Genomic DNA, 51,072 nt, shown 5'->3' on the forward strand with positions numbered 1-51,072 from the left:
CTCACAGCATTGTATTATCAAAAAGACATATTGACTTTTATCTTAAAATCTTTGACGTTGTCTTTGTTTTTATTGCCAAATAGCGCGAATATCAGCTGATAAAGCGTAGTTATGTTTATCTCTCCACTAAAAGATTCCATCAAAAATTTGATCTTAGAATACCTATCCTCCTCGGTTAGATTTTCTTCGTCTATCGTCGTTTTGTGGTGAGCTTTGCCAACCGAAATATCGCTATTTTTATAAATTTTCGCGATAACATCGTAGGTTTGATCGATTATCGAAGTGAAAGGAAGCGCATAAATTATGCGAGATTTATTAAATTTCAAGGCAAAATTTAGAGCAGTCAAGGTCTTGCCGTAGCCAGTAGGCGCAGTCAAAGTAAAAAGTTTGTGATTTTCGTCAAAGTTGTTTAAAACAAATTTTCTAAACTCATCTCGCTTTTTATTTGGCGGTAATGTTTTGATATCGCACTCTAAAACATCTATCGGTATATCTTTGGTTTCCCGTTCTGGCATGCTAAAGATAGCCTCAAATTTATCGCTATAAACCAAATTTGAGTATAGGCTTTTGAAATTTATGAAATCCTCATAAGTAAATTTGTGTTTATACTGCAATAAAATTAAGTATTGGCGAAGTTTTTCGGCTCTACCCAAAAACTCATCTTTTTTTGTAGACAATCCCGAATAAACCTGGGTATTTTTTGCGGCATTAGCTACTTCTTCCCAATATTCTAGCTCTTTTGAATTTTTAAAAAATTTATTAGCCTCTCGAGCTAGCGTCATTAAATTTATCGCGTCACCGTGGTGCGAAACGATGGCAAGAAAGCCAAATAGAGTCGGTATTTCATCAAATTTTGAGTTTAGCAAGAAAAAATATGCCGACAGAAATGAGTGGTTTTTATCCAGCTTATCGTTTGAGGTATCTCTGATGTAAATTTGAAAATTATTTTTTAGTTTTGCGATATCGTGATAGAGTTTGACCTGTTTATCCAACTCTTCATCGCCAGCAGAGATCATATTTTTTATATGATTTTCCAAAAGTTTATTTGGATGAGACCAAAACTCGTCAAATAAAATAGACTCTTTCATCGTTTATCTGGTATATATTTCCGTGATTTTTAGATTTTATAGCTTCTTTGCCGTTTATTTCCATTACAAAGTCTTTAAAATCTTTAAAAATTCGTCCATTTTCGCAGTCGCAAGGCATTTTAGCCGTAGTTAATTTCGCATTTTCATTAATACCATCAAAAACAAAATCTTCCATAAGCGTAAATGTATCTATAAAGCTTTCATCTTGCGATATTTTTTCGCATATTTTTATATCTATCCAGCTAAAATCGGCTATACAAAAGTTTATCCCAAGATACGGCGTAAAGGCGGTTTTGTGTTCTTTTAAATTTGAAATTATTTTATCCCGGTAGCTTTGCTCTAAATTTTCTAAATTTAAAAATACGACATAAGACGGCGAGCAGATGAGCTCTCTGTAAAATTGCTTTCTCTCCTTTGCGTTTTGATAGCCTTCCTCTATGTGCATATTGCTTGAGAGGGCAAATTTTATGCCGTTAAAAACAAAACTCTTTTTTAAAATTTGCCTATCTATTTTTACGCTGTATTTGATACTGGATAGCTTAAAATACTCCTCCTCGCCTATAACGGCGCCTAAAAAGCCCATTATAGCGGTCTTTGGCGGCACCGGATAGGTTAGGCTAGAATAAATCGTCGCCGGATGCGAAAAATGAGCGTAATCGCCGAACAATCTAAAGGCAATAATGCTCATTTTACGCCTCTATCTTTTTCCAGCTACTATCAAAATTTTCTTTGTTTTTTGCTTCAAAATCATAATCGCTCATATACTCTATTTTTTCTATATTTGTAGCATATCTTGCGAGTTTATTCTTTAAATTTGTAAAGTCGATAGCGTATTCGTTGATACTTCTTATCGCCCTATCTTCTTTTTCGCTTTTTAGGCTTATGCTATTGTTTAGATCGCCCGCAAACGTATCGTCTTTATACGTTATGATTAGCATAAACCTTGGAGTCTGGCCGATTTTAGAGCGAGTCGTTAAGTTTTTAGTACCGTGCCACAAAGCTTTTAAAATTTTAGCCTCATCGGCTTCGTTAAAGCCCGTTTTTGCCGCATTATAATTATCGATAATGCCGTAAGTAGCAAAAATAGCGTATCTTAAAAATTTTTCCTCTCTAAAAGTCGCTTGATCTTTTTGTTTTTTAGGATCGTTTGGATCGTAATCGCTAGCAAAAGCGCCGGTTCCTCTTACGTACTCTATCTCAACCTTGTTTAGGGATTTGCTTAATCTAAACTGCACCGGACCGGTAAACTGAACGCCCGCGGTTTTTATCTCTTTATCCTGCTTCATCTCGTCTTTATCCGAAATCGGCAAGACGCCGCCAAATGCGCGAATATCGATAAATTTAGACAAAATTTCTTTTTGCAGTTCGCTTTTACTTTGCTTTATGTTTATGCTTTGTCTAATCGCTGTTTTAGCGTCTAGTACGGCATCTTCTATCCTATACTCCTTTATAAAAATCGACGCCTCGTCTTTTTTCATAATCTCGTCTCTGATAGTTCTTTTTATGCGCACGTCCGTTACTTCGGCTATGCCGGTTTCATCATCATACCTAGGAGCGTTATCCTTTAGCATATCGCCGTTTGGGTTCCAATTCTCTCCATCCCACAAAAAAAGTATCTCTTTTTTCTGCATTTTATTCTCCTTTTATTTCGTTTTATCTTTTAGAAATTTGCGATAATCACTCCCGCCCATAGCAAAAGCAAGCGTAGTATGAGAGCTTTTTACTATCTTGCCTTCTCTAAAAAAAACTTGCGGTAAAATTTCAATCAAACACTCTTTTATATTTTCAACGTTAGAATTTGATTTGCCAGAAGCTGCCTTAAGCTTTCTAATCATCTCATCGCACTTAGTCCAAATTCGCTCCAAATTTTCCCTACTTATCGAGCCGCAGTCATTGAGCCAGTTGCTAAACGATACGCCGCCGTTAACGCCGAGCTGCCAGTTTATCAGAGCTGCGCTTAGCATACCGAGTAAATAAGCGCTTGCAAGCGCGTCATCTTGATTTAAAAATTCGCTATTTTTGATTAGCTCTTTAATCAGTTCTTTTTTATCGGTTAAATTTTCCAAATCGCACTCCTTTTGAAACACTAGTTTTTTATTTAACACATTGATCTCGTTAAAAAAATTCTGATATTTTTTAATAACATCAATCGTTCTTTGCCTGTAAAAATCGTTAAAATATTTACTCCACCCTAATTTATCCGCATAGTCCTTATTGACGCTACCATAACAAATCAGATCGCTATATCTTTCTATCATAATTTCTAAATCAAATTTATTTCGCGACAGCAAAAAATTCATCACGCTTAGCCTATCTTCAAACAAATTTTGAAGATATATCGTCTCATCGGTTCCGCTGTTTTTTTCATAGAAAGCTTTTATATTAAAATCACTCATCAAATTTGAAATTTTAGAGATAAAAGAGGGCAAAACGTCATCTATCGCAAGCTTTAAATCGATAGCTGCGTTGCTTTGCGTATAAAATAAAATCGTATTTAAAACCGGTAAATTTTCCTGTTTTTTAGCAGCGATCTCAAGATAATCATTTATGCTAAATTTTATAACTTCTTCGGCGATTTCAATACTTTTCATATCGCTCTTTGAAGTTTCTTCAAGTATTTTTACGATCTCTTCTAAATTTACCGAACTATCTAAAATCGTCGGCAAAATCGCCATCTTCATACCGTAGAAATTATGCGATAGCTTATCTTTTATCGCTTTAAAGCCGTTTTCTACTTTTTTTGCACTAATGGTGCTTAGCGGCAGTAGTTTTGACTTGATAAATTGCATATTAGCAGGCATCTCATTTACCGAGCAAAATGCCAAATTTGCATCACCACCGATACCTTTTTCATTTGTCAAAATATCGTATCCATAGGACGATTTTTGCTCTTTTACGCTGATACGATTTTCAAAAATTTGTTTAAAATAGGCAGAAACGGGCTTGCCCTTGTATGAGAGCGAGAAAAAAGTAGCGACTTTTTTGCCTTTTTCCTTTTTTAGCTCATCAAGACCTTTGATCTCATCTATAATATCGGCAAAATATTCTTCATTTATGCTTGATAATATAGACAAAATAGCGTCATTTTCTATATTGCTCGGCTCAAAAAATGAGAGCAAATTTGAAACCGATCTCGAAACGCCTTTTATAAATTTAGCTTCGTCTTTATTTACTTCTTTGGATAAAAATTGAGAATTTGGAAAAAGATTACCGGAATTTGCGCCTACGCCAAACCTACATATTATCAGATCGTCTTTATTTATGTTTAAATTCGGTTCTATTTGCTTGGTTTCTATGTCGCAGAGATACGCTTTGATCGTGTCGTATTTGTAGGCTTCGTTTTTGAGACGCTTTTCGTCTTTTTGATATATTTCGCCTATGTCGGCGAAAATTTTAACTATATCGCCCAAGAGATTCCCCTAAATTAAGTTGGCATAATTATACTGCAAGCAATCTTTGATATCAAGTTATTATAATTTACATAGATTTTACTTGATTTTTTGAGTATGTTTTTATAAAATACTCTTTGAAAAGCAAGTATTACTTGTTCTCCTTATAGGCTTTTAAATTTATATTTTACTTAACTTGCTTTTCCTTTGCTATCTCCACAAACCCTGCTCCACAGTTCATGCATCCGCTTCCAATGCCCACATCAAGGATCAAATTTATAAGCTCAGGCTGCGCGCAAATTTTCCATTTCGCTTGCCAAGCCTGAACCGGCGAGCGGTTGTTGCCGTAGTAAAAATTAAACGGATTTTGCAAATTTTGCCAGAGCAAATTTAGCTCAAATTCGCCCTCGTATCTGCGCCCGGTAAGCGTTTCAAATCTTTGCAAGGCGTTTATTTTCATCATCTCAAGATGCCTGGAGTCTTGCGGCTGCAGGTAAATTTTATGCCCCAAAAGTCCGCCTACCGCGCATGCCACACAGCCTTGCAGCACCGCTTCGCTTTGTGCAGTTCTATGCTCACTCACCGCCACCGTCGTATCGCACAGACAAAGCTCGCCCAAGTTTAACCCGTCTTTTAGCACGGCAAGCGCGATTGTTTTTTCAAATTCCGGCTCATACGAGGTAAATCTGATCCGCAATTTTGAGCCATTTAAACGAAAGTCAAAGTTCGTTCGTTTAAAAATTTTGCCGCTCGGCTCGTGCCTATATCCTTCGTGCTCGGCGCTTGGCAGATAGCGGTAGATGTAGCCCTGGATGAGCTGGGGCAGCGCCTTTGAAATTTTTAAATTTGCGCTTGGCAAACGTGAGGTTATCGTGAGCATTTTTATCCTTAAATTTGCTAATTTTTTAATGCAATTATAAAAAGTATTGCATTAAAAATCGGTTTTGCACAAAAATGCTGCGAAATTTCAAATTTTATCCGTCAAATTCGCTAAAATATCCGAAAAAATCACACAAGGAGAGCAAATGAAATACGATTTTGACGCGCCTGTAGAGCGAGGCGGGACGTATTCGTCGAAATGGAAAACAAGCGGCGACGAACTGCCGATGTGGGTGGCGGATATGGATTTTAAGGTCGCGCCCGAAATTTTAGAAGCGCTGCAAAAGCGCCTAGACAACGGGGTTTTTGGCTACTCGTACGTGCCGCAGGAGTGGAGCGAGGCCATCTGTTCGTGGTGGAGCAGGCGCCACGACGTCAAATTTGACCCGAGCTGGCTGATTTTTTGCACGGGCGTGATCCCGATCATTAGCTCCGCCGTGCGCAAATTTACGAGCGTGGGCGATAAAATCGTGATCCAAAGCCCCGTCTATCACGTCTTTTACCGCAGCATCGAAAACAACGGCAGAGTCGCGCTCGCAAACGAGCTAGCCTACGACGGGCGCGGCTACGATATAGATTTTACCGACCTAGAAGAAAAGCTCGCCGATCCGCTAACGACGATGTTTATCCTTTGCAACCCGCACAATCCCGTCGGTAAAATTTGGAGCGAGGAAAAGCTAGCCAAAATCGGCGAACTATGCGCTAAACACGGCGTTTTGGTGATCTCTGACGAGATACATTGCGACATCACGAGCCCTAGCAAAAACTACGTGCCGTTTATCCGCGCGAGCGAGACTTGCAAAAACATCTCGATCACCTGCGTTTCGCCGACTAAAGCCTTTAACATCGCGGGCCTGCAAAGCTCCACCGCTGTAGTGCCGAACCCAAAACTGCGCGCCAAAATGGCAAAGGCCATCAACGACGACGAGGTCGGCGAGGGCAATGCGTTTTCTTGTATCGCGGCGATCGCGGCGTTTGAGCAAGGCGAAGCATGGCTGGACGAGATGCGCGAATACGTAGAGCAAAACCGTAAAATCGTGAGCGATTTTTTGCAAAACGAACTACCGCAGATCAGGCTTGTAGAGCAGGACGCCACATATCTGCTCTGGCTTGATTGCCGCGAAATTTGCGACGACGCGAGCGATTTTCATAAATTTTTACGCCAAAAAGCGGGGCTTTGGCTAAACGACGGCAACGCGTATAGGGGTGCCGAGAAGTGCTTCCTGCGCCTTAATATCGCCACGCAAAGATCGCGCGTACTGGAGGGGCTAAAACGCCTAAAATCAGGCGCTCTAGCCTACGCGAAAAGCAGGGAATAATATATTTACGAAAAATTGGGATAAAATTTAGACCTTTTTGGTATGATTTGCGCGTCCGACAAGAAAACCTCCTTTTTGTAACGGCGCCTCGGCTCCCCCTGCCGGGGCGTTTTTGTCTCATTCATTAAGCTTTTTTAGTTATAATCCTTCTCATAAATTTACCACGCCTAGCTCAAATTTAAGCAAATTTAGCGTTTCAGGCGAAAGGACGAAAATGCTAACTCACATAGACGAAAACAACCGCCCAAAAATGGTCGACGTAAGCGACAAGGGCGTAACTACGCGTATAGCCGTAGCAAGCGGCATCATAAAAATGTCGCGCGAAGCCTTTGACGCGATCAAAAACAACACGGGCAAAAAAGGCCCAGTTTTGCAAACCGCTGTCGTAGGTGCGATAATGGGCGCGAAAAAGACGAGCGAACTCATCCCGATGTGCCATCCGCTGCTAATCAGCGGCATAAACTGCGACATCGAGGAGCTAACCCAAATCTGCGCCTACAAGCTAACCGTTAGCGTCAAGATAGACGGCAAAACAGGCGTCGAGATGGAGGCTCTAACAGGCGTTAGCGTCGGGCTACTAACGATCTACGATATGATAAAAGCGATAGATAAAACCATGCAGATAACAGATATTGCGCTAGAAAGCAAGAGCGGAGGCAAAAGTGGCGACTACGTGCGATCTAAATAAAGAACCAGAAATCATCTATCCAAATTTTTGGGAATACAAAATCATCGTGCTTGATAGTGATAACGCCGAAGCTATCGTGCAGGGCGTCGTAGGCGAGAGGCAACACAGGGTAACGCCGTCAAAATCGAGCAAAGAGAGCAAATACAAAAGCTACAATCTAAGCGTTTTGGTTAATTCTAACCAGGAGCGATTAGAAATTTTTTCCGCGCTAAGACGCGTTTGCAAATACGTACTATAAGGACTTCCATGCAAAATTTAGTCTTCATCCAAACCATAAAAGAGAACAAAAACGACCCGCAAATTTCCGTTTTGATCAGGGAATTTGCGCTAAGCGAGTTTAGAAAAAGCGTCAAAGGCGCAAAAAACGGCGACGAAAACGTGGCTCTAGCTGAAGAGTTTGAGCAAATTTGCGAGGCGCTAAAGGGCGAGGATCTGCTAAACCGCCAAAACGTCGCCAACCTCATCCAAAGCGCGGGCGACGCGCTCAGCGAGGCAAAAGAGCAGTATATCCACCGCCTGATCTACGAAAAAGAGCAGATCGAGCGGCAAATTTACGCGCAAAAAGACGAGATCAAAAATGACGTTCGCGCGCTGCTTGAAAATATGGAAAATTTCATAAAAAGCAGCGACCTGGCGGATAAAGATGAAATTTTAACCGCGATAGACGAAAAAATGCTCTGTGAGCTACAAATGCTGGGAATCCTAAAAGAAACCACCGAGGCGGCGTTTCTAACCGCGATCGAAAAGGGCGACGACGTGAAAGACACGGTGGAGCAAATTGCCAAAAACGTCGTGCTTAGCGCGATAAACGAGGGTGAAGCCAGCAAAGAGCGCATCCTGGAGATCGCAAGAACGGTCTGCGAGGCGGCGACCGAGCTAGCAGAGGTCGATCAGGCCTTTGCCAAAGAGCTAATAAGCGGCGCGATCGGAGGCGTAAAAGAGGCGCTTAGCAAGAGGACGGAGAAGTTTATCGAGGAGATCAAATTTGCCCCGGACGGCCAGACGCTGCTTGGCGAGGCTAGAGAATTTGTAAGGCTCGAGGAGAGATTTGTAGCGATGCTGCGCGATATGGCGCGCTCAGATGAGCCGTCTGCTGCCGTGATAAACGAAATCCTAGACGAGTCCATAGATAGCTACTTCGCCAAATTTAAGCGCCTGCAAAACGACGTTTCGCGCCAGATCGAGCTTCAGCTAGAGGAGCTAAAATTTAACGAAAATATCGATAAATTCGCTAGCCTTGCCGGAGCTAAATTTGAGGAGCTAAAGCGCGAAGTCGGTCAAGCCGGCGATAAGCTTAAAGAAAATTTTAACGCCAAAGAACGCATCGAAGCGCTAAAGAAAGAGATCAGCGACTTTGAAAAACGAACCGAGGAGAAGCTAACCGAGATAAGTGCTAGCGAGATCGGCGAAAACCTCAAAGCAAAATCAAAAGAACTAGGCGAGAAGCTCTACAAAGCCGCCGAAAATCTCATAAAAACCGCTAAAGAAAAGATCGGCAAAAAAGAGGATGAGAAAAAAGACGAGTGAGCCAAATTTGGGCGCGTATGCTTAAATTTGCGCCCGGATTTACTTGCCTGCTACAAACGGCGGCAAATTTGACGCGGTAATTTTGCGCTCGAATTTGACTCCGCCAAAACGCCGCGAAAGTCAAATTTAACCCCAAAGGATCAAAAATGAGTATCACCTTTTTTGTTAAAAATAAAAAGAAGTTTCTAGTCGGCCTTGCGCCCGTGATGAGCGTGGAGGAGGCGCTGCGGTTGGTGCCAAATTTATCACAGTTTAACGCCGATGAAGACGACGAGGAGTTTGACGCAGATAGCTTTTATGGCGCGAAGCTTGACGAGTTTGACTGCCTCGTTGCCGGCACGGACGGGCTTAGCGGGCGCGGCTTTGAGATCGGATACGAAGACGGCGCCTACAACGTCCGCATCGGCACGCCAAGCACCCGCACGGACTGGAAAATCGCGCTAGAGTATCTAAAAAACCTGGCCCTAAAAATGGATGGCGAAATCGTGAGCGAGGACGGCGAGAAATTTAGCGCGCAAAATATTGAAAGCTTTAACTATGAGCACGACATACGCGCGGGACTAGAGGCGATAGAGCAAAATTTGCAAAAAGAGGCGCAAATCAGCACTATTTACGGCATAAGAAACGAAGTGTCGTTTGATAAAAAGATCATGGCTCGCATCATGGGCGCGAAGGATCCAGCGGACGAATTTGGCAAATTTGTAACCGATATCCAAAATTTGGATGCGTATTTTGCAAATCAGATGTTTTATCGCAGGAACGATAGCGGCGAGATCAGCGGAGATTACGTCCTGTCGCAAGGCGTCGTTACTGTGCTGCCGTATGAACCTAGCGTGGAGTATAAAAATTTACAAATGCTGGGCGATGAGAAAGTCGCGCGCTGGTCGGTCGCGATATTTGGCGGAGAGGGCGACGATGAGGAAAAATACGAAATCCTAGCGACGCTGAAATATGAAAGTTTCATCCAAAATTTGCCGAGAGATAAATACAAATTTATCGACGCTAAAAATATCGTCGTAAGCGCGTTTGACAAGGCAGAATTTGACGAGCTAATCGCAAAATGCGGCAAAGAGGAGCTGGCGGACTAAGCTGTTTAGCTAACGGCGGCGATTTGCCTGCCGTGCGGTAAATTTGGCGGCAGAGTTAAATTTTAGCCGAATTTGCCCGCCTTTTTGCTCCGAAATGAAGCCAAATTTGACGCAAGATAGATCAAATTTGGCGTCAAATTTAAAACTCCGCAAGGCTGTAAATTTAACCGCAAACCCAAAATATTGACTTGCGCCGTACCTTTAGATAAAATCAAGCGCAAAAATCAAAAGAGATCAAAAATGCGAAAAATTTTCCTGCCGCTTTTATGCGCTTTCCTGCTAGGCGGATGCACTACGTACGGCGTCGGCCCCTCTAATATATTTCTAGAAAACAAAGAGTTAACTCAGCTAAAAGGCCGCCATATCCTAGATATGGAAAGGTACTCCGGCGGCTGGTCGCATATCGAGATAGGTATGCTTTCGAACAAATTTTATATGCAGTACGAACCGCGCGAAGTACTATCGGTAGAAAGATCGTGCAACTTCTGGGGTTGCAGCGTAACGGGTGTGAACTACAGCACCTGCGGCTTTGTTTACTTTACTACCGGCAAAGACGGCTATATCACTAACCACACCGAGGACGGAGACGCGATAAGGAGCGTCAAGCATAAATTTAAAGACCTGCTAGTACTGGGGAACTAAGATGAAAAAGACGGTAATAACATTATGCGCGTTTGCGATCACTGCGGCGTTTGGGCTCTCTAACGAGGATTACGATAAATTTATAGCGCTAGACGATAGCGGAAAATACAAAGAAGCGTTGGCATTTATCAAGCCAAAGGCCGATGGCGGCGACGCTAGAGCCGTCACGCTCGTAGGCTACCTATACGAGGTGAGGATGTCCAATATCGGCGAAGGCGTAAAGTGGTACAAAAAAGCCATGGGGCTAAACGATTCGCTCGCTCACTCGAATATGGCGCGGATATACTACCGCATGACGGACTATAAGCTAGCTGCGCAGACCCTTGAAAAGGCAAGCAAACTAGGCGACACGGGCGCGGACGCAATGCTAGGAAATATGTATCTAAACGGAATACACTTTAAAAAAGACTATAAAAAAGCGCTCGTCTACATCCAAAAAGGCGTTGCCGATGACGATCCTCAGGCTCTAACCGATCTAGCTATATGTTACGAGAACAGCTACGGCGTCGCAAGGAATATGGATAAGGCCATAGAGTTTTACAAGCGCGGAGCGGCGCAAGGTAACAAATACGCCAAAAGGGCACTAGAGAGATTGCAGTAGCTAGTGCGCGGCTACCTGAGTTTTGACGATACCGACTTTATCCGTCTGGTAGCGGCGACTCGGGCTATCCGGGAGAATAAATTTAGGCTCGCTTGAGCTCAAAATTAGTTTTTAGTAAACCGGTCGATACTGGCGATTGGTTTACCGACTTCGCCTCTACCAAATCACTCAAATTTGGGTAAATTTAAAACCCAATCCGAGTCAAATTTAATAGATAAAAAGCCCCGCGTCTTTTGCTTCGCCGACCTTGTCCGTTTTCACCCAAGCCGCGATGTAGATGAAAAACGAAGCCACGAGCAAAAAGAAGCCAAATACCGCCAAAACACCGCTCGCCCACAGCAGCTCGCCCGCAAAAAACGTGCAAACGTAGACGCGAAAAAGCTCGTTTCTAGTTAGTCTCGCAAGCTCGAAAAAGACCTTGCCCCACACGAACGCGACGTAGCTCAGCAGTAGTAGCGCTATGACGGCGACTAGCTTGGCGAGCGGATGAGCCGCGTTCGCCATATACGATGCCAGCGTCGCCGTGACGTGAGCGACGAACATCACGATCATCGCCTTTCCGTAGTTTACGTGCAGATCCTCGCTATGAGCGAGCCTGGCGACTCCGCCTAGCGCCGCGTAGGTTAGCAGCGCGGCTGCTATGACAGCGAGGTTATCCGCGATCTGTAGTGCTAGTCCCCCGTAGCTAGCGATAAAGTACGCGTAGATCTTGATCACGGCCGGCACGATGCCCGATGCGATACCTAGCATCCTAGCCCGATCAAACGCCGCACTCTCTTTTAGCGCAGCCTTCGTCTCCTCGCTTCTGGTATCCTTTACCGCGCGCTTTTCGCCCTCGTCTGCGATCACAAATACATCTCTCGCAAACGCCCCGTCAGGCCGAAACGCCGCTCGCTCGCCGCCGCTAGGTCGCCCCGAGCGCACGTCCTCGAAACTAAATTTATAGTACTTCCCGTCATCGCCGATTATCGTCGTTTCGTTTATCGCTACGCCCTTCAACAACTCTCCTTTTTGCGTTTTTGCCGCCCTGTTTTAGATTAACCCGCTCGTTTGCATTTTTGAGGTACGGGTTGTGCCACCCATCAAATTTGACGCCGCGCTCCCTAGTCCAGCCAAATTTTACGGTTTAGCCGCAGCTCCTCGGCGATACGCAAAAAGCCGCCGATCTCGTCTTTGTAAAATCTATTCGCCCCTTTGCCCACGAGCGGACGGCGCAGATCGGGCTCGAAGTTATCGCGCCCCGTGCGGATCGCCATGCAGATCTTATCGCCGACTAGCACGATGTTTATAGGGCGGTGAAATCTCGTTTTTAGCAGTTTTAAATTTTCCATCAGGCTAGGCGTGAGCGCGTATCTAGCCTCGATCTGATCGGTCGTATAGACGCGAAATAGCCGCTCAAACTCCGCGTCGTCCATCCTCGCGCGCTTGCCGCCGTAGTCCCTAAAATCATCCGTTCCGCTGCAAATTTGCGTGACGCCCTTTAGTCGTTTAGGAAAATCGGCAACGAACAAAATCCCCGCAAAAAGTATCCTGTGCGTCTCGTTTCCGTGCAGATCCTCTTTGATGCTTATCGCCTCTACGTCGCTAAATTTGACCCGCACGCCCTCTATCTGCCCGAAAATCAGGTCGTTACCCGAGTATTTATCGATGTCAAAATCGTAAATCATATAAAGATAATCGCTCTCTACGTAGTCGCCCGGATAATACGTCAGGCCGCAGTCCTCCACGATGCTCCTCACGACCTTTCGCTTAAATTTAAAGGTAAAACTATCGGTAAAAATACTCTCTAAAAAATAGTACATCGTAGCCCCGCAGACCACAAACGCACCCGCGCTAAGAGCGGCGTTTTGCGCAGCTAGATAAAGCAGCCAAGCCACCGCCGTAGCGACAAAAAAGCAGGTGAGCTTTAGCCTAAAAAGCGAACGTAAAACCTTTTGCCGCTCAAGCTCTAGCAAGACCAGATCGTCCATTTTTGCTCCTGTTTTCATTTAGCGCCATTTTTGTAAATTTGGCTATTTTACGGGCTTTCGTCTTTAAATTTGCGTTTTAAACCGCTTAAATTTAAGCTCTTTTTTGCGGGCCGCGGCGTTTTAAATTTGGATCAAATTTGGCTCAAATTTACCGCCCGCGCCGCTTTTTACATTCAAATTTGACGAGCCGACAAAGCCTGATTGCATTTTAAAGAGTGCGGTTAGGCGCTCAAATTTAACTATAAATTTGACGAAGCGAACGCAAATTTAGCGGTTAAAAAGCTCGTGCACGTCGTGCGGATCGTCTTGACCTTTCGGCACCTCGAAAAACGCCGCCTTATGAAACCTCGCCCAGCTAGCGACGAGGTTTGAGGGAAACATCTCCACAGCGTTGTTGTAATCAGTCACTGCGGCGTTGTATGCGCGGCGCGCGGCGGAGATCTGCTCCTCGATATCATTTATCGTTTTTTGTAGGTGCATTACGTTTTCGTTTGCTTTTAGTTCAGGATAACTCTCCACGACGACGTTTAACTTTGAGATTAGATTTGACAGCTCGCCGTTTAGCGCAAATCTCTGCTCGTCGCCCGCAGCCTTTTGGATGCCGCTTCTAAGCGCGGAGATGTTTTCTAGCAGCTCACGCTCGTGCGTGAGATACTGCTTGACGGTGGCGACGAGGTTTGGGATGAGGTCAAAGCGTCTTTTTAGCTGCGTATCGACGCCTGATCTGATGTTTGAGACTTGGTTGCGCTTGCCGACTAGCGAGTTGTAGACTGAGATGACGATGAGCGCGAGAACGGCGATAATGCCTAGGACGATGTACATTTTACTCCTTTGATTTAACTTTTGTTTTGATTATATCAAAAAGCTGCTGAAACCGGAAAATTATACTCGTTTTTGCCGCGCTAGATGCCAGGTAGCTCGGGATTTGCTAACAAAATGCTAAATTTCGCTTACCCTTGCAAAAGCCGCTTTGCGAGCAAATCTCGGATAAAAGGGCTAATTGCCGTAAAATAAAGACTTGCGGCCGATTTTTGCGCTTAAATTTAGGCTTAAAAACGCAAAATACGCTTTTGGATAAACCGTTTGTGCACTTTGCGTTACGGGCGAATTGAGTCTTATTTTTAAACAAAAATCAAAGCAGATATGCGCAGACAAAAACGACTCGGCGCAAGGTCATGCCGGGCAGCGGCGATAGGCGGGTAAAATCTAGCCTATAAATTTTCGCCTACACGGGCGACATAGCCCTTTGCCACGATAAATTCGTATCTTTTTGAGGGTGATTTTACGCGAGCTAACGGCTAAATCATCGCAAATTTTGCGTCGTTTAAGCCGCAAGAGCAAAAATAGCGTTTCTAAACACGCCAAAAGGAGCACGAACCCCACTTTCTCGCGGTTTTAGAGTTTTAAGCCGCAAGAGCAAAACTGGCTTTAAACAGCAAATCGCCGAGCCGCCAAATCCACCCCGCGCGTTTTGCGTTTAGGCAAGGAAATTACCGCTCGCGCCTTATGCAAAATTTAGCTATTTTGCCGGCTGCAAGTAGGCAAATTTACGCTTACTAGAAAGCCAAGAAGGCAAAAGCGCGGATTTGCGCCGCGCACAAACGGCAAATTTGCGACTTTGCGCCGTAAGGCAAAAACCAAAACTAGCCAAAAGACGCAAATTTAGGGCGCGTATAAAAACTAAACCAGAGTGCTTTAGCCTTTTAAAGCTCGCAAAGTTTGCCGCAAACCCGCTTTTACCGCGTCTTGCGCGATAAATTACGGGATAAATCCTAGCAAATCACCACTTCATACCCGCTTCCAGCCAAAAGTTGCGGCCAAGGCCGTACTCGTAGTAGCTACCTTCGTTTGAGGCGATAAATTTTTTGTTTAAAAGATTATTTATGTCAAGATTTATAAACGCTCGAAAATCGCCGGCCAGCCGCCTTTCGTAACCTATACGCATATCCCACGTCGCGTATGCGGGTAGCTTTTGGCGCTCGTAGACGTACATCCCGCGCGCCCTATTCCAGCCGCCTAGTAGCGCGTCCGTTTTGCTCGTATAGTTTATGAAATTTGAAACGCTAAAGCCGCTAAATTTAGCCGAGTGGCGAAATTTGGCGGTAAAAGGCACATGGTAATCAACGACAGGTAGTTCGCTTTTTTTGATGATTTTACCGTTATACGAGACGTCGTCATTCATCTCGTCGTCTTCGTAATCCATAAAGCTCCTGCTTTGCTTAGTAAAGCTTAGCGAGCCTTCAAAATCGTTTTTTACGCCCCAAATTTCGATCGGAGCGATGTTTGCCGCGCTTAAGGTTACGATGTCGCGCTTGCTTTGCCCCTCGTTGGTAAATATAGAATATCCGTTTCCGTAGCCTGCTAGCGGCTCTCTTACGTATTTCATCGCTACTTCGTCGCGGCCTTGGCGTCTTACGTATTTGAGATTTAGCCTCGCGTTGCCGACGTCGCCGCGATAATACGCGCTAAATTCGTCGTCGTAAGGCGTCTTTAGCCCTCTGATCGGGTAACGGTCGCTATCGTAATCGCCGCACACGTAGGGTGCGCCGTATGAACCTCTAGTGCAAGTTTTACTCATTTTATAGATGCCGTTATACATCTTGTACGCGAAAAAATTTCGTCCGTAGTAGCGGTTTAACCCGAGTCCTACAAAATTTTTATCCGCGAATTCATACTCGGCTAGCAACCTCGGGGCCAAATTTACGTCGTTATTATCGCCGTTTCGCTCGATGCGAAGTCCGGGGCGAAATTTAAACGCGCCAAACCTCATCTCGTCTTCGAGATAAAGGGCGAGATTGGTTTGCGTAGCCTTGGTTTTTACGGCGTAGTAGTAGATTTTTTTCGATAGATATTGACCGACCGCGCCCTGGGATGCGAAGCTATCGTCTATGACGCAAGTTTTATCCCCCGGCTCGCACGCGCCCGTTAGCGACTTTGGGATGCTGTTGTGAACGTAGGTTTTGGGTATCTCGTAACCGCCGATTTGCCTAGTTAGCTCAAAGCCCGATTTTATCAGATGCACCGCGCTAAAAGCGTCAAATTCTTTCATGCTCGCATCAAATTTATACGAGAGAGTATTCTGCTTTTGGGTAAAGTCGTTATACCCGCCGATGCCCGCACTCCCGCTCGTACTCCAGTTTTTGACGTTTGAGGATTTGTAGGTATAATACTCGGTATCATGCTCATAGTCTCGGCTGTTTTGCGAGGCGGAGTAGCTAAGCGTCTGCTCTAAAAATACTCCCTCAAGATCAGCCTGCGCCTCGAGCGTTGCGACGTAACCGCCGTATTTTAGCGTGAGCTGGGAGTCTAGGTACCGCTTGGCGGAGGTGTAGTTATCTAGCCTGGAGTACAAAAAACTCGGCTTTAGCGTAAATTTATCGCTCACGCCCCAAACGCCTTTTACGAAAAGATTATCATTAGTCTGCCTGTCGTCCGGAAACGAGTATAAATTTTGATTTATCTGTTTTTTGTTGTAGTGGTTTTCTATGACGGAGCGGTGCCTCGAGTAGTCTAGCAAAAGGCCGAAATTCTGCGTCAAATACCCCTCTGCGCCGACTCTATATCTGCGCTTTTTAAAGTCGCTCATATCGGCTAGATCGCCGTCGTCGTATCTTTGCTCGGCGGAGGCGTCTTTATAAATTTTGCTCCAATCCCCGCCCGTATAAGAGTAGCTAAGCACGCCGTGAAAGCCGCTTTTGGGGTCTCTGGTTTTAGCATTTACTGCGCCTCCTTGAAAGCCGCCGTATCTAGCCGAGACCGCGCTATCTAGCACCTCGACGCTACCTAACAGATCCGTATCTACGCTCATAGCTTGCGAGCCTATCGTGCTGTCGCTCCAGGGGTTGTTGTGGTTATTCCACGTGCGTTTTTTAGGGTCTAGGTCGTTATTTATGCTTGCGCCGTCTAGGGTAAAGTTGTTTTGATAGTAGCTCGCGCCGTTTATGCTGATATCTTGCGGAGCCAGCTCGCCCGCGCGCACGCTTTTGGCGTTTTTCGCGCTAAAGGCGACGTTTGGATTGCCCTTTAAAAGATCGGTTATGCCGTGATTTTTAGACGTTATCAGATCCATATCCGCGCGCGTTAGTTTTCCTGGTTCTTTCGTAGTGTTGGCGTCGGCGCTGACCTCGACTTTATCTAGCACGACCTCCGCGGCGTTTAGCGTACTTAAATTTAACGCCTTTAAAGCGGTTAAATTTAAAGAGCCTTGATGGGCGTCGCGACTCGCGGCCAAATGCGAAAGCGGCAAATTTAACGCTGCGACCGCCACGAAAAGACTAGCCGTTTTTTTCATAATTATCCTTAGTTAAATTTATTCGTCGGTTTTGGGCGTTTGCGTCAAAACCGCGTATTTTAGGCGGCGATAAATTTTACTCGCCTTACGTTTTAGTTTTGAACGGTTGCTAAATTCGGCTAAATTTACGCCGCAAAGTTTGTAAAAAGGCGGCTATTTGCGATTTGCCCTCGCAGCGATTAGGCTTTGTTTTTTAAACACGCGTTTAAACCGCAAATTTAAATAAAAAACGCCGCCTAAATTTATTCGCCGCTTAAAAAAGCTACGCCAAGCAGGTTTGCTAAGCTCTAAAGGCGCTTTTGCTAAAAATATAAAAACCGCCTAAGAGCTAAATTTGTCCCGCGCAGGCGTTATTTTTCAGATTTTAAAACCGCCTGATAGCCCTGCTTTTTGAGCGCTTCTACGACCGCATTTTCCGCAAAGTCGTCCTGGACGACGATGTCGGCCGTTTTAGCCTCCAAATTTACATCAAATTTCTTCACGCCCTTAAGCGTATTTAACGTCTGCGTGATGACTTCGTAGCAGCTCACGCAGGCCATGTTTGGGATCTCGTAAACTAAAGTCTTGTCCGCAAAGGCCGCCGTGCAAAGCACCAGCGCTAGAGCTAGCTTTTTCATTCTTTGATACCGACTTTGTATTTTTTGGCTTGGATGGCGCGCACTACGTCCATCACGTTTGCGCCGCTATCTGCGGTAATATTTACGTCCTTGCTTTTTAGATCAAAGCTCACGCTTTTTACGCCCTTGACGCCCTTTGCGGCATCTTCGATTTTCTTAGCGCAGCCGCCGCAGTTCATATTCGGCACGTTTAGTTCGTAGGTTTGCTCTGCAAAAATGCTGCCGCAAATCGCCGCCAAAAGTAAAATTTTCTTCATCATCGCTCCTTGAAAATAATATTTGATATGAAATTGTATCACTATATTTCTTATATATTTATTATTTTTATTTATATTAAAATGTAATATAACTTACTTTTTTCTTATATTTAAAATTAAAGATTGACGTCAAATTTGAGCGGATTTAAAGCGGGTGAAAAAATATTGCGAGGAAACTAAGAAGCAAAATTTAGCCCGCAAAAAGCTCAAATTTGCAGGCTAAATTTATAAAACTATTCTTTGGTTTTTGCCATTCTGCGGCGCATAGTAGGATCTAGATAGCGTTTACGTACGCGTATGTTTGTCGGCGTAACTTCGACCAGCTCATCCTCCTCGATCCACTCCAGAGCGCGCTCTAGGCTTAGTTTTCTAGGCGGTACGAGCTTGATAGCGTCGTCAGAGCCGCTAGCGCGTACGTTGGTTAGGTTTTTGCCCTTGATCGGGTTTACGTCGAGATCGTTTGGACGGCTATGCTCGCCGATGATCATACCCACGTAGGTCTTAGTCTGCGGATCGACGAAAAGTACGCCGCGATCTTGCAAGTTCCAGAGGCTATACGCTAGCGTCACGCCGTTTTCCATCGACACCAGAGCGCCGTTGCTGCGGTGCTCGACGCTACCGATGAGCGGTCGAAACTCGAGGAAGCTGTGATTCATGATGCCCTCGCCTTTCGTATCGGTCAGAAACTGACTTCTAAAGCCGATTAGGCCGCGCGCAGGGATCTCAAACTCGATCCTCGTCTGTCCGTCGCCGGTCGGGTTCATCGAGACCATCTCGGCCTTTCTACGTCCGAGTTTTTCGATCACGGTGCCGCTAAACTCGTCCGGCACGTCGCATACTAGTAGCTCAAACGGCTCGCAGCGCACGCCTTCGATCTCTTTGACGATAACTTCCGGACGTCCGAGACAAAACTCAAAGCCCTCGCGGCGCATATTTTCGGCCAAAATCGTGATTTGCAGCTCGCCGCGGCCGCTAACCTTAAATTTACCCTCGCCGATGTTTTCGTAGCGCATCGCGATATTGGTTTTCATCTCGCTAGCTAGACGTTCGTCGAGTTTGTTTGAGGTTACGTGCTTGCCCTCGGTGCCCGCTAGCGGACTATCGTTTACGCTAAATACGACGCTAAGCGTAGGTTCCTCAATCTTTAGCGGATCAAGCGGCATAGGGGAGTTTGGATCTACGACGCTATCGCCGACGTCCAGCGCCTCAAAGCCCGCTATCGCTACGATATCGCCCACCTGCGCCTCGTCAATGTCGCGGCGCTCAAGGCCCAAAAAGCCGATGAGTTTTGAAATCCTACCCGTCGTTTTCGTGCCGTCGGCTTTAGCGAGCATTACGTTTTGGTTTTTAGAAATTTTACCGTTAAAGATACGAGCAATGCCGATTTTACCGACATAGTTGTCGTAATCAAGCGTGAAAACTTGAAGCTGCAAAGGGTTGTTTATATCGCCGCTAGGAGCCGGAACGTGAGACAAGATCGTCTCGAAAAGCGGCTGCATATTTACGTTTTCGTCGGCCAAATTTAGCTTTGCGTAGCCGTTTCTAGCTGCTGCATAAACGACCGGGAATTCTAACTGCTCGTCGTTTGCCTCAAGCGCTACAAAAAGGTCAAAAATCTCGTTTATCACGCGATCAGGATCGGCTGCGGGTTTGTCGATTTTATTTACGACGACGATCGGGCGAAGGCCGAGCGAGAGCGCCTTTTTCACGACGAATTTAGTCTGCGGCATTACGCCTTCTTGCGCGTCTACGAGCAGCAAAACGCCGTCGACCATCTTTAGCACGCGCTCTACCTCGCCGCCAAAATCGGCGTGGCCCGGGGTGTCGATGATGTTGATCTTGGTGTCTTTATAGCGGATCGCGGTGTTTTTCGAGAGGATCGTAATACCGCGCTCGCGCTCGATATCGTTGCTGTCCATCACGCGTTCGCCGACGGCTTGGTGCTCGTTAAAAGTACCCGATTGTTTCAAAAGCTCGTCAACCATCGTAGTTTTGCCGTGATCGACGTGAGCGATGACGGCGATGTTTCGTATCTTTTCCAAATTTTTCTCCGTTTTAAACTTTTAAAGCGCGGATATACGCGTTTTGATAAGATAGCGATTATACCCAAAACTTGCTAAAAAAAAATTTATAACCGAAATTTAATCTAACATTTAGCTTTATACGGTTATAATATTTAATATCAATTAAACGCCCTAAGGTAAATTTATGTTGAAAACCCGAAACGTCGGCTTTAAAATCTCAAACAAAACGATACTAAATCAAATAAATTTAGAATTCAAAAGCGGTAAAATTTACGGACTCATCGGGCATAACGGCTCGGGAAAATCTTCTCTTATTAAAATTTTAGCCAATCAGCAAAAAAAATATTCCGGGCAAGTGCTTTTGCTGGATAAAAATATCAAAGAATATCGCGCTAAAGATTTTGCCAAAAAGCTCGCGTATTTACCGCAAAATTTACCCGATGCGGCCGACGTTAGCGGATTTGAGCTCGTATCGATGGGCAGATACGCTCATCAAAGCGGCTTTTTGCGCGACGAAAAAAACGACGAACGCATAGTTTTGGAGGCTTTGGAAACGACCGGAACGCTTAAATTTAAAGACCAAGAGGTGCGCACCTTATCCGGCGGCGAGCGTTCTAGGTTGTTTTTGGCGATGCTACTGGCTCAACAAAGCGATTTTTTGCTTTTAGACGAGCCTTTGGCTCCGCTTGATATCTCTTTTCAGATCGAGGTTATGCAACTTATTTCCAGGCTGGGCAAAGAGCTCAAAAAAGGTGTTATTATCGTTATTCACGATATAAATTTAGCCGCTACGTATTGCGATTATCTCATAGCCTTGAAAAAGGGCGAGGTGATCTTTAACGCCGATGCAAAAGAGATAATGAACAGCGAGCGCCTGGCGCAAATTTACGGCGTAAAGGCGAGCATCGTTCCTCATCCTACCCAAAACCGACTAGCGGCGGTTTTTTGATGCGCGCTTTTTTCGTATTTATTTTTACTTTTACCGCCTTAATCGCTCGAAATTTACCCCAAGAAACGGAAAATTTAAGCCCTAAAATCGTAGCGGTAGACTGGACGGCGGCGGAGATATTGAGGTCTATCGGATACGACGTAGCGGCTATCGGAGATAAAAGAAACTATGAAATTTGGGTCAAAGAACCAAGCGTAGAAAACGCAGTCGATCTAGGGCTTAGAATGCAGCCCAATCTAGAAGCGCTAATCAAGCTAAAGCCCGATTTTATCATCATCCCGTCCTTTTTTGAATTTAACAAAAACGCCCTAGCCCAATACGCGCGAGTAGAGGTCATAGACGCGTATAAAGAAGGGGATTTATACGAAAATATTTTGGACGCGACGCATCGTATCGCCAAAATCGCAAAAAGAGAAAAAGAAGCGCAAAATCTCATACGAGAAAACGAAGAATTTTTTAAAAATTTACGCGCCGAGCTCGCGCGTTTTTCAAACGAACCTATCGCGACGATCCAGTTTATAGACAGCAAGCATTTGAGAATTTACGGAGAAAACAGCATATACGGAGTAAGCCTGAAAAAAATGGGGCTAAAAAACGCCGCGCCTAAAGAATTTACGTTTAATTTGTGGGGTATAGCCACGGTGCCGATCACTTCGCTTTTTAAGCTTCCTAAAAACTCGCGACTCGTTATCGTCGAACCAAATCCGCTCGATATTAAGCGCGAGCTTAAATTTAACGGGCTGTTTCGAGCTCTAGGATTTTTTGAAAATAGTATTCAGACGAGTCCGATTTGGAGCGCAGGCTCGATTTTAAGCATGCGGCGCTTTGCTACGCAGCTGGCTCAAAACCTAAATCAAGATCCGCGAAAATGAAAAAACTACTTACGATTTTTTCGGTCGCTTTCGTCGTTTTGGGTATCGCCGCAGTCGCCTCGCAGGCGATTTTACTGGAAGATTTCGGCCAAAACGTCAAAAATTTAGTCGTTTTAAATTATATTTTGCCGCGAATAGGCGTCGCGTTTTTAAGCGGACTGTTTTTATCTACGGCTACGGCTTTGATGGCGCAAATAACGCATAACCCGCTAGCAAGCGATAGTACGCTCGGAGTAGGTAGCGGCGCGGGATTTTTTATGCTAGCGGGCGCTCTTTTCTTTCCGCATCTGGAACTTAGCGCCGTCGCGAGCTCTTTCGTCGGCGCGGTCGCGGCGCTAGCGATACTTTTCGCATTATCTTCGGGGCGCGGATTTTCGGTATTTACCACGACGCTATCGGGACTTATAATCGGTTTATTTTTCGGATCTTTGACCTCGCTTTTAATGCTCTTTTTTCAAGAAGAGAGCTTTTTCGTCGCGGTTTGGATGAGCGGGGATTTGGCGCAAGACGGCGCGTTTAATTTTTACTCCATGCTAGTTTATTTTTTGCCGGCTTTAGCGGCTATTTTATATTTTTCTCGCTCGTTTCACCTTTTTGTTTTGGGCGATAGCGCTTGCAAGGCTCTTGGCGTAAACGTAAATTTAATACGCGCGACGGGGCTTTTGATAGCCGCTTATCTCACCGCTTTGACGGTAGCTTTCGTCGGCATCATCGCATTCGTAGGGCTTGGGGCTTATACGCTAGCAGATAGATTTAAATTCGATAATTTCGCAAAAAAGCTAATTTGCTGCGGCTTGTGCGGCGGGTTGCTTTTGGGCGTTACGGACGAAATTTTGATCGTGATTTTAAATTTAACGGGCGTAAATTTACCGGCAGGAGGCATAAGCGCGTTTTTAGGCGCGCCTTTGCTTTTATGGCTGATAATACGCGGAGTCCATAAAAACGAAGTATCCGCAAAAGACGGCGACGCGGGCTCGGCAGTAAAAGCAAACGCCGCTTTCGTATTGCCCGTTATTTTAGCCGTTTTGGTCGCGGCCTGCTTGTTTTCGCTATTTTTCGGGGTCGGAAATTTTAGCCAAGAGATACTAAGCGTGCGTATAAACCGAGTAGCGGCCGCGCTTTTTAGTGGCGTGATACTGGGCGTCGCGGGAACGGTTTTACAGCGTCTAAGCAAAAATCAAATGGCTTCTCCCGAGCTTTTGGGGATAAATTCCGGCGTGAGCCTTGGCGTATTGGCGGCTATGTTTTTAGCGCCGTTTTTGACCGTGCCTCTAGGTATCGCCGGCGCTTGCGCCATGCTTTGCTTTACCGTAGCCGTAAACTACAAAAACGAAATGTCGCCGCACAAGGTGATTTTAACGGGCATAGCTATAATGGCGTTTGTTAGCTCAGTAGAGAAAATTTTGCTCGCGACGGGAGATAGTAGGATTTATAACTTTATGAGCTACGCGTCGGGGAGTACCTATTCGGTTACGACAGCGTGGGCTGCTGCTCTATTTATCGCGGCAGTAGCTAGCGTTTTATTCGCGCTTTATTATTCCAGGCAAATCGAGCTTTTAAATTTAGGCGACGCGACCGCTTCGAGCTTGGGAGTAAACGTCCCGGGATACCGAACGATACTGTTTTTATTTTGCGCGGGCATAAGCGCGTTAGCGGCTCTTAACATAGGCCCGGTTAGTTTCGTTGGCTTGCTAGCGCCGCATATAGCGTCGTTTTTGGGCTTTCGCAAGCCGCGCTTGCAAATCGTAACCGCGTCTGTTATCGGCGGGATATTGATGGTAACGGCCGACTTTTTAGGCAGGACGCTTATTTTTCCTTACGAGATACCTTCGGGGCTCGTCGCTACCATTATCGGAAGCGCCTATTTCGTATCGGTGGCCAGAAAATTAAAATAAACTTTAAAAGGAGACAAAATGAAAAATAGTTTTAGGCTGGGTTTAGCCTTAAGTTTGAGCGCGGTCGCCGCTTTGGGCGCCGATAGCGTAGCTCTCGAAGAAGTAAGCGTCGTGGGCTCTGTAGCCAAAGGCAGCGGAAAAATCGACTTTATGCAGCCCGGAACCACTACTGCGATAACGCAAGATAAAATTTCCGAACAAGGCGCAAGCCAACTCGATAATGCCGTTAAATACGAAGCGGGCTTCATAAATCCCTACGGAACGGATCTGGATACGACCGATTGGCTAAAGCTAAGGGGCTTTAACGCGACGGTTACGCTTGACGGTTCTACGCCTTACAAAGGCGGATATTTAGGCGCTCAGCACGATATCTACGGGCTTGAAAGTATCGAGGTCGTAAAGGGCGCGAATTCGCTTTTATACGGCGCCTCAAGCGCGGGCGGAGTTATAAATTTAGTCAGCAAGCGTCCGACGGCTAAGCCTTTTGCCGAGGTCGGATTTAAGATCGGTAACAAAAATCAACGCGGAATTTTCTTTGACGCGAGCGACGAGCTTTTTACCGATAGGGTCAAATTTCGCTTAGTCGGAAATTACGAGAAAAAACACGGCGACGTCGATTTTACGCACAACGAACACTATTATATCGCTCCGTCTTTGCTGTTTTTGCTCGGCGACGAAACGACGCTGACGCTACTTTCAAGCTATACCAAAGATAACGGCACGGGCGTGACGGCGTTTTATCCCTATCCGAACGTAACGAAAGTATCTCGCGGCGTAAATCCGAGCTCAAGCAGCGACTTTTTAAAAAGAGAGCAGTATACGGCCGGCTACGAGCTAACGCATAATTTTACGGACAATTTAAAATTCGCGTCGAGCTATAAATTTAACAAAGAAGACAAAGAGCAGCTCGCTACGCTATACGTGGGCAGTTTCGGCGTTACGTTAGTCGATGCGGACGTGAAGTCTCATACGTTCGACAACCGCTTGAGCTATGAATTTCAAGGCGAAAACATCAAAAATTTAGCCACGTTCGGCTTTGATTACCGAAAAATAAAAGCGGACGGAATTTACGGCTTTTCTAGCACGACGCCTTGGACTATCGGCGATAGAGTAAGCGTAGCTAGACCTAGTAGCGCCCCAAGATACGACGTAGATCAGTCGCAACTGGGCTTTTATTTTAGCAACCAAGCGACGCTTTTTGACAACCTCATCCTAAACGCCGCCGTTAGACGCGACAAGCTAAAAGAGGACTCCGATACGCTAGGCACGAAAAATAACTACGAAATATCCAAAACCACTTATCAAGCGGGCGTAATGTATAACTTCGACGCGATCGGATTGATGCCGTTTTTTAACTACTCTCAAAGTTTTACTCCCGTCGTAGGAAGCAACAGCGCGGTCGGATACAAACCTATCGAAGGCAGACAATACGAAACGGGCGTAAAATACTTGCCAGAATTTATAGACGGAGAATTTAGCCTTGCATACTTTGATATAGAGGAAAAAAACGCTCTGGTGGGCGGTATGGTCGGGGGCCTATATATCCAAAGCCAAGCCGGTAAAAAACGAACCAAAGGCTTAGAAATAAGCTCGAACGTAAATTTAACCGACGATATAAACTGGATCGCGGCCTATACGCATTATTTTAGCGCAAAAACTCACGACGGAGTAAACGGCGATATCGTAACTCAAACGGCTCTAATACCTAAAAACACGCTCTCTTCATTTATAACGTATAAATTTAGCCTAACCGCCGACCAAAGCCTAAAAGTGGGCGCGGGCGTTAGATACGTAAGCTCTATCCCGGACGGCTCGGCAAGCGGCTATAAAAGCCCTTCTTATACCCTGCTAGACGCTATGGCGGAATACGAGTATAAAAAATTAAGCGTAGGTCTAAACGTCAATAACTTAACCGACAAAGAGTATTTTTCCGGTTGCGACGGATATTATTGCTACTACGGCGAGGGCATCAGAGCGACGCTAACGGCTAAATATAAATTTTAATCTCCGATTTTAATCTCCCAAACTCGCCTCAAACGAGGCGAGTTTTTCTACGAAACGATTAGGAACGATTTTTGCATACCCTTTGAAAGTTAAATTTAAAGGGTTTTTATGCAGACTACTCAAAACGATATTTTATCATTTGACGCGAGCATCAAAGGCGGCGTGAAAAAGCAGAGCAAAAGCTCGCAAAAAGGCGGTAAAGAGGACGGCGAGTTTCTCTCTATGGTGCTAGACGCGGCCGCTAAAAAGGGTGAAAATTTAAGCGAAAAAGATCTAAAAGAGATGGCAAAAGCCGTAAATTTATCCGCCCAAACGGCTCAAAACGGGCAAATCAAAGCGCCTATCCAAAGCACGGACGTAAAAGAAATTTTAGGCGAGGAAGCGGCGGAAAATTTATTTGAAAACGCGACTTTTATGCAGCTTTTGCAAATTTTAGAGATGCTTAGCGGCGGCGAAAAAATCAGCAAATTTCCAAATTTCGAAAACCGCTTAGCCAAAGCGCTCTCAAGCGAAACGACGCTAAACGAGCTAAGGGGAGCCAAAAATCTAAACGAGCTCATCGAAATAGCAAATAAGCTAAATTTAGGTCTAGAAAATATCGAAGTAACACAAGCTCAGGCGGACGAGCTAGGTGAGATGTTTCCGAGTTTGGCGAAAAAAGATTTCTTTGAACCCGTAACGCCAAAGAAAAATTTCGCTTTTAGCGAGCTAAAAAACAAGGTCGAAGAGACGATAAGCGCAAGCGAGCCAGAACCCAAAGATACGCTAAATAAACTACTCGCCGCCGTACAAGAAGAGCAAAACAAAGCCCAGCCCAAAGACGTCAATGCAAAAGCGCAAGACGTGCAAAATTTGGCTCAAAACTCCAAAATCATAAAAGAAGCGGTAAAAAACGATGGCGAAAAAGAGACAAATTTAAAAGACGATAAGCCAAACCTCAAAGCCGAAAGCGATCTAAATTTAACCGCCGCAAAAAGCGAAAAATCGGGGCTCGGTCAAGACTCTAAAAAGATAAATTTGCAAAATTTGCTATTTCCGGAGCGCGAAAACGCTGAGGAGCAAATTTTAACCGAGACCCAAAGCGATAACGGCGAAAATAACGAACTAAACGCTATAGTAAAAGATGTCATCTCAAACGCCAAGGCGCAAAGCAGGAATTTCCAAGCCGTGCGCGAGACATTTGATAACTTTAGCTCAAATTTAAAAGAGCAGGTCGCGGCCTACAAATCGCCTTTCATGCGATTTAACATCACGCTAAATCCACTAAATTTGGGCGAAGTCGAGATCACGATGGTAAATCGCGGCAACAATCTGCACATAAATTTTAGCTCCAACACGCAGACGATGAACCTGTTTTTACAAAATCAGGCCGAGTTTAAAAACAGCCTCGTAAATATGGGTTTTACCGAGCTTGAGATGAACTTTAGCGATCAAAATCAGCCAAAAAAAGAGCAAGGGCAAAAGAGCTACAAAGGCTCCAAATTTAGCTCCGACGACGCTGAGCAAAGCGAACCGTCCGCGCCTCGTTTAGAGCTCGTCGTTCCGCGCTACGTGTAAATTTGGAATCAAATTTGCTTGAGATATAAAAATTTAAAGGATAAAAGATGTCAAACGGACTAGAAACCAATAACTTTACGGTAAACAACCAGGCCGCCAAAAAATCAGCGGACGCCCTACAAAAGGCCGCAGGCACCAATCCAAATGCCCAGCTAGACAAGGACGCTTTTATGAAACTTCTTTTAACCGAGCTTCAGTATCAAGATCCGACAAGCCCGATGGATACGGAAAAAATGCTAACCCAAACTAGCCAGCTAGCCTCGCTTGAAATGCAAGAAAATACGAACAAAATGATGCAAAAGCTAGCCGACCAGCTAAAAAATAGCACAAATATGTACGCCGTCGGAGTGCTAGGCAAGATGGCTAAAATCGGCGATAGCGGCATCGTAAAAGAAGAAGGCTCGGGCGTCAAATTTGCGGGATTTTTAGAAAGCGCGGCAAAAGGCGGCACGATAAATATCAAAGACGGCACCGGTAAACTCGTAAGAAAGCTAGAATTCGGCCAAGCTAGCGCCGGAGCCAATACCTTTGAGTGGGACGGCAAGGATAGCGCAGGCAACGACGCAAAAGCAGGCACCTACTCGGTAGAGATAAACTACGTCGATCACGCTGGCGGCGCCAAAACCGGCGGCGTAGGCAACTATCTCGTAGAGGGCGTCAAATTTATCGATGGCGTCGCACAGGTAAAGGTCGGCGGACAATACGTCAGCATCGACAAAGTCAAAGAATTTACCGAGCCGTCAAAAGGATAAATCCATGGTAAGAAGCCTATATAACGGCGTTAGCGGCGTGAGAACGCAGGGATTTAGCATGGATGTTTGGGCGAACAACATCGCCAACATAAACAACGTCGGCTTTACCGCTTCGATACCGGAATTTAAAAGCATCTTTTATCAGACATCCTTTGCCGCCGGCAATAATCCGACGCAGGATCAAGTCGGCCTGGGTGCTACGGGTATGACGACGGCGCTTAGCTTTTACAAGCAAGGCCCGTTTATGAAAACGGATAACGTTTTAGATATGGCGATAGGCGGCAAGGGGTTTTTTGGCGTAACGAACGGCTCTGGCACATACTATACGCGTGCCGGCAGCTTTGGCGTAGATAAAGAAAGATATCTCGTAACAAATCAAGGCAACTACGTCCTAGGCACGCAAAATACGCTAACACAAGTCACTCCAAGCCAGGGCGCGATAGAGGCTTTCGGTAGAGTTAACGGACGAGCCGCAGTCACGCAAGCCTACACTCTGGGCGCCGACACTACAGACCTTGACGTCGGCGACATCGGCTCTCAGGGCAAAATTCGCCTACCGGAGTTTTTGTATCTACCAACCAAACCGACTTCAAAGGTAACTTTTAAAGGAAATCTCGACTCATCTTTTAAAACCGAGCCAACCACTTCGCCAGTCGATAACGCTACATATAATAGCAGCATAGATAACCCCTCTAGAACTATAAATTTACGCGGGCGAGTCACGGCTGACGATACGATAACCCGCCCCAGAAAAGGCGATCTAGTAACCGTAACGGCAACCGACGCGAATGGTAAAACAGCTGAATTTAGCACTCCGATCGACGAAAACGGCAACTGGAGCATAAGTCAGAAATTTGAAAGAGATTTTGATCTAACGACCGCCCCAAATTTGACCGCAAAAATAAACACGACTAAAGAAGCGGCAAATCAGGAAAAATTCGTAACCGAGCTTTTAAATGCGGACGGCACAAAAAATAAACTTGAGCTAACGCTAACAAAACGCGTACCTCAGGGTGCTAACGGTACAGTTTGGGATGCGGCGGCAACCGTAAAAGACGCAAGCGGAGCAGTAGTTTCAAATACTAACGGCGAGCTAAATTTTGATTACGAAGGTAGGCTTGTTAGCTCTACTTTAAGCGCCCTAGATAATAACGGCTCGCAAATAGAGTTAGACTTCGGCACTCCCGTGGCTGCGGGTCAAATTTACTCAGGCGTCACTAGCGCGTCTCAAGCCAAAAGTATCTCGATCGCGCAAGACGGCGTACGCGAGGGTATTTTAAAGGATTATTACACCAACGATTCTGGAAATATCTTGGCGCAGTTTACAAACGGCCAAGTCCGCTCCGTCGGCAAAGTTGCTCTCTATCACTTCCAAAACGAGCAGGGACTTGCAAAAATGGGCGATAATATCTATTCGCAAAGCGCGAATTCCGGCGCGGCCTTTTTCTATAAAGACGCAGGTGGCAAAAGTATTTACGGCGCCAAACTGGCTAGCAGCACGCTAGAACAGTCAAACGTCGATCTAGCGCAGGCTCTGACGGAAGTCATCGTCACGCAAAAAGCCTACGACGCTAACGCCAAGAGTATCACGACTAGCAACGAAATGCTCCAGCGCGCAATCGAGCTAAAACGCTAAATTTAACCCGCAAATTTGACGCGGGTTTTTAAATTTAGCTGCAACCGTAAAGCCAAATTTGACGCGCTCAAATAGCTTGCTTTTAAGATATCTAAATAAATTTTTAGCTAAAATCAGCCCCGAAAATTTACCGAATAAAGAAAAAATTATGAACCGAAAAAGAATCTACAATCCAAGCTCAAATGAAAATTTGACCGATCGCCGCGTATTTAACGGCAATCCGCACGGCATCTTAAATTTCACCAAGGCAAAATATCAATGGGCGCTCAAGCTCTGGGACCTGATGGAAGCTAACACCTGGTTTCCAAAAGAGGTTGACACCACGGACGACGTGCGCGACTACGCCTACAACCTCACACAGGCCGAAAAGCGCATGTATGACCTAGTCTGGAGCCAGCTCATCTCGATGGATAGCTTTCAGACAAACAACCTAGCTGACAACATCAACCCTTACATCACCGCGCCAGAGATCAACGCCGTACTAAGCCGTCAAGCCTATGAAGAGGCAAACCACAGCAAGTCCTATGCCGTCATGGTCGAGGCGATCTGTGACAACACCGACCTCATCTATGAGATGGAGAAGCACGACGACGTCTTACGCGAGAAAAACGACTACATCTCAAGCGTCTATGAAGAGCTTGCGGGTGAAGTGACTGACGAGAAGCTACTTCTTGCGATGGTTGCCAACCAAATTTTAGAGGGCATCTATTTTTACAGTGGCTTTACAGCGATCTACGCTCTAGCTCGCGCTGGCAAGATGCTAGGCTCAGCTCAGATGATCCGCTTCATCCAACGCGACGAGATCACACATCTGCTGTTATTTCAAAACATGATAAACAGCGTCCGCGCCGAGCGTCCGGATCTTTTCACGCCTGAAACCGAGGCTAAAATTTACGACATGTTTGAGCGCGCGGGCGAGCTTGAGATCAAATGGGGCAAATACATCACGCAAAACCAGATCATGGGCTTTACCGACGACATCATCGAGCAATACATCCGCTACCTCATCGACCAGCGCCTAGTCGCCATCGGGCTAAAGCGCCGCTACAACGTCGCCCACCCAATAAAATGGGTCGATGATTTTGCTAAATTTAATGACCAAAAGTCAAATTTCTTTGAGGCAAAAGTGACCAACTACAGCAAGGGAAGCATCAGTTTTGACGACTTTTAGTCCAAATTTATACCCTATCGTCCTAACTGCGCCGACCCGCCAGCAAAGACAAGACGAACTGCTAGAAAAAATCGCCGTCGCGCCCGAAAATTCGGTCATCCTAGCTAGCGAGCTATGCGTTAGCGGATATGATTTCGACAGATTTTTTAGCGGCGCAAACCGCGCTATGCTGGGCGGCTCGATCGGTAGCTTTGATGCTATACTTTTTGAAGCCTTGCAAGAAGCGCTAACTCCCGATAAATTCCTCGGACTCACGCATCTAACAAGTCTAAACCGCGCCAAAGGACTCGCGCAAATTTCAATCACGCAGGCGCAAAAAAACGAAATTTATAACGAATTTATCCTGCTAAACAGCCAAAACGTCTTTTATACGCAAAACAAATCAAAGCTTTTTCGCCCGAATTTAGAACATGAAATTTTTGCTGCAGGCGACGAATCTGCGATAAAGCCTTTTGATTTTAAAGGGCTAAAAATCGGCGTTCTTATTTGCTTTGAGCTTAGATTTGCCCATCTTTGGCAGCAACTAAAGGGCTGCGATGTCATCCTAGTGCCCGCCATGTGGGGCGAGGCGCGCCAGGACGCATATCTTACGCTTTGCAAGGCTCTAGCGCTTGCTAACAGCTGCTACGTCGTAGCCGCAAGTTCGCTTGATCTGGAGTTTTCGGGCGTGTTTTTGCCGAGCGGCGAATTTGCGAAAGAGGCTAAATTCGACTCAAATTTGATCCTTGAAACCAAACGAAATTTGGGGATTTTATGACCGCTCTTGAAAAATCAAAATGCACCAACATGGCCGATGAGATCGGCGATATACTCACTCTGACGCCCTCTCTTTACAAGGCTCTTTGCGACACGCCGCGCGAGATCTTTGCGCCCGTCACTCGCCACGCATACAGCCTAGACGCTCAGCCCATCGGCGGCAATCAATGGATCAGCTCGCCTCTAACGGTAGCCAAAATGACGCTAGCGCTCGAAGCCGAAGATATCGACAACGCTCTAGAGATCGGCTGCGGTAGCGGCTATCAGGCGGCGATTTTGTCGCATTTGGCGCACAGGGTTTTTAGCGTCGAGCGCATCGAAAAGCTCGCGAGCGAAGCCAAAAAACGCTTTGAGGCGCTTAAAATCCACAACGTTCACGTGCGATTTGATGACGGAAACGTTGGTTGGAAAAGCTATGCGCCATACGATAGGATCTTGCTTTCGGCCGCAGCGCAGCAGGTGCCTCAGACGCTTTTTAACCAGTTAAAAAACGGCGGTATTTTAGTAGCTCCCATCAAAAAAGATGGCAAACAGTTTATCGTAAAATTTACAAAGGACGCTCGCGGCGAGATAACGCAAAAAGCGCTTGACGAGTGCTTATTCGTACCGCTTTTGGGCGGGATAGAGTAGCGCGAGCCGTCAAATTTGACACCGCTATTTTTACAAACTCCGCTTTTAAATTTAACTACGCAAACTCGTTTATCATGCAAATTTAGCCATACGTTAAACCTAAAACTGTATAATCGTCATACAAATTCTTAGCAAAGGAGCTAAAATGGCAACAGATCGCGAGTTGGTTAATTTCTCAGAGGAACACGAGCTAAATACGGTGCTAGCAAGGCACGGCAAGGCCCAAAGCATCGCAAACCGCGAGGTGCTTTGCGAGCTCGGTAAAGAGTGCAAGGAAAAACTAGGCAAAAGAGTGCTAACGCAAGATGAATTTGACGAGTTTTTAAAACCTGTTTTAAATCGCTTGGAAGATAAAAGAGCTTAAATTTCGGGGGCTTTCCCCGAAATTTCTATCAAATTTTCTAGTTAGATATTCCGCTATTTTTAAATTTATTTCTTTACATCACTATAAAAATCTCCAAATTTGCCAAATTTAATGCTCGCTTTGGTTAAATTTGACTTCAAATTTAAAAACCCGCCAAAACAAACAAAATATCACCGAAATCCCAACGCGGCAAATTTAATATTAGCATAAACTCGGCGCAGTACCGAGAGAAAATAATCCAAATCGAACCGCGCCGTATTTAACCGAGCTACGCCCTAAAAATGCACCTTAAATTTCGCCCAAAAGCTTCTGCCGGGCTCATAAAGCCTCGTGCCGTTCGGGATAGTCTCGTAGCCTGCGATACCGCCGCCGTAGCCGCCTTTTGAGTTATGATAGGCGTATTTGGCGTCGTTTAAATTTTCCGCCGCTAGCAAGAATTGATAATTTTTATATTTATAGCCTGCACTTAGCCCCAGCGTCCAAAAGCTATCGCTCTTACCCAGGTCCATGCCGCCCACATCGCCGTAGCCTTTTTGCGCGCGGTTTTGCGACGCGTTAGCGTAGAAGTCGGCTTTGACGAACCAGTCGGGCTTTTCTAAACCGGCGCTTAGTTTAAACGCTAGAGGCGAAACCTTAGGCAACGCGTCGCCGTCTTTTAGGCCTCCTGCATTTTTAGTCACCTTGCCGTAGACATAGGATACGCCCGCCCCCAGCCTAAACATATCGGCTAGCAGCGTAGTGCCCTCGATCTCGCCGCCGTATAGCAAGGCGTCGGTATTAAACGCATCTGAGGACATGCCCATAGGATTATATTTTAGCATGATATAATCATCCATCTTTGAGACGAAAAAATTCGCGCTTAGCTCGTAGTTTTGATCTTTTAGTACGGCGCCAAAATCCAGCTGCGTGTTTCTTTCTTTACGTAGCTCTAAGTTCGCGTCCTTGTTCGTTTCCCAGTGATCAGGTAGTCTTTGTGCGTGACCTAGTCCTGCGTAAAGCGTTAAATTTTGCAGATATTTTTCGTATCTAAAAAAGCCTGAGAATAAATTTTCTTTCCTGCTCTTATGCGTTTTTAACAGTTTTCTCTCGCCCGCGTCCAGCCTAAGTCCGCCAAAAAGCCCGTAGTCGTTTTCTAGGACGTATTCGTTTTGAGTGTAGATCGTTTTATACGTTACCTTGCGCTCTTTTACGTGCGGCTTTGATACGGCTGCGTCCATTTCGGCTTTAGATACGCCGGCTCCGCCCGTTCCAGCGCCTCTCCACTTAAATACATCCTCAGAGTACCCAGCGCCAAGATAGCTTGTTAGATTGTCGAAATTTAGCTCACCTTCTAGCTTAAAGCCATACATATCGCGTATCGGGTGGCTGATGCTATATCCCTTGCCGCGCCCCGTGCCCGGCACTACCGGACGCATTGTGAAGTTGTCCATTATGTGATCGATTTGATGATAGTACGAACTTAGCCTGATCTTGTGCTCGCCAACATCTTGTTCAAATTTGAGTCCGAAAGACTTACGGTCAAACTGCACGCCGTCCCTCATCCTGTCCGCATACGCCGCTTCGCCCTCGCCCAGATCCGCGCTTAACTGTAAGGCAGTAGTTTCCGTCGGCGTTAGCGTGCCTACGAGCGAGACGCTGTTACGTTTATAGTGTGTATGCATTTTCTGTCCGCCGCCGCTTTTATAGTCGCCGCTCTCATGGTGTCCGCCCGAGACCTCTAGGCTACCCAGCTCATTCCCCGCTGCTACGTCCGCAGTAGTTTCAAACCGCTTAAAACTACCGCCAAGTACGCTTACGTTTCCTCCAAAGCTCGGTTTTGACAGCCTTGCTATCTCCCTATCGAAAAATATACCGCCGCTAATGAGCGCGCCGTATCTGACGTCTTGCGGGCCTTTTACGATACGAACCGAGCTGTAGTTTTGCGCCGAGATGTAGGTGATGGGCGTATCCATGCGCATGCCGCAGCCGCCGTTTAGCGTGCTACCGTCGATAAGTACGGGCAGCCTAGCCGCCGTTTGCGAGCGATAATAAACCTCGCTGCCGCCTCCGCCTTTACGCTCCATCGTAAAGCCGTTCAAATTTGAAAGCGATTTGGCGATGTCGCTGTTTTCCAGTATCGCGCCTTTTCCGGCTATTTGGGCGTTTGTAGGCTCGTCGAGGGCTGATTTTTGCATTTTTGACGAGACGGTAACGGGACTCAGGCTTATCGCCTCCTCGGCGCTAAGCATCAAATTTGACGCCATGGCCAGTGCCAAAACGTAAGAAATTTTCATTTTCGCTCCTGCAAAATTAATATTTAATATTGAAATTGAAGCAAAAATCAACTTAAATAAAGTATGAATATCTATGTAATGTTAATTATTTTGTGTGAAATTTAGCTCAAATCCTGATATTTCGGTCGTTTGCGTTAAGTGTGTAGAAAAGTAACTTTAAAGGATTAGAATTATAAATTTAAGTAATCTCGGTTTCATCAAATTTGAGCTAAACGAAACCGAGATTAAATTTACAAAATCTCTTTTACCAGCAGCTGCGGCGTAACGAGTCCTCGAAACGAGTTTTTCGATACCGAAAAAACGAGGTCTATGCTCTCGCCGGCATGCGGCTCGCGAGTATCTCGCAAACCGCGCTCTTGCCGCTGCCGATACTGCCCGTGACGACGATTGCGTGTTTAAATTGCGGCATTTTGCTTTTAAATTCGATATAAAACTAGAACCGAGTCGCATCTTAAATAAGACGGCAAATATCAAAAATAAATTTTCACAAGACTCTAAAATTGACTCATAGATTTTAAAATTTCGTGTTTTATCCGCGAGAAATTGCCGTTTTGCGATGGGATTTGAAAATTTATCGTATGATTTTGTCGAATTTAAGCGCAAATTTTAAATATTAATATTAAATTTAAATTTATTTAGTGCATTCTTCTTGAGAAAAATCTTTTATGTCGAGAATGCTTGTATACTTCTACTTCTCTACAGTTTACCTTTTTCATTGCCTCTTTTATCGCGTCTGGCGTACCTTCTCTGAGTGCTGCTAGCATGACTTCGGGTGGCTGTTCTTCGCAGACTATCTTTTTCTCTTTATGAATAAACGTGCTAATGATATATAAGATAACGGCGACGATAGCGATAAACGTATAAAATAAAATCTTTTCGATTACTGACTGGCTAAAAATAGTTTTCTTTTTGCTAGATTTATTTCTTATTTGTTTAGATTTAGCCATAAAGTTACCACCGAAAAATCTCTAAATTTAATCCAAAATCCAGGCATAGCGAGCCGAATTTACGATATCTCTTTTACCAGCAGCTGCGGCGTAACGAGTCCGCGAAACGAGTTTTTCGATACCGAAAAAACGAGGTCGATGCTCTCGCCGGCATGCGGCTCGCGAGTGAAGTTAAAAAACAGCGCTTCAAGGCATTTGCCGTCTTTTTGCAGAATGAGCTTTAGGTGATTTTGTTCCCTTCCGATTAGTTTTTTGTTTTTGACGACGGCGGATTTGATCTCAAAGAGCGGGCGCGGATTTTTCTGTCCGTAGGGCTCAAAATGCTCCAAAATTTCAAGTAGCTCGAAGTCCACCTCGCCCGCCTCTATCTCGCCTAGAGGCTCGTCAAACGCGCTAAATTCGTGCAGATCCATCAGCATACACGAGCTATTTATCGCGGTTTTAAACGCTTCTAAATTTGCCGGATCTATCACGATGCCCGCAGCCCCCTTGTGCCCGCCGTAGCCTGCAAGTAAATTTTCGTGGCTAGCGATGAGCGAGAGGATGTCTAGCTTGCCCACGCTTCTAGCGCTACCTTTGGCGCGGTTTTCGTCGATGCTAAAGACGATGGCGGGCTTTTTAAACTGCTTAGCCAGACGCGAGGCAACAATGCCGATGACGCCCTCGTGCCAGCCCCTGCCCCATGTTACGATTATGTGCTCGTCCTCGCGCACGTCCTTTAGCGAGCACTCAAAAAGCGTGCGCTCCTCCTCCTTGCGCGAGTTGTTAAAGCTTACGATGGTATCGAGGCATTCGCAAGCGCGGTCTAAGCTTTTAGCGCGTAAAAACTCAAAAGATACGCTCGCATCGTCCATGCGGCCCGAGGAGTTGATGAGCGGCGCGATGAGAAAGCTGATGTCGTCGCACTCAAATTTATCCTTGCCGTAAAGCTGCTTTATCGCCGTAAATGCGGGCCTGCGCGAGCTGTTTAGGCGGTTTACGCCAAGCTTAACCAGGATGCGGTTTAGGTCGCGAAGCTCCATCATATCGGCGATTATCGCGATAGCGAGGAGGTCTAGAAATTTACCCATATCGTAGTTGATGCGGCACACGTCTTTTAGCGCGCCGACTAGATACCATGCGACCTGAGCGCCGCAAATTTCGACGTTTGGAAAGTGGCAATCCTTTTGCTTCGGGTTTATGATCGCATAGGCCTCGGGCAGAACATCAGGCGGCATGTGGTGATCGGTGATTATGAGATCGATGCCTTTTTGTTTGCAAATTTGAGCCGCGTCGTTTGCCGAGATGCCGTTATCCACAGTCACGATGAGGCCGGCATCCGCGATCTCCTCGACGATTTGCGGATTTAACCCATATCCGTCGCTAAAACGATTTGGGATACGCACGAAATACTCGCTAACGCCCAAATCATCGAAAAACTCGGCCATTATGACGCTGGCGATCACGCCGTCCACGTCGTAGTCGCCGACGACGACGATCTTTTCGTTTCGCTCGATCGCGCGTTTTATGCGCTCGGCACCCTTAAATACATCCTTTAACGCATCAGGCGTAGGAATTTCTGAAAGTTTTTTGTGAATGTCCTTTTCAAATCTTTGATTCAGTAATTCCTTTATTTTTTCCTTATTCAACATTATTTTGACGGGCTTTCGCGTAAGCCTCGCCGTCAAATTTCGCCGCCTTGCCACCGTTTTTGCCTAAATTTTCGCTCGCCTCTGGGGTCAAATTTACCCCTACCGCACCGCAAAAAAGGCTAAATTTTGGTTCAAATTTCATCTTTTTCCTTCTTTTTTATTTTCTAATGCGCAAATTATAGCTTTTTGAAATTTAATTTCTTATAATTTTCAGCGAGTCGAAATTATATTTGAAATGATATTAATTATTATATTTAAACCTAGGTTAAGATGCATTTTTGTATTATTGCGCTCTCATTTCAACAAAAAGGAACGATATGAAAATAACTTTTTTAAAAGCGCTGTTGGTGCTTTTTGCGGTGTTTTCAGCAACCCAAGCGGCGGCCGAAACTAAGGTCATAAAAGACGTCTTAGGTCGCGAGGTAAAGGTAAATTTACCCGTTAAACGCATAGCTTTGGGTTTTTACTACACCGACTTTTTAGCCGTCGGCGGCACTAAGGCTTTAGATAAAGTCGTGGGCTTTTCAAAAGAGGTTTGGACGGACTGGACGCCTGCTAGTTGGGATCTATATAGCAAAGCGCTACCGCAGCTAAATAAGCTTGCGGACTTCGGCGAGGTAGAGGTCGGTACGTTCTCGGTAGAAAAAGTTATCTCTCTAAAACCCGATTTGCTAATACTCGCATCTTGGCAGTATAACGTGCTAGAGCCTGATTTAAAGCCTTTAGCCGATCTAAATATCCCGATAGTCGTGCTTGATTATAACCGCGAGAAGGTTGAGCTTCACGTAAAAAGCACTAAAATTTTAGGCGAAATTTTAGGCGAGGAAAAAAGAGCGGACGAGATCTCTAAACTATACGAAGACACCGTAAAAGAAGTGGGCGATCGCATCGCAAAAGCAAATTTGCCTAAACCTAAAATTTACATAGAATTCGGCCGCGGCGGTCCTGACGACACAGGGATAACCTACGGTAAAGATATGTGGGGTTCGCTGATAGATTTGGCCGGCGGAGATAATATCGCAGCCGATCTAGTCGAGCAGTGGGCACCCATCAACGCCGAGCAAGTCATAGCCGCAAAACCCGACGTTATAATGATAACAGGCCGCGAAACCGAACTAAAAAAAGAACCGACCGCGATGGTGATGGGCATAAACATAGATAAAGCCGAAGCGTTAAAAAGACTGGACGGATTTAAAAAACGTGTCGGTTGGTCGGAGCTTCCGGCTATCAAAAATAACCGCCTATACGGCCTATATATGGGCGCGTCAAGAACTCTTGCGGATATGGCGATGGTGCAATATATCGCAAAAGCTTTGTATCCGCAGCTATTTAAAGACGTAGATCCGATAAAGACCTACATTGATTTTCACAAAAAGTACTTGCCTGTCGTTCCCGTCGGAACTATAGCCATCCAAGCGGACGAAAAATGAATAAAATAAGCTCCGAAGAGGTCGTAAAGGCTCATAGAAAGCGCGAATTTAAACGCTTAATCATCATCTTGAGCTTTATAGTCGTGGGTCTTGTCTCGATGGTGTTTGATATCGGTACCGGGCCTGCGATGCTCTCGCCAAAAGAAGTCGTAGATACGCTTTTACAGCCGATTTTAGGCGGCGAGCAGGATAAATTTTTATACCACATCGTTTACGATATCAGGCTTCCCGTAGCGCTTATGGCTTTAGTCGTAGGTGCGGCTTTGGGAGCGGGCGGCGCAGAGATACAGACTCTTTTAAACAACCCTATGGCAAGCCCCTATACGCTGGGGCTTGCCGCGGCGGCAGGGTTTGGCGCATCGCTGGTGATGGCGTTTGGTTCGTTTGGACTGCCTCAAATTTACGCCGTGCCTATCGGTGCGTTTATCATGACGATGTTAGCGGCGTCTATACTGTTTTTGTTTTCGATGATGAGGCGATTTGGGTCGGCTACTTTGGTTTTAGTCGGTATCGCGCTTTTGTTTTTGTTTCAGTCTATGCTCTCTTTGGTGCAGTTTTTGTCCGCGCCCGAGATTTCGCAGGCGATTTTGTTTTGGCTGTTCGGTAGCCTCCAAAAGGCTAAATGGAGTACGCTGGCTGTCGCTACGGTCGTAACGGTCGTATGCATCTCGCTACTGATGCTAAATACTTGGGCGCTAACGGCTTTGAAACTGGGTGAAGAGCGAGCCAAAAGCATGGGCGTAAATTTATCCGCCCTTAGGATTAAAATTTTGCTTATAGTTTCGGTTATGACGGCTACGGTTATTAGCTTCGTCGGCGTTATAGGCTTTATCGGCCTGGTCGCTCCGCATATAGCTAGAAATTTAGTCGGCGAGGATCAGAGATTTTTTCTGCCTACTACTATCTTCGTCGGTGCGGCGTTTTTGTCGATAGCTTCAGTGCTTTCTAAGGTTATAAATCCGGGCGGACTCTTTCCGGTCGGTATCATCACGGCGTTTGTGGGCGTGCCGTTTTTCTTCTGGATCATTCTCTCAAGGAAAAACGTATGCTAGAGCTTAAGAATTTAACGATATACCGCGGCTCGCTTTGCACGGCAGATGCCGTAAACGCTAGCTTTGAAGAAGGTAAGGTTTACTCCGTACTAGGGCCTAACGGCGCAGGCAAAACTACGCTCATAAGCGCGATTTTCGGCGAGATGGGCTATGAGGGCGAGATTAAATTCGGCGAAGAGAGGTTAAATTTCAAAAACCATTTCTCGTGGAAAAAGAAAATCGGCTACATGCCCCAAGATAGCTACGTAGACGCTAGTTTAACGGCTCTTGAGGTCGTTTTGCTAGGGCTTATGGATAGTCTTGGGCTTTATCTAAAAGACGAGCAAATAAACTCGGCCGTAGATATAATGAAAAAACTAGGGATTTTGCACCTAGCCGGTCGCGACGTGATGCAGCTCTCAGGCGGCCAGCGCCAGATGGTGATGTTTGCCTCCGTGCTTATCAAAAAGCCTAAAATTTTACTTTTGGACGAGCCTGTTTCGGCTCTTGATATGCACCATCAATGCGTGCTTTTGGACTGCGTTAGGAAATTTACGCGCGAGCACGGCATAACCACCGTGATGATACTGCACGATTTATCGCTGGCGTCGCAGTTTAGCGACGAGGTGTTGCTACTAAACGGCGGCAAGATAAAAGCCAAAGGCGAAGCTAAAAAAACCATAACTAAAGAGCTAATACAAGAGCTTTATAAAGTAAACGTGGATATTTTTTACGACGATGCCGGCGTACCGGCCGTAGTCGCAAAGTCAGCGTTCGGGGTAGAGTAGCGCGTGAGGATTTTTATCTTAAGTTGCCTTGCTTACGCAAAGGGCAACGAGGATTTGCGAAATTTAAGCCGCGCGTTTAGCGACAGCGGCGCACAGTGCGAGATAGTGCCGTGGCAAAATTTAGGCGTCGGTTCGCTAGACGAAGATTCTTTGATTTTGCCGCTTGCGGCTTGGGATTACAGCCTAGACGCGGCTAAATTTTTATCGTTTTTGAGCGAGCTTGAAAAAAGCGGAGCGAAGATAATAAACGGCGCCGAGGTCGTGCGCTGGAATTTATCGAAAAAATACCTCTTAGAACTTGAAGCCTTAGGACTTCCCGCGATCCCTAGCACGCTTTTAAACGGCGATGAAAATATAGAAGAGCTAAGGCGAATTTGCCCGGGCGGCGTGATAAAGCCGCTCGTCGGACAGAGCGGCAACGGCGTAAATAAAATCGACGAAATATCAAATTTAAGCGAATATAAAAACGGAGCTTTGCTTCAGCCTTTTATCGAAGAGATCGCCGTTAGCGGCGAAATTTGCTTGATATTTTTAGGCGGCGTTTTTTCTCACGCCGTACGCCGCTCGCCCGCTAGCGACGATTATAGGGCAAACTCGAATTTCGGCGTTAAGATTAGCTCGGTAGAGCCGACTGCAGCCTTTTTAAACGTCGCGCGAGACGTTTTAGCTAGGCTTGCCTTTAATCCCGTCTACGCAAGGATAGATCTAATCGGCGCAAAAGATAAAATTTTAATCAACGAAGTCGAGCTTATCGAGCCTAGTCTTTATTTTAGCTACGGCAAAAACTCTACCGAAAAATTCGTAAAAGTAATCCTAGATAAATTTGTCACGGAAAAGAAAATTTAGAGCCGAACGGCTCTAAATTTGATTATTTCGATTTTTCTAGGCTAGCTTTGATAAAGCCCAAAACTACGGGATTTGGATTTGTTAAGCGGCTGGTAAATTCCGGATGAAACTGCACGCCGACAAACCACGGATGCGAGTTTTTGGCACCAGATGCGGGCGAGCTAAGCTCGACAGCCTCGATCAGTCCGTCGCTCTCGCCGCTAACTATCAGGCCGTTTGCTTCAAATTCGGCTCTGTATTTCGGATTTGCCTCGTAGCGGTGGCGGTGGCGTTCTTTGACACATTTGGCGCCGCCGTAGATTTGACTTAGTAGCGAGCCAGGCTTCACGTCGCAAGTATACGCGCCAAGCCTCATCGTGCCGCCGACCGGGCTTTGGTGCGTGCGGATCTGCGTTTGGCCGTGCGCGTCGATGAAACTATCGATGAGATAGATGATAGGATTTACGCACTCGGGCTTAAATTCGACCGAATTTGCATCCTCGAGTTTTAGCACGTTGCGAGCAAACTCGATGAGCGCTAGCTGCATGCCTAGGCAGATGCCAAGATACGGCACGCCGTTTTCGCGGGCGTATTTGATCGCCTCGATCTTGCCGCTCACGCCGCGCTCGCCAAAACCTCCAGCAACTAGCACGCCGCCTACGTCTTTTAGTAGCTCCTCGACGTTTGAGGGCTCGATCTTCTCGCTATCTATCCACTTTAAATTTACCCTCGCGTCAAGGCTCGCGCCCGCGTGGATGATACTCTCGGTTAGGCTCTTGTAGCTCTCTTTTAGATCGACGTATTTGCCCACAAATGCTATCGTGGTTTCTTTCGTTGGCGCGATGATGCGCTTAACTAGGCTGTCCCAGTTGCGCATATCAAGCTTTAGCTCGCCCAAATTTAAAATTTCGGCGATCGGCGTTAAAACGTCTTGGTTATAAAACGCGAGCGGCACCTGATAGATACTGGCCGAGTCGATGCTCTCGATGACGCAGTTGCGCTCTACGCCGCAGCTGGCGGCTATTTTATCTTTTAACTCGCGATTTAGCGGCTGCTCGGCGCGGCAGATGATCATATCAGGACTAATGCCGATACGGCGCAGCTCGCCGACGCTGTGCTGGGTAGGCTTGGTTTTTAGCTCGCCGGCGACTTTTATAAACGGCACGAGCGTTAGGTGGATATTCATCGCGCGTTTGCGGCCAACCTCGATGCGAAGGGCGCGGATAGCCTCCAAAAACGGCAAGCCCTCGATGTCGCCTACCGTACCGCCGATTTCAACGATCAGTATGTCGCGACCCTCGCCCGCCTTTTTGATACGGTCGACGATCTCGCCCACGATATGCGGGATGACTTGGATCGTTTTGCCTAAATAGTCGCCTCTGCGCTCTTTTTCGATGACGGAGCTATAAACCCGGCCGGTCGTAAAGTTGTTATCCTGGCTTAGGCTCTCGTCTAAAAATCTCTCGTAGTGCCCCAGATCCAGATCTGTCTCTGCGCCGTCGTCGGTGACGAAAACCTCGCCGTGCTCGAGCGGGCTCATGGTGCCAGGATCCACGTTGATGTAGGGATCTGCTTTTAGCATGCTTACTTTTAAACCCGTATTTTTAAGAAGCGTGGCGATAGAAGCCGCCGCAATGCCCTTACCTAGCGAACTTAGCACGCCGCCGGTTATAAAAATATACTTTGTTTCGTTTAGATTTTTTTGCATATCGCGCCTTTAAATTTTTTTCGCGATTATACCTTATTTAAAATTTATAAACGCTTGATAGCTAAAGAAAAAAATTTATAAAACGGAAACTCTAAAATAATGTTTTAAGTTAAATTTCTGTAGTATGTTAAGTTATGATTAAAAAATATATTAAAAACATCTCGTCTTTGTATATAGACGGCTTTAGGAACATGAAGCTCGGAAGGAGCTTGTGGCTGGTGATAGCTATCAAGCTACTTATAATGTTCGGGATTTTAAAAGTATTTATCTTTGATGAAAGTTTAAATTCAAAATTTAAGAGCGACGAGGCAAAAGCAAACTTCGTCATCTCAAATTTGACAAAGGAATAAAATGTCTGAAATCGCTTCGGTCGATTGGTCTAGGGCGCAGTTTGCGCTCACTGCCATATACCACTTTTTGTTTGTTCCGCTCACGCTGGGACTTAGCTTTATCATCGCCATTATGGAGAGTATCTACGTCAAAACCGGCAACGAGCAGTGGCTAAAAATCACCAAATTTTGGCTAAAACTCTTCGGTATAAACTTCGCCATCGGCGTGGCTACAGGTATCATAATGGAATTTGAGTTTGGTACCAACTGGGCGAACTACAGCTGGTTTGTTGGCGACATCTTCGGCGCGCCGCTGGCTATCGAGGGCATACTCGCGTTCTTTATGGAGGCGACGTTCTTTGCCGTTATGTTTTTTGGCTGGGATAAGGTTAGCAAGAAATTCCACCTCATCTCGACCTGGCTCGTGGCTATCGGTTCAAATTTAAGCGCGCTTTGGATCCTCATCGCAAACGGCTGGATGCAGTATCCAATAGGTATGAAATTTAACCCTGCAACCGCTAGAATGGAAATGGAAAATTTCTTTGAAGTAGCGCTTAGCCCGGTGGGTATCATCAAATTTTTACACACCGTTACTAGTGGCTACGTTGCTAGCGCGCTTTTCGTGATAGGAATTTCAGCGTGGTTTATCCTGAAAGGACGCCACCTAATCATGGCTAAAAAATCCATCATCGTAGCAGCAAGCTTCGGCCTCGTTACGTCGCTATTTTTGATGTTTAGCGGCGACGAGAGCGCATATCAGGTCGCACGTACTCAGCCGATGAAACTAGCCGCGATGGAAGGCCTTTATAAAGGCGAAACAAACGCCGGCCTAGTCGCTATGGGCGTACTAGATCCGTCTAAAAAACCTGGCGACGACAAAGATCCGTTCTTGCTCGAGATAAAATTTCCTTACGCGCTCGGAGTTATGGCCACAAGAGGGTTTAATAACTTTACGCCCGGCATAGACGATCTAGTGTATGGCAATGAAACTCACGGCATAGAGAGCGTCGCAAGCAAAATGTCCAAAGGCTCGCTAGCCGTTAGCGCGCTAGCTAGCTACAACTCCGCTAAAAAATCGGGCGATAAAGCCGCGATGGAACAAGCCGAGCAAACTCTGGCTCAAAATATGAAATTTCTAGGCTACGGATACCTAAAATCCCCGGAAAGCGCCGTGCCGCCTGTTGGCTTAACGTTTTATAGCTTCCACGTGATGGTTGCGCTTGGCACCTACTTTTTAGCGCTATTTTTCGTCGTGCTTTATCTTTGCATGGCGAACAATATCGAAAATTTCAAAAAGCTGCTCTGGATCTGCGTATTTACGATACCGCTTGGCTACGTAGCTATCGAGGCAGGCTGGATAGTAGCCGAGGTCGGTCGTCAGCCTTGGGTCGTGCAAGATCTCATGACCGTGGGCGTGGGAGCGACGAATTTATCGAGCACAAACGTCAAAATTTCGTTTATACTATTTGCAGTGCTTTTCACGGCCCTACTCATAGCCGAGATAAAAATCATGCTAAAACAAATAAAAATAGGATTTGAAAACCATGCTTAGTTTAGAATTTTTACAAATTTACTGGTGGTGCGTAGTTAGCTTGCTAGGCGGTTTGCTGGTGTTTATGATGTTCGTTCAGGGCGGACAGACGCTGCTTTTCGGACTTTGCAAAAACGAGCTGCAAAAGGACATGGTGATAAATTCTATCGGGCGCAAATGGGAGCTTACGTTTACTACGCTCGTAATGTTTGGCGGCGCGTGCTTTGCGGCATTTCCGCTGTTTTACGCTACGAGTTTCGGCGGCGCGTACTGGGTGTGGCTGGCGATTTTGTTTTGCTTTATCCTTCAAGCCGTTAGTTACGAATACCGCAAAAAACCGGACAACTTCCTAGGTCAAAAAACCTATGAAATTTTCCTTTTCATAAACGGCTCTCTCGGCGTTATTTTAATCGGTATGGCCGTTAGCACGTTTTTTTCGGGTAGCGACTTTTTACTAAACGAGCACAACTTCGTACAATGGCAGACGCCGTTTCGCGGCCTTGAGGCGCTGGGCAACATCATGCTCTATCCGCTCGGTATCGCGATGTTTTTCCTAGCTCGCGTGGGCGGAGCGCTCTACCTCATCAACAACATCGACGATGCCGAGATCAGAGCCAACGCCAGAAAAGCGGCACTAAAAAATACGATTTTGTTTTTGCCGTTCTTTTTAATATTCATCGCTTGGATATTTACAAAGACCGGCTTTGCATACGACGAGAGCGGCGTAGTGAGCTTAGTTGGCTTTAAATACGCTCTAAATTTACTCCAGATGCCGCTTGTTGCAGCTATGATAGTTATAGGCGTCGGGCTCGTGCTTTTTGGTATATTTAAGGGTGCGTTTACGACAAGCATCTACGGCGTAGTGCCTTACGGCGTGGGTGTAGTGCTAACAGTTACGGGGCTATTTTTGATATCCGGGCTTGCGGACACGGCGTTTTATCCGTCGTTTTCAAATTTGCAAAGCTCGCTAACTATCAAAAACGCAAGCTCTAGCCACTACACGCTAAACGTAATGTTTTACGTAAGCTTTTTGGTACCCGTAGTTTTGGGCTATATCGTCGCGGTCTGGCGCGCGATGGATAGCAAAAAGATCACGGCCGACGAGATCAAGCACGATCATCACGCATATTAAGGATAAAAATGATAGAAGCGATAGTTTTTCTTTTTCTTTGGGTTTTGGCGCTTTTTGGCGGATATAAATTCGTCCATTTTAACATCAAACACGTCGAGAAAAACGACGACAAATACTTTGGAAATTTGCGCGAATAAGCGCTGATCCGCAAATCTCGTTCTACTTAAATTTTAGCTTTTATCGCTATAATGAGGCTAAAATTTTAAGGAGAACGAGATGTTTGACTTCACTTTTCACAACCCCACTAAAATACAATTCGGCAGAGGCAAAGAGCGAAATATCGGGCTTTATATGCGCGAATTTGACGCTAAAAGAACCCTACTGATCTACGGCAGCGAACGCATCAAAAAAGAAGGACTCTTCGATACGGTCGCAGCGAGCCTAAAAGAAAACGGCATAGAGTTTATAGAGCTTGGCGGCGTGGTTAGCAACCCAGTGCTAAGCAAAGTTTACGAAGGAATCGAGCTAGCTAGGAAATTTAACGCCGATAGCGTGCTAAGCGTAGGCGGAGGCTCCTGTCTAGATAGCGCCAAAGCCATCGCCGCAGGCACGCTATATGATGGCGACGTGTGGGATTTTTTCACAGGCAAGGATCCGAGCCGCGCGTTAAAAATTTTTGACGTCATAACCCTTGCGGCGACGGGCAGCGAGATGAACTCAGGCGCAGTCGTGACAAACGAAGCTACAAAACAAAAATTCTCCATCCACGGCGACGTCCTATATCCGCTAGTCTCAGTCGTAAATCCGCAGCTACAAGCAAGCGTTAGCCGCGAGTATCTAGTCTACTCCGCCGCAGATATCATCGCGCACAGCATCGAGGGATACTTCACGGCTAAAGTGCAGCCTGAAATCATCAACCTCTACATCGAGTCAAACATCAAAACCGTAATGAAAACGACCGAGATTTTACTAGCAGGTCCCGATAACTACGATGCCAGAGCCGAGTTTGCCTGGGCGGCGACGATGGCGCTAAACGGCCTAACATACGTCGGCACGCACGGCTACTCCTATCCAAACCACATGCTTGAGCACGCCATGAGCGCGGTCGTAAACTGCGCGCACGGAGCGGGTCTAGCAGTCATAATGCCAGCGTGGATGAAATGGTACAAGAGCCGAAATTTAAGCGCATTCGAGCGTTTTGCAAGGGAAATTTTTGGCGTAAAATTAGCCGACGAAGGTATCGCCGCATTTAAAGCGTGGCTTAGCAAAATCGGAGCTCCGGTTAGCCTAAAAGCCGTCGGCATAGAGGGCGAAACGCTAGACGAGGTGCTAAATTTAGCCCACGACTACGCGGCAAACTGGCGCAAAGACAAGCTCTACACGAAGGAAAATATCAAAGAGATTTTTGAGCTGGCGAAGTAAATTTGAGTAAATTTGCGGCTAAATTCGGCGCTAGCAAGATACGAAAATGCGCCGGTTTAAATTTAACCGCTGCGAGATAAATTGGTAAATTTCGGCGCTTTGGTAAAGCGGATCTGATTTGCCGAATTGTAAATTTTGCGCTTTAAATTTACTCCGAGTTTTTCCGGGTTGCGAATTTAAACGCAAAAGTACGAAATACGCGCGCGGCAGGTAAATTTCGGCATGGCGAAAACAACAACGCAAAATACTGCACGAATCATAAATTTAAGCGCGCAAGATAAACAAAACGCGGCCGGGCGAGCAAAATTTACTTTGCAAACGGCAAACTTACCCGCCCGCCGTAGCAAAATAGAGCAGGGCGCGCCTAAACCCTGCTCTGCGCCTAAATTTAAACTAAGGCTTTTTGATGATAAATCTAAGCGTCGGACCGTCTTGCTCGATTTTAAGCACTTCAAAGCCCCTGTTTCTCGCGTCGTAAGGGATCGAGTTTATCGCCTGCGGGCAGTCGCAAAGTACTTCTAGCACCTCGCCGCTTTTCATTTTCGGTAGGATTTCTAGCGTCGCGACGGCGGGCATAGGGCAAGCCTCGCCTAGGATATCGAGCGTATAGCTTATTTCAAAATCGTCTTCATGCATCTTAGTAGCCTCCTTTGGCGAAGAAATTTCGTTTGTAGATAAACACCAGCAGCAGCGCCGAAACGAATAAACATAAATTTACCGCTAAGCCGCCCAGCGGACCGAATACCTCTAAAAGCTGGATTTTCGGGCCGTCTTTGATCCATGCCGGGATGAGATCGTAGCTAAGGGCTAGCACCATAGTTCCTACGACGTTTGCGACGCCCACGATCATAAAGTGCAGCTGCCCCTCGGTGGCTCTATACGTCCAGCCGCACTCGCATCCGCCCGCAAATACGATACCAAAGCCGAATAAAAACGCTCCGATCGCAACCGCCGGCGAGAAATTCGTAACCTTGCCGACGTAGCCGTTTAGCATCAGCACGAAAACGATGAGCGTGGCGATTATCATGCCATAAAAAGCGCCCTTCGTCGCGACGTCCCTGCCGAATAAAAATAGGTCGCGAAAGCACGAAGTAAAGCAAATTTGACCCTTTGAGATAATAAAACCAAAAACCAGTCCGAAAAGCAGTCCAAGCGGCAAGATGCTAGCTTTGACTTTTAGATCGAGCGCCGGCACTTGCATCAAAAGATACGCAAACCAGATAATCGCTAAAATCGCGATAATCACGCCGACGGCGAAATTTCGGTCGGCGCGGCCTTTGTCGTGCGTCGTGCCTTTGCCTTTTGGGCCGAAGTTTTTAAGTTCGGTTTTAGGCATAAAGATAGGCAGCTTGCCGACCTTGACGGCGACGTAGATGCCAAGCACCATAAATACGGCAAAAAGCCACGTATGTAGCGAAAAATACGGCAGTCCGGTGAAAAAATCAAGCAAGTTGCAGCCAAAGGCTAGACGCGCGCCAAATCCCGAAAGCAAGCCGCCGACGATAGCTTGAAAAACGCGAATTTTGCTTGCGGGTAGGCGAAATTTGACTTTGTTTGCCATAAATGCCGCGATCGTAGCGCCGACGAACATGCCTATTAGCATAAGCCCCTCAAAGCGCGTGAGCGGGTTGCCGTCAAGGTTCGTGATCTTGTAGTAGGAGTAGCCGCTAAGATCCATCCCGAAAAGCTCCAAAAACTCGCCGCCCCAGCGCGTCATCTCGCCGGTCACCGCCCATCCGCCGCCAAAAATCCCAAAATACACGGTCGCAACGATGGCTAAGATAATCATCGCCTGCCCGACGTTCCAGAAATTCGTTAGATATTTCGTTCTAAATTCTTTAAACATAAATTTTCTTTGTATTAATTTCCTCGCCCCGCGAGACTAAAATTTGAGATTAAACGCGTATCTATGAGGTAGTCATCTAGGTATCCTAAAACGTGGTCGTCAAACTTGACGCTAAAAAATAAGAATTGTAGCTAAGATATTATTAAATAAAATTAAAATTTAGCTAGATTAATTTGCGATATTTTTATCTAAAATATAAAATCTATAACCATCTTTTTTGTTTTCGTTTAGATCTTTTACCGCGACTTTCGGCCGGCATCTACCGCCTAATTTTGCTTTTTCGAGGATGTTTTAAGCGGTTCTCTTTAGTTGCTACCGCTTTGCGTGTATTTAGACCAAAGAGAACCTAGCGTTTTGACCAAAATATCTTAGATATAAAGTCCTACGCCTCCAAAATCGCTCCGTTGCTAGCGTTCGTTACTAGCTTACGGTACATTCGCAGCCAGCGATACGGCAGCGGTTTTTCAATCGGCTTAAATTTCGCCCTGCGCTCGGCTATCTCAGCTTCACTTAGGCGCACGTTGATCGCGTATGTATCCACGTCGATGTCGATGATGTCGCCGTCTTCTAGCAATCCGATCATACCGCCCTCGGCGGCCTCCGGGCTCACGTGCCCGACGCTTAGCCCCCTCGTAGCGCCGCTAAAACGCCCGTCCGTGATCAGCGCCACGTCTGCGCCGAGCCCTCGCCCCATGATTAGGCTTGTAGGGCTTAGCATCTCCTGCATGCCCGGGCCTCCGCGCGGCCCTTCGTAGCGGATGACGACCACGTCGCCTTTGTTTACCTTGCCGCTTGAGATCCCCTCTATCGCCTCGTCTTGGCTGTTAAAGCAGACCGCCTTGCCGCTAAATTTGCGCTCGCCGATGATGCCCGCGGTCTTGATGACGCAGCCCTGCTCGGCCAAATTTCCAAACAAAACCGCCAGTCCGCCGACCTGCGAGTAAGCGTTTTCGACCTTGTGTATGACCGATTCGTCTTTTATGGCGCTTGCTCCGACGCGCTCGCCTAGGCTTTCGCCGCTTACCGTTAGCGCGTCTAGCCCTAGCAGCCCGTTATCGCGGCGCGAAATTTCATTTATCACGGCGCTTAGGCCGCCCGCGCGGTCGATGTCCTCCATGTGGATATTTGGCAGGCTAGGGCTGATTTTGGCGATGTGGGCGATCTTGCGGCTGATCTCGTTGAGCCCCGCGATCTGCAAATTTACTCCCGCTTCGCGCGCGATAGCCAGGATATGCAGCACGGTGTTGCTGCTGCCGCCCATCGCCATATCGAC

General features: G+C 46.1%; 47 protein-coding genes. 27 read left to right on the top strand and 20 right to left on the bottom strand.

Going from position 1 to position 51,072, the window contains the following annotated elements:
• Positions 1–17 precede the first annotated feature (17 nt).
• The 5 genes from Q0394_RS04545 to Q0394_RS04565 all read right to left on the bottom strand — a co-directional run bounded on the left by Q0394_RS04545 (position 18) and on the right by Q0394_RS04565 (position 5,357).
• Positions 18–1,088: a CRISPR-associated endonuclease Cas3'' gene (locus tag Q0394_RS04545; protein WP_298945704.1), complete on the bottom strand. Its 1,071-nt coding sequence runs from the start codon at positions 1,086–1,088 to the stop codon at positions 18–20.
• Positions 1,066–1,776, bottom strand: coding sequence for a CRISPR-associated protein Cas5 (cas5, locus tag Q0394_RS04550; RefSeq protein ID WP_298945705.1), 711 nt, complete (start codon positions 1,774–1,776; stop codon positions 1,066–1,068). The genes Q0394_RS04545 and cas5 overlap by 23 nt, the downstream gene beginning before the upstream one ends.
• A gap of 1 nt (position 1,777) precedes the next feature.
• On the bottom strand, positions 1,778–2,719 hold the full coding sequence (gene cas7b / locus Q0394_RS04555) for a type I-B CRISPR-associated protein Cas7/Csh2 (RefSeq protein ID WP_298945706.1): 942 nt from the start codon (positions 2,717–2,719) through the stop codon (positions 1,778–1,780).
• A 12-nt stretch (positions 2,720–2,731) separates the two neighbouring features.
• A complete protein-coding gene (locus Q0394_RS04560; protein ID WP_298945707.1) occupies positions 2,732–4,498 on the bottom strand; it encodes a TM1802 family CRISPR-associated protein in 1,767 nt (588 codons plus the stop codon).
• A 166-nt stretch (positions 4,499–4,664) separates the two neighbouring features.
• Positions 4,665–5,357, bottom strand: a complete 693-nt coding sequence (locus tag Q0394_RS04565; protein ID WP_298945708.1) for a CRISPR-associated endoribonuclease Cas6 — start codon at positions 5,355–5,357, stop codon at positions 4,665–4,667.
• 145 nt (positions 5,358–5,502) lie between these two features.
• Here Q0394_RS04565 and Q0394_RS04570 point away from each other — a divergent pair, with 145 nt between their 5' ends.
• The 7 genes from Q0394_RS04570 to Q0394_RS04600 all read left to right on the top strand — a co-directional run bounded on the left by Q0394_RS04570 (position 5,503) and on the right by Q0394_RS04600 (position 11,221).
• Positions 5,503–6,675 carry a MalY/PatB family protein gene (locus Q0394_RS04570; protein WP_298945709.1) on the top strand — a complete coding sequence of 391 codons (1,173 nt, stop codon included), beginning with the start codon at positions 5,503–5,505 and terminating at the stop codon, positions 6,673–6,675.
• 214 nt (positions 6,676–6,889) lie between these two features.
• A complete protein-coding gene (moaC, locus tag Q0394_RS04575) occupies positions 6,890–7,363 on the top strand; it encodes a cyclic pyranopterin monophosphate synthase MoaC (protein WP_034964408.1) in 474 nt (157 codons plus the stop codon).
• Positions 7,338–7,601, top strand: coding sequence for a DUF493 family protein (locus Q0394_RS04580; RefSeq protein ID WP_298945710.1), 264 nt, complete (start codon positions 7,338–7,340; stop codon positions 7,599–7,601). The genes moaC and Q0394_RS04580 overlap by 26 nt, the downstream gene beginning before the upstream one ends.
• Before the next feature lie 8 nt (positions 7,602–7,609).
• The gene (locus tag Q0394_RS04585; protein ID WP_298945711.1) at positions 7,610–8,890 is read left to right on the top strand and encodes a hypothetical protein; all 1,281 of its coding nucleotides are present in this window, start codon (positions 7,610–7,612) and stop codon (positions 8,888–8,890) included.
• A gap of 146 nt (positions 8,891–9,036) precedes the next feature.
• Positions 9,037–9,978 carry a DUF4299 family protein gene (locus tag Q0394_RS04590; protein WP_298945712.1) on the top strand — a complete coding sequence of 314 codons (942 nt, stop codon included), beginning with the start codon at positions 9,037–9,039 and terminating at the stop codon, positions 9,976–9,978.
• A 240-nt stretch (positions 9,979–10,218) separates the two neighbouring features.
• On the top strand, positions 10,219–10,620 hold the full coding sequence (locus Q0394_RS04595) for a hypothetical protein (protein WP_298945713.1): 402 nt from the start codon (positions 10,219–10,221) through the stop codon (positions 10,618–10,620).
• Between the two features lies 1 nt (position 10,621).
• The gene (locus Q0394_RS04600) at positions 10,622–11,221 is read left to right on the top strand and encodes a tetratricopeptide repeat protein (protein WP_298945714.1); all 600 of its coding nucleotides are present in this window, start codon (positions 10,622–10,624) and stop codon (positions 11,219–11,221) included.
• Between the two features lie 207 nt (positions 11,222–11,428).
• On the opposite strand, the gene Q0394_RS04605 is transcribed toward Q0394_RS04600, so the two are convergent.
• From Q0394_RS04605 to typA, 7 genes are all read right to left on the bottom strand, one after another.
• Entirely contained in the window at positions 11,429–12,220 is a 792-nt protein-coding gene (locus tag Q0394_RS04605; RefSeq protein ID WP_298945715.1) for a hypothetical protein, read from the bottom strand.
• A 104-nt stretch (positions 12,221–12,324) separates the two neighbouring features.
• Positions 12,325–13,209, bottom strand: a complete 885-nt coding sequence (locus Q0394_RS04610; RefSeq protein ID WP_298945716.1) for a DUF3137 domain-containing protein — start codon at positions 13,207–13,209, stop codon at positions 12,325–12,327.
• 249 nt (positions 13,210–13,458) lie between these two features.
• Positions 13,459–14,013 carry a LemA family protein gene (locus Q0394_RS04615; protein ID WP_298945717.1) on the bottom strand — a complete coding sequence of 185 codons (555 nt, stop codon included), beginning with the start codon at positions 14,011–14,013 and terminating at the stop codon, positions 13,459–13,461.
• Positions 14,014–14,971: 958 nt separating this feature from the next.
• The gene (locus Q0394_RS04620) at positions 14,972–17,482 is read right to left on the bottom strand and encodes a TonB-dependent receptor plug domain-containing protein (protein WP_298945718.1); all 2,511 of its coding nucleotides are present in this window, start codon (positions 17,480–17,482) and stop codon (positions 14,972–14,974) included.
• A 350-nt stretch (positions 17,483–17,832) separates the two neighbouring features.
• The gene (locus Q0394_RS04625; RefSeq protein ID WP_298945719.1) at positions 17,833–18,099 is read right to left on the bottom strand and encodes a heavy-metal-associated domain-containing protein; all 267 of its coding nucleotides are present in this window, start codon (positions 18,097–18,099) and stop codon (positions 17,833–17,835) included.
• The gene (locus tag Q0394_RS04630) at positions 18,096–18,356 is read right to left on the bottom strand and encodes a heavy metal-associated domain-containing protein (protein WP_298945721.1); all 261 of its coding nucleotides are present in this window, start codon (positions 18,354–18,356) and stop codon (positions 18,096–18,098) included. The genes Q0394_RS04625 and Q0394_RS04630 overlap by 4 nt, the downstream gene beginning before the upstream one ends.
• 233 nt (positions 18,357–18,589) lie before the next feature.
• Complete coding sequence (gene typA, locus Q0394_RS04635; RefSeq protein ID WP_298792753.1) at positions 18,590–20,398, bottom strand: translational GTPase TypA; 1,809 nt, start codon at positions 20,396–20,398, stop codon at positions 18,590–18,592.
• A gap of 166 nt (positions 20,399–20,564) precedes the next feature.
• On the opposite strand from typA, the gene Q0394_RS04640 reads away from it, so the two are divergent.
• From Q0394_RS04640 to Q0394_RS04690, 11 genes are all read left to right on the top strand, one after another.
• Positions 20,565–21,329, top strand: coding sequence for an ABC transporter ATP-binding protein (locus tag Q0394_RS04640; RefSeq protein WP_297969120.1), 765 nt, complete (start codon positions 20,565–20,567; stop codon positions 21,327–21,329).
• Positions 21,329–22,201, top strand: a complete 873-nt coding sequence (locus Q0394_RS04645) for an ABC transporter substrate-binding protein (protein WP_298945741.1) — start codon at positions 21,329–21,331, stop codon at positions 22,199–22,201. The genes Q0394_RS04640 and Q0394_RS04645 overlap by 1 nt, the downstream gene beginning before the upstream one ends.
• Positions 22,198–24,096, top strand: a complete 1,899-nt coding sequence (locus Q0394_RS04650) for an iron ABC transporter permease (RefSeq protein ID WP_298945722.1) — start codon at positions 22,198–22,200, stop codon at positions 24,094–24,096. The genes Q0394_RS04645 and Q0394_RS04650 overlap by 4 nt, the downstream gene beginning before the upstream one ends.
• Before the next feature lie 18 nt (positions 24,097–24,114).
• Entirely contained in the window at positions 24,115–26,100 is a 1,986-nt protein-coding gene (locus Q0394_RS04655; RefSeq protein ID WP_298945723.1) for a TonB-dependent siderophore receptor, read from the top strand.
• 108 nt (positions 26,101–26,208) lie between these two features.
• The gene (locus Q0394_RS04660; protein WP_298945724.1) at positions 26,209–27,657 is read left to right on the top strand and encodes a flagellar hook-length control protein FliK; all 1,449 of its coding nucleotides are present in this window, start codon (positions 26,209–26,211) and stop codon (positions 27,655–27,657) included.
• Between the two features lie 47 nt (positions 27,658–27,704).
• Complete coding sequence (locus Q0394_RS04665) at positions 27,705–28,409, top strand: flagellar basal body rod modification protein (protein WP_009494792.1); 705 nt, start codon at positions 27,705–27,707, stop codon at positions 28,407–28,409.
• A 4-nt stretch (positions 28,410–28,413) separates the two neighbouring features.
• Positions 28,414–30,045, top strand: a complete 1,632-nt coding sequence (locus Q0394_RS04670) for a flagellar hook-basal body complex protein (RefSeq protein WP_298945725.1) — start codon at positions 28,414–28,416, stop codon at positions 30,043–30,045.
• Between the two features lie 148 nt (positions 30,046–30,193).
• Entirely contained in the window at positions 30,194–31,216 is a 1,023-nt protein-coding gene (locus Q0394_RS04675) for a ribonucleotide-diphosphate reductase subunit beta (RefSeq protein WP_298945726.1), read from the top strand.
• The gene (locus Q0394_RS04680; RefSeq protein WP_298945727.1) at positions 31,203–31,973 is read left to right on the top strand and encodes a carbon-nitrogen hydrolase family protein; all 771 of its coding nucleotides are present in this window, start codon (positions 31,203–31,205) and stop codon (positions 31,971–31,973) included. Before Q0394_RS04675 ends, Q0394_RS04680 begins: the two co-directional genes overlap by 14 nt.
• Complete coding sequence (locus Q0394_RS04685) at positions 31,970–32,602, top strand: protein-L-isoaspartate(D-aspartate) O-methyltransferase (protein ID WP_002950947.1); 633 nt, start codon at positions 31,970–31,972, stop codon at positions 32,600–32,602. Before Q0394_RS04680 ends, Q0394_RS04685 begins: the two co-directional genes overlap by 4 nt.
• Before the next feature lie 145 nt (positions 32,603–32,747).
• Positions 32,748–32,966, top strand: coding sequence for a hypothetical protein (locus tag Q0394_RS04690; protein ID WP_009494786.1), 219 nt, complete (start codon positions 32,748–32,750; stop codon positions 32,964–32,966).
• Between the two features lie 275 nt (positions 32,967–33,241).
• Here Q0394_RS04690 and Q0394_RS04695 read toward each other — a convergent pair whose 3' ends face one another.
• From Q0394_RS04695 to Q0394_RS04710, 4 genes are all read right to left on the bottom strand, one after another.
• Positions 33,242–35,239 (bottom strand): TonB-dependent receptor, encoded by a 1,998-nt coding sequence (locus Q0394_RS04695; protein WP_298945728.1) that lies wholly within the window; start codon positions 35,237–35,239, stop codon positions 33,242–33,244.
• A gap of 635 nt (positions 35,240–35,874) precedes the next feature.
• Positions 35,875–36,186 carry a hypothetical protein gene (locus Q0394_RS04700; RefSeq protein WP_298945729.1) on the bottom strand — a complete coding sequence of 104 codons (312 nt, stop codon included), beginning with the start codon at positions 36,184–36,186 and terminating at the stop codon, positions 35,875–35,877.
• A 59-nt stretch (positions 36,187–36,245) separates the two neighbouring features.
• Positions 36,246–37,817 (bottom strand): single-stranded-DNA-specific exonuclease RecJ, encoded by a 1,572-nt coding sequence (gene recJ, locus Q0394_RS04705; protein ID WP_298945730.1) that lies wholly within the window; start codon positions 37,815–37,817, stop codon positions 36,246–36,248.
• Positions 37,807–37,959, bottom strand: a complete 153-nt coding sequence (locus Q0394_RS04710; RefSeq protein ID WP_298945731.1) for a hypothetical protein — start codon at positions 37,957–37,959, stop codon at positions 37,807–37,809. The genes recJ and Q0394_RS04710 overlap by 11 nt, the downstream gene beginning before the upstream one ends.
• A 175-nt stretch (positions 37,960–38,134) precedes the next feature.
• Here Q0394_RS04710 and Q0394_RS04715 point away from each other — a divergent pair, with 175 nt between their 5' ends.
• The 4 genes from Q0394_RS04715 to Q0394_RS04730 are packed head-to-tail and all read left to right on the top strand — an operon-like array spanning position 38,135 to position 41,912.
• Entirely contained in the window at positions 38,135–39,247 is a 1,113-nt protein-coding gene (locus tag Q0394_RS04715) for an ABC transporter substrate-binding protein (RefSeq protein WP_298945732.1), read from the top strand.
• Positions 39,244–40,299, top strand: coding sequence for an iron ABC transporter permease (locus Q0394_RS04720; RefSeq protein ID WP_298945733.1), 1,056 nt, complete (start codon positions 39,244–39,246; stop codon positions 40,297–40,299). Before Q0394_RS04715 ends, Q0394_RS04720 begins: the two co-directional genes overlap by 4 nt.
• Complete coding sequence (locus tag Q0394_RS04725) at positions 40,293–41,066, top strand: ABC transporter ATP-binding protein (protein ID WP_298945734.1); 774 nt, start codon at positions 40,293–40,295, stop codon at positions 41,064–41,066. The genes Q0394_RS04720 and Q0394_RS04725 overlap by 7 nt, the downstream gene beginning before the upstream one ends.
• Before the next feature lie 3 nt (positions 41,067–41,069).
• Complete coding sequence (locus Q0394_RS04730) at positions 41,070–41,912, top strand: hypothetical protein (RefSeq protein WP_298945735.1); 843 nt, start codon at positions 41,070–41,072, stop codon at positions 41,910–41,912.
• A gap of 22 nt (positions 41,913–41,934) precedes the next feature.
• Here the strand turns inward: Q0394_RS04730 and Q0394_RS04735 are convergent, their stop codons facing one another.
• On the bottom strand, positions 41,935–43,599 hold the full coding sequence (locus tag Q0394_RS04735; protein WP_298945736.1) for a CTP synthase: 1,665 nt from the start codon (positions 43,597–43,599) through the stop codon (positions 41,935–41,937).
• Positions 43,600–43,733: 134 nt separating this feature from the next.
• On the opposite strand from Q0394_RS04735, the gene Q0394_RS04740 reads away from it, so the two are divergent.
• From Q0394_RS04740 to Q0394_RS04760, 5 genes are all read left to right on the top strand, one after another.
• Positions 43,734–43,949 (top strand): DUF4492 domain-containing protein, encoded by a 216-nt coding sequence (locus Q0394_RS04740; RefSeq protein WP_122867106.1) that lies wholly within the window; start codon positions 43,734–43,736, stop codon positions 43,947–43,949.
• 1 nt (position 43,950) lies between these two features.
• A complete protein-coding gene (locus Q0394_RS04745; RefSeq protein WP_122867105.1) occupies positions 43,951–45,480 on the top strand; it encodes a cytochrome ubiquinol oxidase subunit I in 1,530 nt (509 codons plus the stop codon).
• Positions 45,464–46,591 (top strand): cytochrome d ubiquinol oxidase subunit II, encoded by a 1,128-nt coding sequence (locus Q0394_RS04750; protein WP_298945737.1) that lies wholly within the window; start codon positions 45,464–45,466, stop codon positions 46,589–46,591. The genes Q0394_RS04745 and Q0394_RS04750 overlap by 17 nt, the downstream gene beginning before the upstream one ends.
• 8 nt (positions 46,592–46,599) lie before the next feature.
• Entirely contained in the window at positions 46,600–46,728 is a 129-nt protein-coding gene (locus Q0394_RS04755; RefSeq protein WP_002943393.1) for a hypothetical protein, read from the top strand.
• Between the two features lie 79 nt (positions 46,729–46,807).
• The gene (locus Q0394_RS04760) at positions 46,808–47,953 is read left to right on the top strand and encodes an iron-containing alcohol dehydrogenase (protein WP_298945738.1); all 1,146 of its coding nucleotides are present in this window, start codon (positions 46,808–46,810) and stop codon (positions 47,951–47,953) included.
• Positions 47,954–48,346: 393 nt separating this feature from the next.
• Here Q0394_RS04760 and yedF read toward each other — a convergent pair whose 3' ends face one another.
• The 3 genes from yedF to Q0394_RS04775 all read right to left on the bottom strand — a co-directional run.
• Entirely contained in the window at positions 48,347–48,589 is a 243-nt protein-coding gene (gene yedF / locus Q0394_RS04765; protein ID WP_004323059.1) for a sulfurtransferase-like selenium metabolism protein YedF, read from the bottom strand.
• Between the two features lies 1 nt (position 48,590).
• A complete protein-coding gene (gene yedE, locus Q0394_RS04770; protein ID WP_298945739.1) occupies positions 48,591–49,799 on the bottom strand; it encodes a selenium metabolism membrane protein YedE/FdhT in 1,209 nt (402 codons plus the stop codon).
• Between the two features lie 382 nt (positions 49,800–50,181).
• The coding region (locus Q0394_RS04775; RefSeq protein ID WP_298945740.1) for a dihydroxy-acid dehydratase at positions 50,182–51,072 on the bottom strand (891 nt) is incomplete at its 5' end.

Source organism: uncultured Campylobacter sp., assembly GCF_938039205.1.
In the GTDB taxonomy this organism is placed as follows: Bacteria; Campylobacterota; Campylobacteria; order Campylobacterales; family Campylobacteraceae; genus Campylobacter_A.

Bases quoted from the DNA above. Each gene is read 5' to 3' on its own strand.
- Q0394_RS04595 (WP_298945713.1), top strand. From the start codon at position 10,219: ATGCGAAAAATTTTCCTGCCGCTTTTATGCGCTTTCCTGCTAGGCGGA.
- Q0394_RS04630 (WP_298945721.1), bottom strand. From the start codon at position 18,356: ATGAAGAAAATTTTACTTTTGGCGGCGATTTGCGGCAGCATTTTTGCA.
- Q0394_RS04675 (WP_298945726.1), top strand. From the start codon at position 30,194: ATGAACCGAAAAAGAATCTACAATCCAAGCTCAAATGAAAATTTGACC.
- Q0394_RS04590 (WP_298945712.1), top strand. From the start codon at position 9,037: ATGAGTATCACCTTTTTTGTTAAAAATAAAAAGAAGTTTCTAGTCGGC.
- Q0394_RS04735 (WP_298945736.1), bottom strand. From the start codon at position 43,599: ATGCAAAAAAATCTAAACGAAACAAAGTATATTTTTATAACCGGCGGC.
- Q0394_RS04745 (WP_122867105.1), top strand. From the start codon at position 43,951: ATGTCTGAAATCGCTTCGGTCGATTGGTCTAGGGCGCAGTTTGCGCTC.
- cas7b (WP_298945706.1), bottom strand. From the start codon at position 2,719: ATGCAGAAAAAAGAGATACTTTTTTTGTGGGATGGAGAGAATTGGAAC.
- recJ (WP_298945730.1), bottom strand. From the start codon at position 37,817: ATGTTGAATAAGGAAAAAATAAAGGAATTACTGAATCAAAGATTTGAA.
- Q0394_RS04725 (WP_298945734.1), top strand. From the start codon at position 40,293: ATGCTAGAGCTTAAGAATTTAACGATATACCGCGGCTCGCTTTGCACG.
- Q0394_RS04695 (WP_298945728.1), bottom strand. From the start codon at position 35,239: ATGAAAATTTCTTACGTTTTGGCACTGGCCATGGCGTCAAATTTGATG.
- Q0394_RS04570 (WP_298945709.1), top strand. From the start codon at position 5,503: ATGAAATACGATTTTGACGCGCCTGTAGAGCGAGGCGGGACGTATTCG.
- Q0394_RS04660 (WP_298945724.1), top strand. From the start codon at position 26,209: ATGCAGACTACTCAAAACGATATTTTATCATTTGACGCGAGCATCAAA.
- Q0394_RS04720 (WP_298945733.1), top strand. From the start codon at position 39,244: ATGAATAAAATAAGCTCCGAAGAGGTCGTAAAGGCTCATAGAAAGCGC.
- yedE (WP_298945739.1), bottom strand. From the start codon at position 49,799: ATGTTTAAAGAATTTAGAACGAAATATCTAACGAATTTCTGGAACGTC.
- Q0394_RS04615 (WP_298945717.1), bottom strand. From the start codon at position 14,013: ATGTACATCGTCCTAGGCATTATCGCCGTTCTCGCGCTCATCGTCATC.
- Q0394_RS04715 (WP_298945732.1), top strand. From the start codon at position 38,135: ATGAAAATAACTTTTTTAAAAGCGCTGTTGGTGCTTTTTGCGGTGTTT.
- cas5 (WP_298945705.1), bottom strand. From the start codon at position 1,776: ATGAGCATTATTGCCTTTAGATTGTTCGGCGATTACGCTCATTTTTCG.
- Q0394_RS04700 (WP_298945729.1), bottom strand. From the start codon at position 36,186: ATGGCTAAATCTAAACAAATAAGAAATAAATCTAGCAAAAAGAAAACT.
- Q0394_RS04710 (WP_298945731.1), bottom strand. From the start codon at position 37,959: ATGAAATTTGAACCAAAATTTAGCCTTTTTTGCGGTGCGGTAGGGGTA.
- Q0394_RS04640 (WP_297969120.1), top strand. From the start codon at position 20,565: ATGTTGAAAACCCGAAACGTCGGCTTTAAAATCTCAAACAAAACGATA.
- Q0394_RS04740 (WP_122867106.1), top strand. From the start codon at position 43,734: ATGATTAAAAAATATATTAAAAACATCTCGTCTTTGTATATAGACGGC.
- Q0394_RS04565 (WP_298945708.1), bottom strand. From the start codon at position 5,357: ATGCTCACGATAACCTCACGTTTGCCAAGCGCAAATTTAAAAATTTCA.
- Q0394_RS04585 (WP_298945711.1), top strand. From the start codon at position 7,610: ATGCAAAATTTAGTCTTCATCCAAACCATAAAAGAGAACAAAAACGAC.
- Q0394_RS04645 (WP_298945741.1), top strand. From the start codon at position 21,329: ATGCGCGCTTTTTTCGTATTTATTTTTACTTTTACCGCCTTAATCGCT.
- Q0394_RS04690 (WP_009494786.1), top strand. From the start codon at position 32,748: ATGGCAACAGATCGCGAGTTGGTTAATTTCTCAGAGGAACACGAGCTA.
- Q0394_RS04600 (WP_298945714.1), top strand. From the start codon at position 10,622: ATGAAAAAGACGGTAATAACATTATGCGCGTTTGCGATCACTGCGGCG.
- Q0394_RS04625 (WP_298945719.1), bottom strand. From the start codon at position 18,099: ATGAAAAAGCTAGCTCTAGCGCTGGTGCTTTGCACGGCGGCCTTTGCG.
- Q0394_RS04545 (WP_298945704.1), bottom strand. From the start codon at position 1,088: ATGAAAGAGTCTATTTTATTTGACGAGTTTTGGTCTCATCCAAATAAA.
- moaC (WP_034964408.1), top strand. From the start codon at position 6,890: ATGCTAACTCACATAGACGAAAACAACCGCCCAAAAATGGTCGACGTA.
- Q0394_RS04650 (WP_298945722.1), top strand. From the start codon at position 22,198: ATGAAAAAACTACTTACGATTTTTTCGGTCGCTTTCGTCGTTTTGGGT.
- Q0394_RS04755 (WP_002943393.1), top strand. From the start codon at position 46,600: ATGATAGAAGCGATAGTTTTTCTTTTTCTTTGGGTTTTGGCGCTTTTT.
- Q0394_RS04760 (WP_298945738.1), top strand. From the start codon at position 46,808: ATGTTTGACTTCACTTTTCACAACCCCACTAAAATACAATTCGGCAGA.
- Q0394_RS04610 (WP_298945716.1), bottom strand. From the start codon at position 13,209: ATGAAAACAGGAGCAAAAATGGACGATCTGGTCTTGCTAGAGCTTGAG.
- yedF (WP_004323059.1), bottom strand. From the start codon at position 48,589: ATGCATGAAGACGATTTTGAAATAAGCTATACGCTCGATATCCTAGGC.
- Q0394_RS04655 (WP_298945723.1), top strand. From the start codon at position 24,115: ATGAAAAATAGTTTTAGGCTGGGTTTAGCCTTAAGTTTGAGCGCGGTC.
- Q0394_RS04620 (WP_298945718.1), bottom strand. From the start codon at position 17,482: ATGAAAAAAACGGCTAGTCTTTTCGTGGCGGTCGCAGCGTTAAATTTG.
- Q0394_RS04670 (WP_298945725.1), top strand. From the start codon at position 28,414: ATGGTAAGAAGCCTATATAACGGCGTTAGCGGCGTGAGAACGCAGGGA.
- Q0394_RS04685 (WP_002950947.1), top strand. From the start codon at position 31,970: ATGACCGCTCTTGAAAAATCAAAATGCACCAACATGGCCGATGAGATC.
- Q0394_RS04665 (WP_009494792.1), top strand. From the start codon at position 27,705: ATGTCAAACGGACTAGAAACCAATAACTTTACGGTAAACAACCAGGCC.